General features: G+C 73.2%; 56 protein-coding genes, 1 tRNA gene and 1 pseudogene (2 of these 58 running past the window's edge). 33 read left to right on the forward strand and 25 right to left on the reverse strand.

Annotation, left to right across the window (positions count from 1 at the left end; translation table 11 throughout):
• On the forward strand, positions 1 to 58 hold the final stretch of the coding sequence (locus tag AB0B02_RS10205) for an NlpC/P60 family protein (RefSeq protein WP_281933726.1). The gene continues 977 nt to the left of window position 1, outside the view; only the last 58 of its 1,035 coding nucleotides appear in the window; the start codon falls outside the window, past its left edge; its stop codon occupies positions 56 to 58.
• A 71-nt stretch (positions 59 to 129) separates the two neighbouring features.
• Here AB0B02_RS10205 and dcd read toward each other — a convergent pair whose 3' ends face one another.
• Positions 130 to 708, reverse strand: coding sequence for a dCTP deaminase (gene dcd / locus AB0B02_RS10210; protein ID WP_278108718.1), 579 nt, complete (start codon positions 706 to 708; stop codon positions 130 to 132).
• A gap of 78 nt (positions 709 to 786) precedes the next feature.
• Between dcd and AB0B02_RS10215 the strand changes: the two genes are divergently transcribed.
• Complete coding sequence (locus AB0B02_RS10215; protein WP_357298927.1) at positions 787 to 1,368, forward strand: pyridoxamine 5'-phosphate oxidase family protein; 582 nt, start codon at positions 787 to 789, stop codon at positions 1,366 to 1,368.
• A gap of 72 nt (positions 1,369 to 1,440) precedes the next feature.
• Here the strand turns inward: AB0B02_RS10215 and AB0B02_RS10220 are convergent, their stop codons facing one another.
• Complete coding sequence (locus tag AB0B02_RS10220) at positions 1,441 to 2,421, reverse strand: zinc metalloprotease (RefSeq protein WP_281933720.1); 981 nt, start codon at positions 2,419 to 2,421, stop codon at positions 1,441 to 1,443.
• Between the two features lie 202 nt (positions 2,422 to 2,623).
• Between AB0B02_RS10220 and AB0B02_RS10225 the strand changes: the two genes are divergently transcribed.
• Both AB0B02_RS10225 and AB0B02_RS10230 read left to right on the forward strand, forming a co-directional pair.
• A tRNA-Gly gene (locus AB0B02_RS10225) sits at positions 2,624 to 2,697 on the forward strand.
• 128 nt (positions 2,698 to 2,825) lie between these two features.
• The gene (locus AB0B02_RS10230; RefSeq protein WP_357298931.1) at positions 2,826 to 3,491 is read left to right on the forward strand and encodes a Type 1 glutamine amidotransferase-like domain-containing protein; all 666 of its coding nucleotides are present in this window, start codon (positions 2,826 to 2,828) and stop codon (positions 3,489 to 3,491) included.
• 39 nt (positions 3,492 to 3,530) lie between these two features.
• On the opposite strand, the gene AB0B02_RS10235 is transcribed toward AB0B02_RS10230, so the two are convergent.
• Complete coding sequence (locus tag AB0B02_RS10235; protein ID WP_357298933.1) at positions 3,531 to 3,857, reverse strand: DUF6331 family protein; 327 nt, start codon at positions 3,855 to 3,857, stop codon at positions 3,531 to 3,533.
• Positions 3,854 to 4,390 carry a GNAT family N-acetyltransferase gene (locus AB0B02_RS10240; protein WP_357298937.1) on the reverse strand — a complete coding sequence of 179 codons (537 nt, stop codon included), beginning with the start codon at positions 4,388 to 4,390 and terminating at the stop codon, positions 3,854 to 3,856. The genes AB0B02_RS10235 and AB0B02_RS10240 overlap by 4 nt, the downstream gene beginning before the upstream one ends.
• 52 nt (positions 4,391 to 4,442) lie before the next feature.
• On the opposite strand from AB0B02_RS10240, the gene AB0B02_RS10245 reads away from it, so the two are divergent.
• Entirely contained in the window at positions 4,443 to 5,003 is a 561-nt protein-coding gene (locus tag AB0B02_RS10245) for an NUDIX domain-containing protein (protein WP_357298940.1), read from the forward strand.
• On the opposite strand, the gene AB0B02_RS10250 is transcribed toward AB0B02_RS10245, so the two are convergent.
• A complete protein-coding gene (locus tag AB0B02_RS10250; protein WP_281933712.1) occupies positions 4,990 to 6,063 on the reverse strand; it encodes a hypothetical protein in 1,074 nt (357 codons plus the stop codon). The two genes, AB0B02_RS10245 and AB0B02_RS10250, sit on opposite strands and share 14 nt — an antisense overlap.
• 39 nt (positions 6,064 to 6,102) lie before the next feature.
• A complete protein-coding gene (locus AB0B02_RS10255; protein WP_281934620.1) occupies positions 6,103 to 6,423 on the reverse strand; it encodes a helix-turn-helix transcriptional regulator in 321 nt (106 codons plus the stop codon).
• 125 nt (positions 6,424 to 6,548) lie between these two features.
• Here AB0B02_RS10255 and AB0B02_RS10260 point away from each other — a divergent pair, with 125 nt between their 5' ends.
• Positions 6,549 to 7,604: a MerR family transcriptional regulator gene (locus AB0B02_RS10260; RefSeq protein WP_281933710.1), complete on the forward strand. Its 1,056-nt coding sequence runs from the start codon at positions 6,549 to 6,551 to the stop codon at positions 7,602 to 7,604.
• 30 nt (positions 7,605 to 7,634) lie between these two features.
• Complete coding sequence (locus tag AB0B02_RS10265; protein ID WP_357298944.1) at positions 7,635 to 8,516, forward strand: LLM class flavin-dependent oxidoreductase; 882 nt, start codon at positions 7,635 to 7,637, stop codon at positions 8,514 to 8,516.
• Positions 8,517 to 8,586: 70 nt separating this feature from the next.
• On the opposite strand, the gene AB0B02_RS10270 is transcribed toward AB0B02_RS10265, so the two are convergent.
• Both AB0B02_RS10270 and AB0B02_RS10275 read right to left on the reverse strand, forming a co-directional pair.
• Entirely contained in the window at positions 8,587 to 9,609 is a 1,023-nt protein-coding gene (locus AB0B02_RS10270; RefSeq protein ID WP_357298947.1) for a questin oxidase family protein, read from the reverse strand.
• 41 nt (positions 9,610 to 9,650) lie between these two features.
• Positions 9,651 to 10,190 carry a phosphoribosyltransferase family protein gene (locus tag AB0B02_RS10275; protein WP_281933706.1) on the reverse strand — a complete coding sequence of 180 codons (540 nt, stop codon included), beginning with the start codon at positions 10,188 to 10,190 and terminating at the stop codon, positions 9,651 to 9,653.
• 167 nt (positions 10,191 to 10,357) lie between these two features.
• Between AB0B02_RS10275 and AB0B02_RS10280 the strand changes: the two genes are divergently transcribed.
• From AB0B02_RS10280 to AB0B02_RS10295, 4 genes are all read left to right on the forward strand, one after another.
• Positions 10,358 to 10,993 carry a septal ring lytic transglycosylase RlpA family protein gene (locus tag AB0B02_RS10280; RefSeq protein ID WP_281933705.1) on the forward strand — a complete coding sequence of 212 codons (636 nt, stop codon included), beginning with the start codon at positions 10,358 to 10,360 and terminating at the stop codon, positions 10,991 to 10,993.
• Between the two features lie 67 nt (positions 10,994 to 11,060).
• A complete protein-coding gene (locus AB0B02_RS10285; RefSeq protein ID WP_281933703.1) occupies positions 11,061 to 12,188 on the forward strand; it encodes a PP2C family protein-serine/threonine phosphatase in 1,128 nt (375 codons plus the stop codon).
• A gap of 116 nt (positions 12,189 to 12,304) precedes the next feature.
• Positions 12,305 to 14,161 carry an acyl-CoA dehydrogenase gene (locus tag AB0B02_RS10290; protein ID WP_357298953.1) on the forward strand — a complete coding sequence of 619 codons (1,857 nt, stop codon included), beginning with the start codon at positions 12,305 to 12,307 and terminating at the stop codon, positions 14,159 to 14,161.
• 171 nt (positions 14,162 to 14,332) lie between these two features.
• Positions 14,333 to 14,602 (forward strand): DUF6458 family protein, encoded by a 270-nt coding sequence (locus AB0B02_RS10295; RefSeq protein ID WP_013283345.1) that lies wholly within the window; start codon positions 14,333 to 14,335, stop codon positions 14,600 to 14,602.
• Between the two features lie 73 nt (positions 14,603 to 14,675).
• On the opposite strand, the gene AB0B02_RS10300 is transcribed toward AB0B02_RS10295, so the two are convergent.
• Positions 14,676 to 15,206 carry a histidine phosphatase family protein gene (locus AB0B02_RS10300; protein ID WP_281933699.1) on the reverse strand — a complete coding sequence of 177 codons (531 nt, stop codon included), beginning with the start codon at positions 15,204 to 15,206 and terminating at the stop codon, positions 14,676 to 14,678.
• A 115-nt stretch (positions 15,207 to 15,321) separates the two neighbouring features.
• Here AB0B02_RS10300 and AB0B02_RS10305 point away from each other — a divergent pair, with 115 nt between their 5' ends.
• Complete coding sequence (locus AB0B02_RS10305) at positions 15,322 to 15,612, forward strand: DUF6458 family protein (protein ID WP_107158212.1); 291 nt, start codon at positions 15,322 to 15,324, stop codon at positions 15,610 to 15,612.
• A 75-nt stretch (positions 15,613 to 15,687) separates the two neighbouring features.
• On the opposite strand, the gene AB0B02_RS10310 is transcribed toward AB0B02_RS10305, so the two are convergent.
• The gene (locus AB0B02_RS10310) at positions 15,688 to 16,365 is read right to left on the reverse strand and encodes a hemolysin III family protein (RefSeq protein ID WP_281933696.1); all 678 of its coding nucleotides are present in this window, start codon (positions 16,363 to 16,365) and stop codon (positions 15,688 to 15,690) included.
• Positions 16,366 to 16,440: 75 nt separating this feature from the next.
• Between AB0B02_RS10310 and AB0B02_RS10315 the strand changes: the two genes are divergently transcribed.
• From AB0B02_RS10315 to AB0B02_RS10325, 3 genes are read left to right on the forward strand one after another with little or no spacing between them, the layout of a single operon-like run.
• Positions 16,441 to 17,055, forward strand: coding sequence for an allophanate hydrolase subunit 1 (locus AB0B02_RS10315; protein WP_357298962.1), 615 nt, complete (start codon positions 16,441 to 16,443; stop codon positions 17,053 to 17,055).
• Positions 17,052 to 17,951, forward strand: a complete 900-nt coding sequence (locus AB0B02_RS10320) for a biotin-dependent carboxyltransferase family protein (protein WP_357298963.1) — start codon at positions 17,052 to 17,054, stop codon at positions 17,949 to 17,951. Before AB0B02_RS10315 ends, AB0B02_RS10320 begins: the two co-directional genes overlap by 4 nt.
• Positions 17,926 to 18,675, forward strand: coding sequence for a 5-oxoprolinase subunit PxpA (locus AB0B02_RS10325; protein ID WP_357298966.1), 750 nt, complete (start codon positions 17,926 to 17,928; stop codon positions 18,673 to 18,675). Before AB0B02_RS10320 ends, AB0B02_RS10325 begins: the two co-directional genes overlap by 26 nt.
• 62 nt (positions 18,676 to 18,737) lie before the next feature.
• On the opposite strand, the gene AB0B02_RS10330 is transcribed toward AB0B02_RS10325, so the two are convergent.
• Positions 18,738 to 20,573, reverse strand: a complete 1,836-nt coding sequence (locus AB0B02_RS10330; protein ID WP_357298969.1) for an NHL domain-containing thioredoxin family protein — start codon at positions 20,571 to 20,573, stop codon at positions 18,738 to 18,740.
• 172 nt (positions 20,574 to 20,745) lie between these two features.
• Positions 20,746 to 21,060, reverse strand: coding sequence for a hypothetical protein (locus AB0B02_RS10335; protein WP_357298974.1), 315 nt, complete (start codon positions 21,058 to 21,060; stop codon positions 20,746 to 20,748).
• A 459-nt stretch (positions 21,061 to 21,519) separates the two neighbouring features.
• Between AB0B02_RS10335 and AB0B02_RS10340 the strand changes: the two genes are divergently transcribed.
• On the forward strand, positions 21,520 to 22,266 hold the full coding sequence (locus tag AB0B02_RS10340) for a DUF5753 domain-containing protein (RefSeq protein WP_357298977.1): 747 nt from the start codon (positions 21,520 to 21,522) through the stop codon (positions 22,264 to 22,266).
• Positions 22,254 to 22,448 carry a DUF397 domain-containing protein gene (locus AB0B02_RS10345; protein WP_357298980.1) on the forward strand — a complete coding sequence of 65 codons (195 nt, stop codon included), beginning with the start codon at positions 22,254 to 22,256 and terminating at the stop codon, positions 22,446 to 22,448. The genes AB0B02_RS10340 and AB0B02_RS10345 overlap by 13 nt, the downstream gene beginning before the upstream one ends.
• A gap of 381 nt (positions 22,449 to 22,829) precedes the next feature.
• On the opposite strand, the gene AB0B02_RS10350 is transcribed toward AB0B02_RS10345, so the two are convergent.
• The 9 genes from AB0B02_RS10350 to AB0B02_RS10390 all read right to left on the reverse strand — a co-directional run bounded on the left by AB0B02_RS10350 (position 22,830) and on the right by AB0B02_RS10390 (position 36,501).
• Entirely contained in the window at positions 22,830 to 26,015 is a 3,186-nt protein-coding gene (locus AB0B02_RS10350; RefSeq protein ID WP_357298982.1) for a hypothetical protein, read from the reverse strand.
• Positions 26,016 to 26,359: 344 nt separating this feature from the next.
• On the reverse strand, positions 26,360 to 26,497 hold the full coding sequence (locus AB0B02_RS10355; RefSeq protein ID WP_199199845.1) for a hypothetical protein: 138 nt from the start codon (positions 26,495 to 26,497) through the stop codon (positions 26,360 to 26,362).
• Positions 26,498 to 26,717: 220 nt separating this feature from the next.
• Positions 26,718 to 28,217, reverse strand: coding sequence for a dihydrolipoamide acetyltransferase family protein (locus AB0B02_RS10360; RefSeq protein WP_357299077.1), 1,500 nt, complete (start codon positions 28,215 to 28,217; stop codon positions 26,718 to 26,720).
• A gap of 5 nt (positions 28,218 to 28,222) precedes the next feature.
• Positions 28,223 to 29,212 carry an alpha-ketoacid dehydrogenase subunit beta gene (locus AB0B02_RS10365; protein ID WP_281933672.1) on the reverse strand — a complete coding sequence of 330 codons (990 nt, stop codon included), beginning with the start codon at positions 29,210 to 29,212 and terminating at the stop codon, positions 28,223 to 28,225.
• Positions 29,212 to 30,390 carry a pyruvate dehydrogenase (acetyl-transferring) E1 component subunit alpha gene (pdhA, locus tag AB0B02_RS10370; protein ID WP_107158221.1) on the reverse strand — a complete coding sequence of 393 codons (1,179 nt, stop codon included), beginning with the start codon at positions 30,388 to 30,390 and terminating at the stop codon, positions 29,212 to 29,214. The genes AB0B02_RS10365 and pdhA overlap by 1 nt, the downstream gene beginning before the upstream one ends.
• A gap of 608 nt (positions 30,391 to 30,998) precedes the next feature.
• A complete protein-coding gene (locus AB0B02_RS10375) occupies positions 30,999 to 31,592 on the reverse strand; it encodes a hypothetical protein (RefSeq protein ID WP_357298989.1) in 594 nt (197 codons plus the stop codon).
• A gap of 47 nt (positions 31,593 to 31,639) precedes the next feature.
• Entirely contained in the window at positions 31,640 to 32,866 is a 1,227-nt protein-coding gene (locus tag AB0B02_RS10380) for a hypothetical protein (protein ID WP_281933667.1), read from the reverse strand.
• A gap of 52 nt (positions 32,867 to 32,918) precedes the next feature.
• A complete protein-coding gene (locus AB0B02_RS10385; RefSeq protein ID WP_357298993.1) occupies positions 32,919 to 34,598 on the reverse strand; it encodes a GTPase in 1,680 nt (559 codons plus the stop codon).
• Between the two features lie 55 nt (positions 34,599 to 34,653).
• Positions 34,654 to 36,501, reverse strand: coding sequence for a GTPase domain-containing protein (locus AB0B02_RS10390; protein ID WP_357298997.1), 1,848 nt, complete (start codon positions 36,499 to 36,501; stop codon positions 34,654 to 34,656).
• Positions 36,502 to 36,713: 212 nt separating this feature from the next.
• Here AB0B02_RS10390 and dnaK point away from each other — a divergent pair, with 212 nt between their 5' ends.
• The 5 genes from dnaK (at position 36,714) to AB0B02_RS10415 (ending at position 41,587) form a co-directional block, all read left to right on the forward strand.
• Positions 36,714 to 38,582 (forward strand): molecular chaperone DnaK, encoded by a 1,869-nt coding sequence (gene dnaK / locus AB0B02_RS10395; RefSeq protein WP_107158225.1) that lies wholly within the window; start codon positions 36,714 to 36,716, stop codon positions 38,580 to 38,582.
• Between the two features lie 48 nt (positions 38,583 to 38,630).
• Positions 38,631 to 39,377 carry a nucleotide exchange factor GrpE gene (grpE, locus tag AB0B02_RS10400; RefSeq protein WP_281933660.1) on the forward strand — a complete coding sequence of 249 codons (747 nt, stop codon included), beginning with the start codon at positions 38,631 to 38,633 and terminating at the stop codon, positions 39,375 to 39,377.
• Between the two features lie 79 nt (positions 39,378 to 39,456).
• The gene (gene dnaJ / locus AB0B02_RS10405; protein WP_281933657.1) at positions 39,457 to 40,647 is read left to right on the forward strand and encodes a molecular chaperone DnaJ; all 1,191 of its coding nucleotides are present in this window, start codon (positions 39,457 to 39,459) and stop codon (positions 40,645 to 40,647) included.
• A gap of 24 nt (positions 40,648 to 40,671) precedes the next feature.
• Complete coding sequence (locus tag AB0B02_RS10410; RefSeq protein WP_107158228.1) at positions 40,672 to 41,112, forward strand: helix-turn-helix transcriptional regulator; 441 nt, start codon at positions 40,672 to 40,674, stop codon at positions 41,110 to 41,112.
• A gap of 268 nt (positions 41,113 to 41,380) precedes the next feature.
• A complete protein-coding gene (locus AB0B02_RS10415) occupies positions 41,381 to 41,587 on the forward strand; it encodes a hypothetical protein (protein WP_281933655.1) in 207 nt (68 codons plus the stop codon).
• A 170-nt stretch (positions 41,588 to 41,757) separates the two neighbouring features.
• Here the strand turns inward: AB0B02_RS10415 and AB0B02_RS10420 are convergent, their stop codons facing one another.
• From AB0B02_RS10420 to AB0B02_RS10435, 4 genes are all read right to left on the reverse strand, one after another.
• Entirely contained in the window at positions 41,758 to 42,186 is a 429-nt protein-coding gene (locus AB0B02_RS10420) for a hypothetical protein (RefSeq protein WP_107158229.1), read from the reverse strand.
• Positions 42,187 to 42,357: 171 nt separating this feature from the next.
• Positions 42,358 to 43,566: a cation:proton antiporter gene (locus AB0B02_RS10425; protein WP_281933652.1), complete on the reverse strand. Its 1,209-nt coding sequence runs from the start codon at positions 43,564 to 43,566 to the stop codon at positions 42,358 to 42,360.
• Between the two features lie 5 nt (positions 43,567 to 43,571).
• On the reverse strand, positions 43,572 to 44,072 hold the full coding sequence (locus tag AB0B02_RS10430; RefSeq protein ID WP_107158231.1) for a cation:proton antiporter regulatory subunit: 501 nt from the start codon (positions 44,070 to 44,072) through the stop codon (positions 43,572 to 43,574).
• A gap of 89 nt (positions 44,073 to 44,161) precedes the next feature.
• Positions 44,162 to 45,298, reverse strand: coding sequence for an epoxide hydrolase (locus AB0B02_RS10435; RefSeq protein WP_281933648.1), 1,137 nt, complete (start codon positions 45,296 to 45,298; stop codon positions 44,162 to 44,164).
• A gap of 82 nt (positions 45,299 to 45,380) precedes the next feature.
• Here AB0B02_RS10435 and AB0B02_RS10440 point away from each other — a divergent pair, with 82 nt between their 5' ends.
• From AB0B02_RS10440 to AB0B02_RS10490, 11 genes and pseudogenes are all read left to right on the forward strand, one after another.
• Entirely contained in the window at positions 45,381 to 46,025 is a 645-nt protein-coding gene (locus AB0B02_RS10440) for a TetR/AcrR family transcriptional regulator (RefSeq protein ID WP_281933647.1), read from the forward strand.
• Positions 46,026 to 46,111: 86 nt separating this feature from the next.
• The gene (clpB, locus tag AB0B02_RS10445) at positions 46,112 to 48,703 is read left to right on the forward strand and encodes an ATP-dependent chaperone ClpB (protein WP_357299009.1); all 2,592 of its coding nucleotides are present in this window, start codon (positions 46,112 to 46,114) and stop codon (positions 48,701 to 48,703) included.
• A gap of 202 nt (positions 48,704 to 48,905) precedes the next feature.
• On the forward strand, positions 48,906 to 49,280 hold the full coding sequence (locus tag AB0B02_RS10450; RefSeq protein ID WP_281933643.1) for a hypothetical protein: 375 nt from the start codon (positions 48,906 to 48,908) through the stop codon (positions 49,278 to 49,280).
• 83 nt (positions 49,281 to 49,363) lie between these two features.
• Entirely contained in the window at positions 49,364 to 49,996 is a 633-nt protein-coding gene (locus AB0B02_RS10455; RefSeq protein WP_281933641.1) for a DUF4178 domain-containing protein, read from the forward strand.
• A 2-nt stretch (positions 49,997 to 49,998) separates the two neighbouring features.
• Positions 49,999 to 50,493, forward strand: a complete 495-nt coding sequence (locus AB0B02_RS10460; RefSeq protein ID WP_281933640.1) for a DUF2617 family protein — start codon at positions 49,999 to 50,001, stop codon at positions 50,491 to 50,493.
• Positions 50,490 to 50,915, forward strand: a complete 426-nt coding sequence (locus tag AB0B02_RS10465) for a DUF4247 domain-containing protein (RefSeq protein ID WP_357299015.1) — start codon at positions 50,490 to 50,492, stop codon at positions 50,913 to 50,915. Before AB0B02_RS10460 ends, AB0B02_RS10465 begins: the two co-directional genes overlap by 4 nt.
• 30 nt (positions 50,916 to 50,945) lie before the next feature.
• Complete coding sequence (locus tag AB0B02_RS10470; protein WP_357299018.1) at positions 50,946 to 51,368, forward strand: DUF350 domain-containing protein; 423 nt, start codon at positions 50,946 to 50,948, stop codon at positions 51,366 to 51,368.
• Positions 51,368 to 52,144 (forward strand): hypothetical protein, encoded by a 777-nt coding sequence (locus AB0B02_RS10475; protein ID WP_357299021.1) that lies wholly within the window; start codon positions 51,368 to 51,370, stop codon positions 52,142 to 52,144. Before AB0B02_RS10470 ends, AB0B02_RS10475 begins: the two co-directional genes overlap by 1 nt.
• Positions 52,141 to 53,709 carry a polyamine aminopropyltransferase gene (locus tag AB0B02_RS10480; protein WP_281933632.1) on the forward strand — a complete coding sequence of 523 codons (1,569 nt, stop codon included), beginning with the start codon at positions 52,141 to 52,143 and terminating at the stop codon, positions 53,707 to 53,709. Before AB0B02_RS10475 ends, AB0B02_RS10480 begins: the two co-directional genes overlap by 4 nt.
• Before the next feature lie 28 nt (positions 53,710 to 53,737).
• Positions 53,738 to 54,091: pseudogene (locus AB0B02_RS10485) on the forward strand (hypothetical protein); the annotation flags it as partial.
• A 137-nt stretch (positions 54,092 to 54,228) separates the two neighbouring features.
• Positions 54,229 to 54,492: the start of a hypothetical protein gene (locus AB0B02_RS10490; protein WP_357299024.1), read on the forward strand. Its footprint extends 534 nt past the window's final position; the window shows 264 of its 798 coding nt (coding positions 1-264); it begins with the start codon at positions 54,229 to 54,231; its stop codon lies off the right edge, out of view.

The following is a 54,492-nucleotide window of genomic DNA, read 5'->3' on the forward strand; positions in this document are numbered from 1 at the left end:
CATCACCATGAAGCGCGTCGACGACGGCGACATCAACAGCTACGGCCGCCCCGGCTGAGGTGTAAGGAGGGGCCCCCTGTTAACGCATTCCGCATAACAGGGGGCCCCTCTTCACAACCACGCTCGGCGTCAGCGGGTCGGCCAGGTGCGCCAGCTCTGCCAGGACCGGCTCGGCGTCGGGCCGCGTTGGCCCTGGTAGCGCGAGCCGTAGACGGCCGAGCCGTACGGGTGCTCGGCCGGCGACGAGAGCCGGAAGATGCAGAGCTGGCCGATCTTCATGCCCGGCCAGAGCGTGATCGGCAGATTCGCCACGTTGGACAACTCCAGTGTGACGTGGCCGGAGAAGCCCGGGTCGATGAAGCCGGCCGTGGAGTGGGTGAGCAGGCCGAGCCGCCCCAGGCTCGACTTGCCCTCCAGCCGACCGGCCAGCTCCTCACCCAGCGAGATCACCTCGAGCGTGGACGCGAGCACGAACTCGCCCGGGTGCAGCACGAACGGCTGCCCCTCGGGGACCTCCACCATCGACGTCAGGTCGTCCTGCTGCACCGACGGGTCGATGTGCGTGTAGAGATGGTTGTTGAAGACCCGGAACAGCCGGTCCAGGCGTACGTCGATGCTGGACGGCTGCACCAGCGTGGGCTCGAAGGGCTCCAGCGCGAGCGTGCCCGCCTTGATCTCGGAGACCAGGTCGCGGTCGGAGAGCAGCATCGGAACACTCTAGCGACAGACGGTGGTGACCAGCGTGTCGGACTACTTCTTCGTACACGTGTTCGATAGACTGTCGGCATGGCTTCCTGGTCCGAATTCGCCGCCGACGAACCCCGACTCGCGGCCGAGATCCGCCTTCTGATGCAGCAGTACGGGCCGGGCTTCGGCTACCTCGCCACGGTCCGCGCCGACGGTGGCCCACGGGTGCACCCGGTCTCGCCGCTGATCACCGACGACGGGCTCTGGTGCTTCGTCATCGACTCGCCGAAGCGCCGCGACCTCGAACGCGACGGCCGTTACGCGCTGCACTCCTTCCCGCCGGAGGAGAGCGACGACGAGGCTTACCTGGCCGGTCGCGCCGTTCCGGTGACCGATCCGGCGACGGTGGACCGGCTGACCCGGATCGGCCGGGCGGCGCCGCAGGGTGACTGGCGCCTGTTCGAGTTCTCCGTCGACGTGGCGATGCTGACCCGCCGTGACCCGGTCACCCAGATCGGTGCCGGCCGCCCGGAGATGCGGCTCTGGCTCGACCCGGGTGAGGCCGCACCCGCGTTCGCCACGCCGGTGTCGCCACCCCCGGTCGCGGCCCGGCGTGACGCGCTCGTCCCGGACGGCCGCCGTGGTCGGCACGGCTTCGACACCCGCCGGCCGGCCGCCTGACCGGGCCCGTAGAACGACGGTGCCGGCCCCGTCCGCAGACGGGGCCGGCACCGGTACGTGGTGCGGTGGCGATCAGGCCGCGCGGTAGGCGTTCCACGCGGTCAGCATGCGGCTCGCCTGGCCGGCGGTGAACTGGTACATGCAGGAGTCGTACGTGTAGTCCATGAAGTTGGTGATCGGGTCCTTGCCGGTCGTGGAGCAGGTGTCCCGACCGGTCGGGCACTCGTACGCCGGGGAGGCCTCGGCCGGGGTGTCGGAGACGCTGTCACCCGAGCCCGAGCAGCCGCCCTGGAAGGTGTGGTAGAGGTTCAGCCAGTGGCCGATCTCGTGGGTGCCGGTGTCGCCCTGGTTGTAGTTGGTCGCCGTGCCGCCGGGCAGCGACTCGCCGAGCACGACCACGCCGTCCATCTTGTCCAGCGTCCGCTTCGGGAAGGTCGCCCAGCCCAGCAGGCCGTCGCTCAGCTCACCGAGGTACATGTTCAGCGTGTTCTTGCCGCCCGTGCGCAGCGAGGTCTTCATCGACCGCTCCGCCGAGGAGCCCTGCACGATCGGGTACCACGACGCGTTGGTCACCCGGTTGATCTTCGTGAGCTGGAAGCTGAACGCGGTGGCCGCGCCGCCGGTCGAGCCCGCGTACGCCTGGTTGAGCACGCTGATCTGCTGGGTGATCAGCGAGTCCGGGATGTTGCCACCGGCGCGGGTGCTGTTCTCCTGGATGACGTGCACGACGACCGGGATGGTCACGGTTGCCAGCGGGGCGACGGCGCCGGTCCGGAAGTTGGCCCGCTCGCGCTGCGCGGCGGCGAGGTCGGCCTCGCGGTCGCGAACCTGCTTGGCGGTCAGGTGGTTCGGGTCGAGCTTGGCGTGGCCGCCCTTGGCGACACGGGCGTCGGCGTGGGCGTCGGCCGGCTCGGCGCACACGCCGGCCGGCGCGGCCGAGAAGGCCGAAGCAGCGGGGACGACGCCGACGGCGGCGGTGCTGAGCAGCAGCGCGAGGGTCGACGTCGCGACACCGGCGGTACGCCGGGTCAGCAGGTTGGGACGGAGTCCCATGGGCCCACCTCTTTCTGACGGCGTGGCAGGGGGTGTGTCACGCCGAGTCGGAAACGTGTGGCAGACGTTACATCCCATCGAGGGATTTGAGAACGACCATATGTTGCCGGCGTGCAACATCCGTTGATCAACTCGGCCGGGCCGCGTGGCGGGGGTGCCTGGGTGCACGGGGGTGGTGACCTCAGGTACAGTGGTCCCGCTCGCGGGTGTAGTTCAATGGCAGAACATCAGCTTCCCAAGCTGACAGTGCGGGTTCGATTCCCGTCACCCGCTCCACGATCGAGGCCCTGGTGAGGACGACAGTCCCGCCGGGGCCTTCGACGTTTGCGGGGGCCGGCGGACGCCGAACTCGCGGTCAGGGGGCTACTCTCCGGGGACTGACGAAGATCCATCGGGGGATGATCTTGAAGCTTCTTCTCACGTCCGCGGGCATCAAGAACGCGAGCATCCAGGACGAGCTGGTCGGCCTTCTGGGCAAACCGATTGCCGACTCCACGGCCCTCTGCATTCCGACCGCCGGATACGCCATGGGCGGTCCCGCCGGGGCGTGGCGCTTCATCACCGGTCAATCCGTCATACCGATGTGCGAGTTGGGGTGGAAGTCGTTGGGGGTGCTGGAACTCACCGCGTTGCCCAGCGTCGGGGAAGATCGCTGGGTGCCCTGGGTCCAGGAGGCGGACGCCCTGCTGGTGGGCGGCGGGGACGCCCTGTACCTGAGCCACTGGATGCGGCAGTCCGGGTTGGCGGAGCTGCTGCCGTCGTTGGATGCGGTCTGGGTGGGGGCGAGCGCCGGCAGCATGGTGATGGCCCCCCGGGTCGGGGCCGAATTCGTCGCCTGGACACCACCCGGCGGGACCGACGAGGCGCTGGGCATGGTCGACTTCTCGATCTTCCCGCACCTGGATCACCCGGACCTGCCGGAGAACACCATGGCCGAGGCCGAGAAGTGGGCCGCCGGCATGTCGGGACCGGCATACGCGATCGACGATTCAACAGCCCTCACCGTGATCGACGGCAGCGTCGAGGTCGTCACCGAGGGGCATTGGAAGCTGTTCCCGGCACAGTCGTGACGACAGGCGATCTGCCCGCCGTGGGGCCGGATCGCGTTCTCAGGACCGGTTCCCGCGCGCCAATCCCGCTTCCAACTCGGCCAGGAAGTCCAGCAACTCACCCCGCGCGGCGTCGTCGTGCGTGCGGTGGTTCAGGAACGTCGACGTGACGACGTGCGAGCGGTCCCGGACGACCTCGACCAACGCGGCGAGCTGACGCCGGGCCTCGACCACCGCGTCCGGCCCCACCCGACGGCACCACGCCGCGACGAGGGCGGGATCGGTGGAGATGGCGTCGATCCCGCAGCACAGGCGGACGCACTCGACCTCGCAGTGGTCGAGGCAGCCGCTCAGGGGCGACGGGATGTCGACCGACACCTCCCTCACCGCTGATCCCCCGGGTGCGTGCCGCCTACCCGAGGGCGCTGCTCCGGAGTCGGGTGCAGGTCGAGGACGTGCCGCAGCCCCGGCTCCCCACCCAGGTCCACCTTCCCGGCCTTGACGAACCCGGTCCGCCGGAGCACCGCCAGTGACGCCGGGTTCGCCAGCGCCGCGTCGGCGACCAGCCGGCGCAGCCCGTACCCGTCGCGGGCCAGCTCGCTGACCCGCCGCACGCCGTACTGGGCGAGGCCGCGTCCGGCGGCGCGTTCGGCCACCCGGTAGCCCAGCTCGGCGCTGCCGTCGGCCACGTCGACCAGGTTGAACCGCCCGAGCACGAAGCCGTCGTCGTCGACCAGCACGTGGAAGTGGCAGATGCCGCGGTCCTGCTCGTCCAGCAGGGCGGCGAGCCGGTCGGCGAACAGGTCGAAGTAGGCGTCGCCGCGGTCGGGCACGTAGCGGGCGAAGTAGGCCCGGTTCTCCCGCTCGAACCGGTACAGCACGTAGGCGTGATGGGTGGCGAGTCGTTCGAGTTCCGGCACCGGGCCAGGCTAGTCGCCGGCGCCCGTCGTACCCGGATGGCAGCATCGCGGGATGCGCGACGAGATCCGGGCCCTGGTCGAGGCGTTGGCGCCGGGCGACGAGCAGGAGGCCCGGCACCGGGCGGCGGCGTTGGTCTGGCTGGCCGGCACGGAGGACATCTTCCGCCGGGTCAAGCCGCGCACCCCGTCGCCGCACCTGGTCTCCTACTTCCTGCTCCGCGACCCGTCCGACGGCGCGGTGCTGCTGGTCGACCACCGCAACGCCGGCCGGTGGCTGCCCAGCGGCGGTCACGTCGAGCCGGGCGAGCACCCCGTGCACACCGTGCGCCGCGAGCTGCGGGAGGAACTGGGCGTACCAGCGGTCTTCGCACCGCCGTTCGGCGAGCGACCGGCGTTCCTCACCGTCACCGAGACGGTCGGCCCGCCTGCGCAGCGGCACACCGACGTCAGCCTCTGGTACGTGCTGGACGCCCACCGCGAGCAGCGGTTCACCCCCGACCCGGTCGAGTTCCGGGGCGTCCGCTGGTGGACGCCGGCCGAGGTGGGCGACGCGCCGGCCGGCACGGTCGAGCCGCACCTGGGCCGGATGCTGGCCAAGCTCACCCGGGGCTGAGCGTCAGCGGATGCGGCTCGCGGCGCGGCACGAGCGCGATGGCCGACAGCGTCGCCGCGCCGGCCAGGCCGACCAGGAAGAACAGCGACAGCGCCGGCTGACCGAGCCACTCCCAGAGGGGATGCCAGCTCGGATGCGGTTCGTCCAGGTGGTGCCCGACCAGGGAGAAGGTGGTGAGCACCGCGGGCGTCCACCAGAGGATGAGGGTGATGCCGAGCAGCAGTGGCACGCCACGTCGACCGTCGGTGCGCCGGCTCGCCCAGCCGAAGGCCAGCCAGGCCAGGACGCCGCCGACCAGCCCGGCGAGAGCGGCGGCGGGGAGCACGGCGGGCGGCGTCGCCCGCTGAACCTCCACGTAGAGGTACGAACCGTAGATGTCGGGGTCGTTGAAGGTGGCCCGCAGGACGGTGTCGCCGCGCCGGGCGACCAGCACGGTCTCGACCGGCTCGCCGGCCCGCTCGCACCTGGCGTTATAGCAGGTCTGGAGCACTGTCGAGGTCGGCTCGGGCACCTGCCAGCCGTCGGCCTCCAGTCGTCGCGTGGCCGTCGCCAGCGTGCGGTCCGGGGGCGTCGGCATCGGGCCGGATGCTGATCCGGATGCCGAGCCCTCCTGGTATTCGCCACCGTCACCGAGGACGAGCCCACGCCACTGGCTGAGCCGCAGCGGCTGGTTGTAGTAGACGAAGAGCGCCGGCGCGGTCGACACGTCGTCGCTCAGCCGGTGGCCGGGGAACGCCTCGGTGAAGACGGCGGCGAACTCGGCCCGGTCCGGCTGCGGCCGGGACGTCTCCCAGGTGAGCCGGGCGGCGAGCGCGGCGGTGAACAGTCCGCAGATCAACGCCGTCAGCGCCGCCCAGACGACGACGGTGCGGCTCGCGGGCCGGCCGAGCCGGCAGCGGAGCCCGCCGCGAACCAGGTCGGCGGCCTCGCGGAGCGTGGGTCGGGTTCGCCCGGGTGGTGCCGAGTCCAGCAGGAGTCCCAGGATCTCCGGGCCGCGTTCCCGCCGGTAGGCGCGGGGGTAGGCGAGGAGCAACCGCCGGTACTGGTGGGCGAGCGACATGGTCTCCCCTACGGTCTGCGGGTGCGGGCGGGAGGCGGTTCAGGCGGTGCGGGGGCGCAGGGCCCGCAGCCGGGTCTCGGCGACGGTGGCGAGTTGGCGTAGCCGGACGGTCTCGGCCGTGAGCGCGTCGAGGCCGGCCGCGGTGAGGCGGTAGTAGCGACGCAGCCGGCCGTCCACCACTTCTTCGCGGTCCGGTTCGACGAGGCGCTGGGCGGTGAGCCGGTCCAGCGCGGTGTAGAGCGTGCCCGGCAGCAGGCTCACCCGCCCGGCGGAGAGCGTGGCGACCTCCTGGGTGATGCCGTAGCCGTGCCTCGGCCCGCCAGCGAGCGAGGTGAGGATCAGGAACGTCGGCTCCCGCATCTGGGTCATGTCGACAACATATATAAGTCTTCGATATATGGTCAACGCTCTTGACCCGGCCCCTGCGGCAAGCCGCAACGTGATCCGGGCCGGCCCACCGGGGCCGGCGTGAGGAGGAGACTGACGTGCGGCTGCTGACCATCGGGGCGTTCGCCCGCGCGGCCGGACTGACCGCCAAGGCGCTGCGCGTCTACGACGACTGCGGGCTGCTGCCGCCGGCCGCCGTGGATCCGCACTCCGGTTACCGCTACTACGCGCCGGAGCAGCTCGACCGGGCGCGGCTGATCGCCGCGCTGCGCCGGGCCGGCATGCCGTTGGCCGAGATCCGGGCCGTCTGCGCGCTGCCGCCGCCGGCCGCCGCCGAGGCGCTGGACGCCTGGTGGCGGCGGGTCAGCGCGGACGCCGAGGCCCGTGGCCGGGCCGTCGCACTCCTCGTCGACCAGCTCAGCGAGAGGGGCACCATCATGTCCGAGCACACCTTCCGGTACGCGGCGCGCTGCGAGACCGGCGCGGTCCGGGACTCCAACGAGGACGTCGCGTACGCCGGCGACACGCTGCTCGCGGTCGCCGACGGCGTACGCGGTCCGGGCGGGTCAACCGCCAGCGCGGCGGCGGTGGACGCGCTGCGGCCGTTGGCGGCGGCCGACGCGCCGGCGGGCGATCTGCTCGCCGCGCTGGGCGACGCGGTGAGCCGGGCCGACCGGGCGGTACGCGCGCAGGCCACCGACGCGGACCGGCCGGCCAGCACGCTCACCGCGATCGTCCGGCGGGGCACCCGGCTCGCCCTGGTGCACGTCGGGGACACCCGGGCCTACCTGCTGCGGGGCGGCGAGCTGTCCCGGCTCACCCAGGACCACACGTACGTGCAGACGCTCGTCGACCAGGGGCGGCTCACGCCGGCCGAGGCCGGGGCGCACCCGCAGCGGGCGCTGCTGGCCCGGGCACTGGGCGCGGGCGGCGAGGTGGAGGCGGACCTGGCGCTGCGGACCGCCCTGCCCGGTGACCGCTACCTGCTCTGCTCGGACGGCCTCGCCGCGGTGGTCGACCCGGGCGCGCTGCACGCCGCGCTGGCCGGGGCGGACGACCCGGAGACCGCCGTCGGGCACCTCGTCGATCTCGCGTACGCGGCGGGCGCGCCGGACAACATCGCCTGTGTGGTGGCCGATCTCGTGACCACGTAGCGGGACGCTCCGGGCCGTACGCTGGGGATCATGCGGATTGGCATCGTGATCCTGCCGGACCAACGCTGGTCGGAGGCGCGCCGGCGGTGGGCGCAGGCGGACGAGTGGGGCTTCGACCACGCCTGGACGTACGACCACCTGGGCTGGCGCGACCTGGTCGACGGGCCGTGGTTCGACTCCTGGACGACCCTGACCGCGGCGGCCTCGGTGACCTCCCGGGTCCGGCTCGGCACGCTCGTGGCCTCGCCGAACTTCCGCCATCCGGCGGCGTTCGCCCGGCAGGTGACCGCGTTGGACGACGTCTCCGGCGGGCGGGTGCTGCTCGGGCTGGGCGCGGGCGGCATCGGCTTCGACTCGGCCGTGCTCGGCGGCGAGACGCTGCCGCCCCGGCAGCGGGTCGACCGGTTCGCGGAGTTCACCGAGCTGCTCGACCTGATCCTGCGCGAGGACGGCACGACGTGGCGCGGGGAGTGGTTCGCGGCGGTGGACGCCCGCAACAACCCCGGTTGTGTCCAGCAGCCCCGGGTGCCGTTCGTGCTGGCCGCGAACGGTCCCCGGTCGATGCGCCTGGTCGCCCGGTTCGGGCAGGGGTGGGTGACCACCGGCCTCGGCGGGGACGACCTGGCGGGCTGGTGGGACACGGTGGCGGAGCTGTCCGACCGGATGACCCGGGCGCTGGAGCAGGCTGGCCGCGACCCGGCCACCCTGGACCGCTACCTCTCGCTCGACTCGGCTCCGGTCTTCTCGCTGACCAGCGCGGACTTCCTCGCGGAGCAGGCGGCCCGGGCGGCCCGGCTGGGCTTCACCGACGTGATCACGCACTGGCCCCGGGCCAGCAGTTGGTACGCCGGCGACGAGGCGGTGCTGACCGAGGCGGCGGCGCTGCTGCCGGAGCTGCGCCGGGCCGGCTAGGTGTTAGGCGGGGCCCCTTGTTATGCAGAATGCGTTAACAGGGGGCCCCGCCTTCACGCTACGGCACCGGTCAGATCAGACGGCGGGCGTGGCCGGGCGCGGCCAGCACCCGTTCGTCGCCGGTGGCCACGTACGCCTCCAGCGCCGCGTCGGCCAGCTTCACCACGTGTTCGTCGCCGTGCCGGGCCGCCCGGGCGAACACCTCGGCCGGATCGGTGGGCCCGTCGACAGGCGTGGCGGCGGTCGGCGCGGGTGCGGCGTACACCGAGGTCACGGCCGCCGTCGCGGCCCAGGCCGCGGCGACGCTCGGCACCCGCAGCGCCGGGTCCAGGGCCGGCAGGGTACGCAGCACCGCGGTCGGCGCGGTGACCGCGTGCACCAGCATCACCGGCTCGCCGTGCCCGAACCGCAGGTAGTCCAGCGCGGCGCGGTGCACCACCTCGGTGAGCGTGCCGGCCGCCCGGTCCGGGTCGGTCGGCGGACGCAGCGCCGTGACCGCTGTCGACCAGCCGGGCTCCCCGGTCAGCCGGCCCAGTCGCTCCCGGATGCCGCCGCTGCGGTCCGCGATCCGGGGCACCCCGGCCAGTGCCGCCGCGACGTCGGCGTGACCGGTGAGCGGGCCGGCGCCGGGGACCGGCTGCCAGCGGGCCGCCCAGTAGCCGAGCGCCTGGCCCAGCTCGGCGCGGCGCTCCGGGGTCTCCCCGTCGGTGTGCAGCACCCGCACCGCGTGTCCGACCCGGATCACGCCGTGGGTCGCGCCGGCCGCGATCCCGGGGAGCAGCCGGGGCCACCATTCGCCGAGCACCTCCCGCCACGGCCGGTCGCGCAGCTCGCGGTCGAAGTGGTCGAGCCAGTCGCCGGCCCGCTTCGGGTCACCGAGCGCGGCCCGCCAGTCGTCGATCGGCCGCAGCCCCCGGGGCAGGTCGTCGAGCCGGCGCAGGTAGCCGTCGAGCCAGCGGTGTACGCGGGCGCCCTGCCCGTGCCGGACCAGCGCCTCGGCGGCCATCGGCCCGTGGTTGGAGAGCCAGCCTTCGAACTCGGGGCCGGTGCGGTGCAGTCGGTGGTACGCCTCGTCGAGGATGCCGTCGTCCATCCGCCGATGGTCGGGGTTGAAGCATGCTTGAGGTCAACCCCTCAGGGCAGGTCGTCCCCGGTGAGCAGCGCGCGGACCCGCAGTCGCGCGCGGACGGCCGCCGGGCAGGTGGCGACCAGCGCGGCGGCGCCGACCGGCTCGGCGTCGGCGTCGCGCACCAGCCGGCACAGCGCGTCCAGTTGCGCGCCGGTGTCGACCCAGTCGTCCACCAGCAGCACCCGGTCGCCGGGGCCGAGTCGCCGGCCGTCCACGCCGATCCGGAGCCGCTGCCCCCGGTGGTCCGGCGGGGTCCCGGCCCACCGCGTCGGCCCGATCCGGCGTCGCTCGCCACCGTCCTTGTACGCGGGCAGGAACCCGGCGCCGGCGGCCACCGCGACCAGCGGGCCGAGCAGCAGCCCGGTCACCTCGGGGGCGACCACCACGGTCGGGCGCGCGTCGGGGTGCAGGCCGGCCAGCGCCGGCCCGACCTCGGCGAGCACCTCGGGGTCACGCCACCAGCCGGAGAGGTCGCTGACCAGGTGGCTGCTGTCCGGCCCGGGGTCGGCCCAGCGGAACAGTTCGACCAAGCGACGGTTCAGCACGCCTCCATCCTGCCCACCCGTCCACCGTTCGGCCCAACGGCCGTGGCTTGATCGGCTACACGTAGCACAGCAAATGCGGGCATACCACCATGATCACGTTGACGTCGGAAGTGCTTCTCTCGTTACGGTCCGGGCCGGTTTGTTGAGTTGACGAAAGGACCGGCCCGGTGGCTGCTAGGCACCTTCGTACCCGCAGATTGTTCTCCTCGCCGGCCGGCATCGCCGCCACCGCGGCGGTCGGCGTGGCGCTCGCGGTCGGCGGCACCGTCGGCGCGGTGCAGCTCACCGCCGCCGAGCCGCCCGCCGCGCCGGCCCTGGTCGAGGCCCCGCCCAGCACGGCGGCCCCCACCTCGGCCGCGCCGTCGCCGAGCGCCTCCGCCACCGCGAGCCGGAGCCCGTCGCCGAAGGCCACCCCGAGCCCGAAGCCGACCCGCACCCAGCCGGCGTCCCGGGGCAAGACCCGGACCGCGGCGCCGAAGCCGACCGCGACGAAGAAGAAGACCGCCGCCCCGAAGGTGGTGGAGAGCGGCTCCTGCGGCGCGTCCTTCTACGACGAGGGCCAGATGACCGCGAACGGCGAGACGTTCGACCCGGACGCGCTGACCGCGGCGCACAAGACGCTGCCGTTCAACACCCGGGTCCGGGTCACCAACCCGGCCAACGGCAAGTCCGTGGTGGTCCGGATCAACGACCGGGGCCCGTACATCGACGGCCGGTGCATCGACCTGTCCCGCGCCGCGTTCGCGGCCATCGCCTCGACCGGTCTCGGCGAGGTGGACGTCCGCTACGAGGTGCTCGGCTGACAGCCGGTCCGGCAGAACTTCCGCGACGGACGGGCCGCGTTCGTTCTCCGGTTCACATCCATCAGGCATGCTGTCCGATGTACGTACGCAACCCTTCCAGCCGGGCCGCGGCCCGCTGAGCCCCGGATCCCGCGCCGGCCTCGGCGCGGCCCTCGCGCTGCTCGCGATCGTGTCGGCGGCGGAGGCGGCCGACGGCCGGCCGGTGCACTACCTCGCGCTGATGGCCGCCGCGCCCGTCCTCGCCGGCGCGCTGGCCTCCTGGCGGGTGGTGCTGGCCGTGGGGGCGCTGGCCACCGCGGCCGGGGTCGCCTTCGCCGCGGCCGAGAAGGGCATGCCGCTGGTGACCGCCGTCAGCGTGGCCGCCATCGTGCTGGCCACCGCGATCTCCGCCGCCACGGCGGCCGTGCGGCAGCGTCAGACGGAGCGGATCGCCGAGCTGACCCGGCTCGCCGCGGTCGCCCAGCAGGCGGTGCTGCGTCCGCTCGGTCCGCAGGTCGGCACGCTGGCGGTGGCCGCGCGCTACATCTCCTCCACGGCCACCGCCGAGATCGGCGGCGACCTGTACGAGGTGATGGACACCCCGTACGGCGTCCGGATGATCATCGGGGACGTCCGCGGGAAGGGGCTGGACGCGGTCCGGTTGGCAAGCATCGTGCTCGGTTCCTACCGGCACGTGGCCTACGAGCGGGCCGACCTGCGCGCGGTGGTGACCGACCTGGACCGGGCGGTGGCCCGCAACGTCGGCGACGAGGACTTCGTCACCGCCGCGCTGGTCGAGGAGCGCGGCGGCACGCTCACCATCGTCAACTGTGGACACCCGCCGCCGCTGTTGCTGCGCCGCGGCGCGGTGATCCCGCTGGAGCCGCCGGCCCCGGCGCCGCCGCTGGGCTTCATGCCGGTGGTCCGGCCCCGGGTGGAGCGGCTGGAGCCGGGCGACCGGCTGCTGCTGTTCACCGACGGGCTGGGCGAGGCCCGGCGGGACGGCGAGTTCTTCCCGACCGCCGACCGCGCCTGGCGACTGCTCGGTCACGGGACGGTCGGCGACGGGCTCGCCTCGCTGGAGACCGCCCTGGTCGAGTGGGTGCAGGACCGGCTCGACGACGACATCGCGCTGGTCCTGATGGAGTACACCGGCCCGCGCAGCGCGGCGGCGGCCCCGGTGCCGAGCTGGGAGGTCGGCGCCGCCGACGGGTGAATGGGAAGTGTGTAATCGCTGTCACTTCCGAGATCGGGTTGTCGTTGCCTACCGGTGAGTAATACAGTCTGGAGTTACTGATCGGTAACACCTGTCCGGAAGCGGGGCCAGCGAGCATGACCCACTACAAGAGCAACCTTCGGGACCTCGAGTTCAACCTGTTCGAGGTGTTCGGGGCGGACCGGACGTTCGGCCAGGAGCCGTACACGGACCTGGACGTCGACACCGCCCGTAGCTTCCTCTCCGAGGTCGACCGCCTGGCCCGCGAGGACCTCGCCGCCAGCTATTCCGACAGCGACCGCAACCCGCCGGTCTTCGACCCGGCCACGCACACCGCGCCGCTGCCCGAGTCGTTCAAGAAGTCGTACCAGGCGTTCATGGACTCCGAGTTCTGGCGCCTCGACCTGCCGGAGGCGCTCGGCGGCACGAACGCCCCCCGCGCGCTCTGGTGGTCCCTGGCCGAGCTGGTGCTCGGCGCCAACGCCCCGGTCTGGATGTACGCCTCCGGCCCGTCCTTCGCGCACGTGCTGCACGTCGAGGGCACCGAGGAGCAGCGGAAGTGGGCCCGGCTGTTCATCGAGAAGCAGTGGGGCTCGACCATGGTGCTGACCGAGCCGGACGCCGGCTCGGACGTGGGCGCCGGCCGCACCCGGGCGGTCCAGCAGCCGGACGGCACGTGGCACATCGAGGGCGTCAAGCGCTTCATCACCAGCGGTGAGCACGACCTGAGCGACAACATCGTCCACTACGTGCTGGCCCGTCCGGTCGGCGTGGAGGGTGTCGGCGGCCCCGGCACGAAGGGCCTGTCCCTCTTCGTGGTGCCGAAGTTCCACTTCGACGCCGAGACCGGTGAGCTGGGCGAGCGCAACGGCGTCTACGCCACCAACGTCGAGCACAAGATGGGCCTGAAGGTCTCCAACACCTGCGAGGTGACCTTCGGCGAGCACGGCGTACCGGCCAAGGGCTGGCTGCTGGGCGAGAAGCACGACGGCATTCGCCAGATGTTCATGATTATCGAGTACGCCCGGATGATGGTCGGCACCAAAGCCATCGCCACGCTCTCCACCGGCTACCTGAACGCGCTGGAGTACGCCAAGAACCGCGTGCAGGGCGCCGACCTGATCCAGCAGGCCGACAAGACCGCGCCGCGGGTGACCATCACCCACCACCCGGACGTGCGCCGCTCGCTGCTGATGCAGAAGTCGTACGCCGAGGGCCTGCGCGCGCTGGTCTGCTACACCGCGAGCTGGCAGGACAAGGTCGCGCTCGCCGAGGCGGCCGGCGACGAGAAGGCCACCAGGCTGGCCAAGCGGGTCAACGACCTGCTGCTGCCGCTGGTCAAGGGCGTCGGCTCGGAGCGGGCGTACGAGCTGCTCGGGCACGAGTCGCTCCAGACGTTCGGCGGCTCCGGCTTCCTCCAGGACTACCCGCTGGAGCAGTACGTCCGGGACGCCAAGATCGACACCCTGTACGAGGGCACCACGGCCATCCAGAGCCTCGACCTGATCTTCCGGAAGATCGTTCGGGACAACGGCAAGGCGCTGATGGCGGTCGCCGGCGAGATCCAGGAGCACATCACCTCCGAGGCCGGCAACGGCCAGCTCAAGGAGGAGCGGCAGGCGCTCGGCAAGGCGCTCGCCGAGATCCAGCACATGATCGGTGTGATGACCGGGTGGCTGGGCGAGGCCCAGGCTGGCGACGCCCGCGCGCTCTACAAGGTCGGCCTGAGCAGCCGCCGGTTCCTGCTCGCGATCGGCGACCTGGTGGTCGGCTGGCTGCTCCAGAAGCAGGCGGACGTGGCGTTGAAGGCGCTGGCCGGTGAGGTCTCCGCCAGCGACAAGGCGTTCTACACCGGCAAGGTGGCCGCCGCCCGGTTCTTCGCCCGCGAGGTGCTGCCCCGTATCGGCGCCGACCGGCGGATCATCGAGGGTGCCGACCTGGAGATCATGGACCTTCCGGAGGAGGCGTTCTAAGCCCTCGCGGGCACTTCCTCCCCTTTCACCTCGACGGCCGGTGGGCGACAGCCCGCCGGCCGCCGTCGTTGGTGGCGCCGGAGGTGGATAGGCCGGCCGGTGGGCGGGTAACCGTCGCGGACCACGACCGGAGTACGCCCAAGGGCCACCGCACGGGGGAGTGCAGCGCACATGGGCATTGGCAGCGCCATCTTTCTCATCGCGCTCGGCGCGATCATGACCTTCGCCATCCGGGCCAACGTCTGGTGGATCGACCTGCGCGCGGTCGGCTGGGTCTTCATCCTGGCCGGGCTGGGCGTCCTGCTGACCACGTTGTGGTTCTGGCAGGACCGTCGCAAGCGGGCCCGCACGCTCATCGTGGAGGAGAACCGGCTCTCCCACCCGACCGCGATGATGCCGCCGCCGCCCGACCCGCCGCCGCCCACCGCCCCGCCGTCCTGACCGCCTCGCCCGCACAGTCAAGCGGGGCGCTCGCCTCTACCGAATGCGTTAACAGGGGGCCCGGCCTTGCACCTTAGCCGCGGGCGGTGTGGCGGGTGGTTAGCGGGGCTTGGGAGAGCTGCGTCCATGCGCCGGCCGGCTCGTGCACCACCAGGTCGGTGGTGCGCAGGCCCTCCGGGTCCGCCCGCTCCGGGTCGAGCAGCGCCGAGAGCAGCGAGATGCCCGGATTGTGCGCGACCAGCAGCACCGTGCCGGCCGTCGGGTCCACCGACCGGACCAGCTCCAGCAGCTCGTCCGGGTGAGCCTCGTACGCGGTCGGCTCGTAGCGGACGGCGGGGGCCGGGCCCGCCGGGCCGCCCTCCGGTGGGGACCCGGCCAGGCCCAGCGCCACCCCGTGCCACGTCTGCCGGGTGCGTCGGGCCGGCGAGCAGAGCACCACGTCGGGGAGCAGCCCGTGCCGGGCCAGCCAGGCGCCGGCCGCCGCGGCGTCGGCGTGACCCCGCGCGGTCAGCGGTCGTTCCGCGTCCGGGGCGTCCCGGGACTGCTCGGCCTTGGCGTGCCGCAACAGCACCAACGTCCGCTGCCGGTTCCTGCCGTCCGTCATCCGCCCAGCTTGCCTGATTGGCGATCGGGGCGCGTGGGTATGTCGATGTGTGCCGCTACCTCATCCATGGCCGCGGCGGGCAGAAACGCCAGCAGGACGCCAAGGAGGCGACGTCATGGGCATCGGTGCCAGCATCTTCCTCATCGCGCTCGGCGCGATCTTCGCGTTCGCCATCGACGCCAACCTGGGATGGCTGAACCTCAACGTGGTGGGCTGGGTGCTCATGCTCGCCGGTCTCGCCGGTCTGCTCACGACGCTCTACTTCTGGAACAGCCGCCGCCGCGTGGTCGCCGCGCCGGTGCGTCAGCAGGTCGTCGCCGAGCCGGTGGTGCCGGTGCAGGGCGACCGGGTCGTGCGCGAGGAGTACCGCGAGGTGCGCCGCCCGGGCTCGGGCTACCCGGCCTGACCCACCCGAGACCCGAGGGCCCCGCAACGGCGCGGGGCCCTCGCGCATGTCCCGGCCCGGTTCGGGTGGGTCGGCTCAGGCGAACAGCGCGAAGTAGATCGCGATGTGGTGGCAGATCGCCGCGACCAGCGTGCACGCGTGGAAGAACTCGTGGTGGCCGAAGACGGTGGGCCACGGGTTCGGCCGGCGCAGCGCGTAGAACACCGCGCCCACGCTGTAGATCGCGCCCCCCACGCTCAGCAGCACCAGCGCGGTGACGCCGCCGGAGTGCAGGATCTCCGGCAGCATCGCCACCGCCACCCAGCCCAGCGCCAGATAGAGCGGGGCGGAGACCCAGCGGGGCGCGTGCGGCCAGATCAGCTTGACCGCGACGCCGGCCAGCGCGCCGCCCCAGACCAGGCTGAGCATGATCGTGGCGTGCCGGGTGTCCAGCAGCAGCGCACAGAACGGGGTGTAGGTGCCGGCGATGAACAAGAAGATCATCGAGTGGTCCATCCGGCGCATGATCTGGTAGCCGCGTTCGGACCAGACCCGCCGGTGGTAGAGCGCGCTGGTGCCGAAGAGGCCGCACACGGTGAGGCTGTAGATCAGGCAGCTCACCAGCGGTGCCCAGCCGGGCCGGGTGGCGGCGATGGAGCAGAGGACGATGCCGCAGGCGAGCGCGGCGAAGAACGCGTACGCGTGGAGCCAGCCGCGCATGCGCGGCTTTCCGATGTCGACCGGCCGGAGCCGGAGCGGTGCGGAGGTGGTCACCTCCTCAGGTTACGCCACCGTAGGTTACTTGCAAGTAGTGTGGACCGTCACGCCCGACGACGCGAGGATGACCGGATGCGGATCAGGCCCGTCGGGGCGCACGCCCTGCTCCTCGACTGCGACGACCCCGACCAGGTCGAGGCGTGGCGCGCCGAGCTGTGGCACCGGCGCGCGGCCGGCGAGCTGGCCGCCGACGAGATCGTTCCCGCCGCGGTCACCGTGCTGCTCGACGGCGTGCCCGACCCGGCGGCCACCGCCGCACGGATCGCCGGCTGGCACCCCCGGAACGCCGCCGCCGGCACCGCCGCCGCCGAGGTCCGGGTGCCCGTGGCGTACGACGGGGCAGACCTGCCCACCGTCGCCGGCCACTGGGGCGTCGACGTGCCGACCGTGGTCGACCGGCTGCGGCATACCGAGTTCCGCGTCGCGTTCTGCGGCTTCGCGCCCGGGTTCGCCTACCTCACCGGCCTCCCGCCCGAGCTGGCCGTGCCGCGCCTCGCCTCCCCGCGTACCCGGGTGCCGGCCGGCTCGGTCGCGTTGGCCGGCCCGTACGCGGGCATCTACCCCGCCGCCTCACCCGGCGGCTGGCTGCTGGTCGGGCGGACCGAGCTGACCCTCTTCGACGTGCGTGCCGACCCGCCGGCCCGGCTCACGCCCGGCACCCGGGTCCGGTTCGTCGACGCGCCATGATCGAGGTGCTGCGGGCCGGCGCGCTCACCACCGTCCAGGACCAGGGCCGGCCCGGCTGGGCGCACCTCGGCGTGCCCCGGTCCGGCGCGCTCGACCCGGCCGCCCTGCGCCTGGCCAACCGCCTCGTCGGCAACCCGGAGCACGCCGCCGGCCTGGAGATCACCCTCACCGGGTGCGTGCTGCGCGTCACCCGGGCGGTCACCGTGGCGCTCACCGGCGCCCCCGCCGACGTGCGCGTCGAGCATCCGTCCCCCGAGCGTGCCGGACCGAGGACCGCCGGCCCGGCCCGACCCGGCGACGTCGGGCGGCCACTGTCGTTGCCGGCCGGCGCGGTGCTGCGGATCGGTCCGGCCCGCGCCGGGATCCGGACCTGGCTGGCCGTCAGCGGCGGGATCACCGTCGAACCGGTGCTCGGCAGCCGGTCCACCGACACGCTCTCCGGCCTCGGGCCGCCGCCGCTGCGCGACTCCGACCGGCTGCCGCTGGGCGCACCGGCCGGCCCGCCGCCCCCGGTGGACCTCACCGTCACCCCGCCGGTGCCGACCGAGGTGTCGCTGGCCGTGCGCCCCGGCCCCCGGCAGGACTGGTTCACGCCCGCCGCGCTCGACCTGCTGCACGGCAGCGCGTACACCGTCGGGTCGGACAGCAACCGGGTCGGCGCGCGGCTGGCCGGCGCCGCCCTGCCCCGCGCGGTGGCCGGCGAACTGCCGAGCGAGGGCCTGGTGCTCGGCGCGGTGCAGGTGCCGCCGAACGGCCAGCCGCTGATCTTCCTCGCGGACCACCCCACCACCGGTGGCTACCCGGTCATCGGGGTGGTGGACGACGTGACAGCGCTCGCCCAGGCCCGCCCGGGGACTACGGTGAGGTTCCATGGACCTGAACGCGGACCTCGGTGAGGGATTCGGTAGCTGGCGGCTCGGCGACGACGAGGCGCTGCTCGGGCTGATCAGTTCCGCCAACGTGGCCTGCGGCTTCCACGCCGGGGACGCGGCCACCATGCACCGGGTGTGCGCCGCCGCCGTCGAACGCGGCGTCGCGGTCGGCGCGCAGGTCGGCTACCGGGACCTCGCCGGCTTCGGCCGCCGGCACATCGCCTACGACTTCGCCGAGCTGCGGGACGAGACGATCTACCAGCTCGGGGCGCTTGACGCGTTCTGCCGGCTCTACCGGACCCGGGTGCGCTACCTCAAGCCGCACGGCGCGCTCTACCACGCGGCGGCGTGCGACGAGGCGCAGGCCGCCGCGCTGGTCGCGGCGATCAGCGGGTACGACCACGAGCTGCCGGTGCTCTGCCAGCCCGGCACCGTGCTCGCCCAGCTCGCGGTCGGCGCCGGCCTGCGGGTGGTGGCCGAGGGCTTCGCCGACCGCAACTACCTGCCCAACGGGGCGCTGGTGCCGCGCAGCGCCCCGAACGCGCTGGTGACCGACCCGGACCAGGTCGCCGTGCGGGCCGTCCGGATGGCGGTCGAGCGGACCGTGGTCGCGGTCGACGGCAGCGTGGTCTCCTGCCCCGTCGAGTCGATCTGCCTGCACGGCGACACACCCGGCGCGGTGCGGTGCGCGGAGCTGGTCCGCGCCGCACTCGTCGACGCGGGGGTCACGCTCACTCCGTTCGCGTGAAAGGAGGGGCCCCCTGTTAACGCCTGACGCATAACAGGGGGCCCCTCCTAACGCTCTTCGGCTCAGGACTCGTCGAGGCCGCGCAGCACCAGCGGGAGACGGGTGGCGCCGTCGGTGACCACCCGGACCGGCACGCCCCAGTCCTGCCGGGTCAGGTGGCAGGCGGCGTGCTCGACGTCGGCGTCACAGGTCGCCGCCTGGGCGGTCACCTGCAACACCCCCTGCGTCACGTCCCCGCTGACGACCAGCCGCCGGGACAGGTCGGTGGTCGTGCCCGCGCCGTCGACCAGCAGCTCCGGCGGGGACGCCGAGACCACCAGCCGGGTCGACGGCCCGTACGTGTCGTCGAGCTTCTGCCCCGGCGCCGGTGTGAAGATCACGTCAAGCGTCAGCTCCCCGGCCGCCACGTCCGTGGGCTTGCGCTCCATCCGGTGCCGGGCCCCCGCCACCGTGCTCGCGTCGGCCGCCGTCAGCGCGCCGGGCGCCAGCCGGGTCAACCGGTGCGCGGCCGACTCGACCACAAGCACCTCCCCCGCCGGGGTGACCACCAGGTCGCTCGGCTCGGCCAACCCGTCGGCCACGGTCGCGACCTGGCCGGTCGCCGGATCGAAGCGGCGCACCGCGCCGTTGTACGTGTCCGCGACCAGCACCGAGCCGTCCGGCAGCGCGCACACGCCCAGCGGATGCTGGAGCAACGCCTGATCGGCCGGGCCGTCGACGTGCCCGAAGTCGAACAGCCCCTGACCCACGGCGGTGTGCATCTCGCCCGCCTCGACCCAGCGGACCGCGCTGGTCTCGCTGTCGGCGATCCAGAGCCGGGAACTGTCGGCCGAGACGGACAACCCGGACGGCTGGGCCATCCAGACGTCCGGCAGCGGACCGTCGCGCAGCGCCTCGATCGTGGTGCCGGCGTACATGCCGGCGGTCCGCTTGATCGGGTCGAACCACCAGAGCTGGTGGATGCCGGCCATCGCCACGACCACCCGGTCGTCGTACCAGGCCACGTCCCAGGGGGAGGAGAGGTCGACCGCGCGCGCGTCGTGCGCGTGGTCGTCGACCGTCGAGCGCCACTGCCGTCCGGTGCCGGCCACGGTGACCACCTCGCCGGTCTCCAGCCGTACGCCGCGCAGCAGGTGGTTGACCGTGTCCGCGACGACCAGGTCGTAGCCGGCCACCTCGGCCACGTGCGGGGGCAGCAGGCAGAGCCCCTGCGGCTCGGCGAACGTCGCGCCGGCCGCCGGGCCGTCGGTGTGGCCACGGGTGCCCGCGCCGATCCGGCGCACCACGGTCTCCGCGTCCGGCGCCAGCTCGACCAGGGAGTGCCGGGCCGAGTCGGAGACCAGCAGGTTGCCGCCGTCGAGCGAAACGACCTTGCCGGGGAAGCGCAACGCCGTCTCCGGCTCGGCCGGCGGGACGTACGGGCCCTCGCCCCGGTGCAGCGTGCCCTTCGCCTCGTGCGTGGCGATCAGGTCGTCGACCAGCCGGGCCAGCCCCTCGGCGTGCCCCTCGCCGGCCATGGTGGCCACCACGTAGCCCTCCGGGTCGACCACCGACAGCGTCGGCCAGGCCTTCGCCGCGTACTGCTGCCACATGTCCATCTCGGGGTCGTCGAGCACCGGGTGGTGCACGCCGTACCGCTCGACGGCCGCGGCCAGCGCGTCCGGGTCCTTCTCGTGCTCGAACTTCGGCGAGTGCACCCCGATCACGACCAGCACGTCGCCGTACTTCTCCTCGAGCGGGCGCAGCTCGTCCAGCACGTGCAGGCAGTTGATGCAGCAGAAGGTCCAGAAATCCAGCAAAACGATCTTGCCCCGCAGGTCGGCCAGCGTGACGGCTTTGCCGCCGGTGTTCAGCCAGGCCCGGCCCCGTAGTTCGGGGGCGCGTACGCGTGCGCTCATGACCCCATCGTGCCGTACCAACGGGGTCCGGCCGGCGCGACGGGGCGGCGGAAGAGGCGTACGTGACACGATTCGCCGAAGGCAGCCCGGGCAACCGAGCACGGCCACGGGCTACCGGTGGCGTGGCACGTCCACGCCGGCCGGACCGGGGAGTGATCGTCGGTGTGAGGTTTCATGCGCCCACCCGTACGGGCGTACGCCGACTCGGGGCGCGGCGGGCTGGGGACGGGCTCGTCGGCGCGGTCAGGAGGCGAACGCCGGCTAGCTGGACGAACAGTTCGCGGCGGGCGACCGCACTCCCGTCCGGGCCGAGTTGGTAGCCGTCCAGCCAGCACCACCCGTCGTATGTCGGCCACTCCAGCGTGCGAATGACGCGGACGGCGATGGGACGGGCGAACTGTGGGGACGCCGCGCGGGTCAGGTGGAGCACGTCGCCAGATCGAAACGGCGTCGAGGTGGACGGGCCGACCGTGCGGGGCGCGGTCACCGCTGCTCCCCGTTGCGCCGGAAGACGGTCGTCGTCTCGGGAGCGGACGACCAAGTGTGCCCGTTCGGTGGGCGTGAGGCCGATGGCGGGGGTGGGGGAGCGGCCCGGCGGCGCAGCTTGAGGCAGTAGCGCCAGATCATCAGACCGCACGAACAGGCCAGGCCGGGCGGGGACAGCCGCAGGCGGGGGCGGTGGAAGCGGGAGGACAGGACGGCAAGCCAGTCAAGCTTCGGCTTCTCTCTGGGCACGGCTCCGCCCTCCTTTCGTGGGGACCGGGAAGGGGGTCGCCCCGCGTGGTGCCTGCCCGGCGAGGCGACCCCCGGGACTGACACGACCGCCGGGTCTCGGGTTCCTGCCGGCCGCGCCGTCTACACAGCACCCTCGCGTGCTGAAGCTGGACGACTACACCGCGTAGATATATGTTCTCAAGACGTCATAGACGTTCATCAGGAGGCGACCGTGAACCAGGCGCTGCGGGTGGCTCTAGCCGACAGCGGTCAGACCGTTGAAAGCCTCGCTGAGCAGGTTGGGGTAGACCCGAAGACGGTCGCGCGTTGGGTCACACCCGGCCGCATCCCGCACCCTCGGCACCGCGCAGCCGCAGCAGCCGCGCTCGGTCGTGAAGTGGAGGACATTTGGCCGGACGTTTTGAAGCGACGCGAACCGGCGTGGCTCCAGCCCTGGGTTGAGACGGAGCTTCAGGCGACCGCGCTCCGGTCCTTTCAGGTCGCCGTGGTTCCCGGTCTACTTCAGACGCCGGAGTATGCGGCGGTAGTGCTGGCTAGCGGCCTGCTGGGGCCGGAAGATGTTGCGGGCTACGTAGAGACGCGGATGAAGCGACAGGCGGCGGTCCTCGACCGGCGGAACCCGCCGCTTTTCGTTGCGGTGATTGACGAGTTCGCGCTGCGTCGTGGCGATCCGGCTGTCATGCATCCCCAGCTGGACCACCTGGCGATGATGGCGCGGCGGCCGAACGTCCTCGTTCACGTTCTCCCGCTGGACGCCGGCATTCACGCCGGCCAGGCCGGGCCGTTCGTCCTCGCGACAACCGATGACGGCAGCGTTGCGTACCTCGACGACCAGGCCGCAGGACGGCTGACAAATGACACCGCCCCCCTGTGGGCCATCTGGGATACGCTGCGATCGGTGGCACTTCCGCGCCGCCAGACCATCGACTTCCTAGAGGCGCGATCATGGCTGACCTGACCGGCGCACTTTGGCGCAAGAGCAACCGAAGCAGCTCCAACGGGGGCGACTGCGTCGAGGTCGCCGACAACCTTCCCGGCGTCGTCGGCGTGCGGGACTCGAAGGACCCGATCGGCCCGGCGCTCGCCTTTGAGCCGGCTTCCTGGCGGGCGTTCGTCGACCAGGTCGCCGAGCGCGGCTGACTCGACTAACACGAAGCGCCCGTCCCGTGGTGGGGCGGGCGCTTCGCTGTGCGGGTGAGGGCCGGGCTGGTGCAAGGCGGTCCGCCTGGGCGAGGGCCGGGTGCACGCCCGGCTAGTGCCTCGACCCTGACCAGCAACCGGTCGAACGCTCCGGGCGTACGCCCAACCGACGCCCGCGGCCCGCTCGGGCGAGGGCTACCCGTGGGCGAGCATCGCGGCGACGTCAAAACAGGACCGCACCGCCGACCCGCCCGACGATCATGGGGTTGGCGGTGACGAATCGGACTGGACGCGCCGTCCACTTCATGATCGCCGGGGCGAGGCCGGCCGGGACAACGTGAAGCGCCCGTCCCCACCGGGGACGGGCGCTTCACGTGAGAGTTACTGGCCGGCCGGCTTCAGGCAGAGCACCCGGTTGGTGCCGCCGCCCTGGAGGACGACCGTGGGCTGGGACAGGTCGGCGCACTTGTCCTTGTTGTCCACCTTCGACACCACGGTGAACGCGCCCTGCTCACCGCAGTCGGCAGCCGCGGCGGTCGTGCCGGTCTGCTTGATGCAGGAGCCGACCGCCGGGTCGAAGCCCGCCGGCTTGTCGTCACCGCCGATCTTGCCGAGCAGCGTGAGCAGGCCGAGCGGCACGGCGAGGATCAGCACGGCCGCGATGAGCACCAGAGCCAGCACCCGACCGTTGCGCACCTTCGGCGCGGGCGCCTCGGTCTTCGGCTCGGCGTCCGGCTTGAACGCGTCGAAGCGGCCCTGATCCGAGTCGTCGGCCGGACCCTCCGGGGACCAGACCGGCGGGGCCTGCGGGGACGGCGGCGGGAAGCCGCCCGGCTCACTCGCCGGACCCTGACCCGGTACGGCGACCGAGGCACGCCCACCAGCAGTCGGACCGTACGCGTCCTGCTGGCCACCCGGACCGCCGAACGGGTCGGGACGGCCACCGGGACCGCCGTACGCGTCCTGACGGCCACCTGGGCCCCCGAACGCGTCCGGCTGGCCGCCCGGACCGCCGAACGGGTTCTGCTGGCCGCCGGGGCCGCCGAAGGAGTCGCGTGACCCGCCGGGCTGCTCGTCGTCCTGCGGGTGCACCCCGTTGGCGGGGCGGTTGTTGCCGGGCGGGTCCACGAAGGACGGCACACCGACCGGGAACGGCGGCGGGCCGGCCGGCGAGGACGGCCGGTCGCCGAATCCGCGCGGGTCGTCGTCGGACCGGGACTGCGGCCCGCCGTAGCCGGGCGGACCGTCCTGACCGGGGTAGCCGTGCGGACCGTCGGACCGGGACTGTGGCCCGCCGAAGGCGGGTGCGTCGTCCGGCCGGGAGTGCGGGCCGCCGAAGGCGGGTGCGTCGTCGGAGCGGGACTGCTGGCCGGCGAAGTTGTGGGCGTCGTCAGAACGCCCCTGCGGCCCGGCGAAGCCGTGTCCGTCGTCGCCCCGGGAGGGGGATCCGAAGCTGTGTCCCTCGTCGCCACGGGACGGGGACCCGAAGCCGGGTCCGTCGTCCGGTCGGGCCCGCGGGCCGGCGAAGGCGGACGGAGCATCGTGGCCGGGGTAGCCGTGCGCGTCGTCCGCCTCCGGGGCGTCCTCGGGCTCCGGTCGGGTCGGCCGGCCGTACACCCGGGGCTGCGGCGTGGACGCGCCGGTCGGATGCGCCGGCTGGTCGGCCGGCGGGGTGACCCGGCTGGCCACCGGGACGGAGGCGCTGGCCGACACCGGACCGGCGGCGGCCTCGGGCGAGGTGCGCGGGCCGGGAAGGACCGGACCGGCCGGCGACTGCGGCTCCTCAGGTCCGGACCGGACGGTGCCCCAACCGGCGTCACCGCGCTCCGGCTCGTACGCCTGGGGTGTGCGCTCGGCCGGGCCGAACTGCGCGGCGGCGGGATGGTCCGCGGGCGGTGAGGCCGCCAGTGCGGCCCCCGGCACCCGCTGGCTCTGCGCGGGCAGCGGTACCGCGTGGCCGGGTGAGATGCCCGGTGCGGGCGCGGGCTGGTAGACCGGTCCGTCCTCGGCGGGCTGCCAGCCGCGCGACGGTGCCGGCTGTGCCTCGTCGGCGTGGCCCCACGCCTCGGCGGGCGACCAGGGTTCGGCGGACGCCCGCTCGTCCTGGTTGCCGCCCCACCCGGGCCGGGCCGGCTCCTCCGCCGGCCGCTCGGTCTCCCGCTGCTGCGGCCCGGCTGCGGCGCCGCCCCAACCGCCGGCCGGTCCCTCGCCGCCACGCTGCGGCAACGCCGGAGCGTGGCGGCCGGCGGCCTGGTCATCGGCGTCACGTTGCGGCATCGCGGGAGCGTCGTTCCAGCCACCGGCCTGGTCGTCGCCGTCGCGCCGAGGCCGGGCGGGGGCGTCGTTCCAGCCCGCGGGGTGGGGCTGACTCGACTCGCCCCAGCCGGCTGGCTGCGGGACCTCGGCCGCGCCGGCGGCGCGCCCGCCGGCGGCCCAACCGCCGGAGCGGTCCGGGTCGTCGTCCCGAGTGGAACCGTCCCGGCCGCCCACCCGGTTCTCTCCCTGCGGGGCGGGCCAGCCGCCGGATCGGGCCGAATCGTCGTGCTGCTGCCCGCCGGCCGCCTGCCAACCGCCGGAGCGGTGCGGGTCGTCCTCGGTGCGGGTGGAGCGGCTGTCCTGGTCGGACTGCTCCGGAGTGGACCACGCCTGCTCGGGCCGGACGGCGCCGGGCACGGAGACCTTGGCGGCGGCCCGGGCGGTCGGCTCGGGCGGAGGCCAGGTGGCTCCGCTCTGCTGGCCGGGCGGAACCCAGGCCGGCTGGGTGTCACGTGGGGCCCAACCGCCGGACCGGTCGTCCGGCTGCGCCCCGGGCTGCTCGTCGCGGCGGTTCCAGCCGCCGGAACGGTTCGGGTCGTCCGACTGGGCGGCGGTGCCGACGGCCCAGCCTCCGGAGTGGCCGGCGTCGTCGCCCTGCTGCGCGGCAGGGGTGAACCCGCCGGAGCGGTGCGGGTCGTCCGAGCCGGCGGGGGTGACCCAGGACTCGTTCGGCACGGTGGCCGGCGCCGGGACGTAGCCGGTGCCCCGCGCGCCCGTCTCGGGCTGCGCCCAGGCGGGCTGCTCCCCGGCGGCGCCGCGGGCGGGACGATGCTGCTCGGTGGCCCAGGCGGGCGGCGCCGGTTCGGCGGGACCGCCCGACGTCGGGGCCCAGGCCGGCGGCGCCGGCTCGCCGGCCGCGTCCGGGCGGGCCGACTCGCCCGGCCCCCACCCGGGAGCACCCGGGCCGGAGGCGGCCCAGGCCGGTGCGCCCTGCTCGGGGCCGGCCCAGGCGGGCTGTGCGCCCCGGCCGCCCGACTCGGCGGGCGGGGGCACCTGGGCGGTGGCGCGACCGGTGACGTGCTGGCCGGCGGGCGGGGCCCAGGCGGGCGGCTGGTCGTCGGCCGCGGCCCAGGCCGGAGCCGGCGGGGCGGGCCGACCGGCCGGCGGGGGCGGGGCCCAGCCGAGGTCGGGCGTGCCGTTGTACCCGTTGTCCTGCTGCGCCGGCTGGTCACCGTACGGCACCGGTCCGCCGGTGCCCGGCGACACCTCGCCCGGCTCCTGGCCGGGGTGGTGCGGAGCCTCGGACGTCATGGGTGCTCCTCCTCCATCACAGGTCGACCGCCGATGCCGGCCGGGGACCGTCGGCATGGCTGCCGGCGTCGCCGGCGGGTACCGGCCGTGCGGGCTCCCCGCACCGTATCCGGTGGCCGCCCGGGGACGCTCGGGGGAGCATCGGCCGTCACCGAAAGTCACCGGTCGACGTCGATGAGTTTCACTCTCCACGTCGGCCGGAGCAGCCGGTTGGCGACCGTGCCAACCGTACCGGGCGGTGCGGCGGGGTGGAATCCCGGTGCCGGCCGACGTGGAACGCCGAAGACCCGCCCGGGGTGCCGGGCGGGTCTTCTCCACTGGAGGAGTGCGGAACGTCGGTGGCGTCAGCTCATGTGACGCTGGGCGATGGCGAGAAGCTCTGCGCGGACCGCGGGCGAGTTGGCGGAACGCAGGGCGTGCTCGATGGCACGGGCCCGGCGGTTGGCGTCGCGGCGGGTGCGGATTCGCTCGATCATGCTCATCTTGGGTCTCTCCTCCTGGCTATTCGGTTGTCAGCCCTTGATGTCTCTATTTAACCGCACCGCACGCATGATCGCCATCGATTACAAGGTGAGCTGAGCCACCTGCCTAAGGATCGTAGGCATCTTTATCGCTGAGCCGAAGATTCCTTCATCAACGGCAACGGCCGGTGTGCCGGGCGTTCACCCGTGGCACACCGGCCGTTGCCGGAGCGGTGGTACGTCAGGTCCAGGCGAGCAGCGCCGCCTCCGGATCGGCCAGGAAGTCCCCGATGTCGCGCAGGAACTTGGACCCCAGCTCACCGTCGATGATCCGGTGGTCGAAGGAGAGGCCGAGCGTGGTGACCAGCCGGGCCTTCACCTTGCCCTTGTGCACCCACGGCTGCTCGCGTACCGCGCCGAAGGCGAGGATCGCCGACTCGCCCGGGGGCAGGATCGGCGTACCGGTGTCGACGCCGAAGACGCCGACGTTGGTGATGGTGAGCGTGCCGCCGGACATGTCCGCCGGGGACGTCTTCCCCGACTTCGCGGTCTGCACCAGCGCCGTCATCGCGTCCGCCAGCTCACGCAGCGTCAGCCGGCCGGCGTCCTTGATGTTCGGCACGATCAGGCCGCGCTCGGTGGCCGCCGCGATGCCCAGGTTGACGTACTCCTTGACCACGATCTCGTCGCCGGCCCAGGTCGAGTTGACCATCGGGTACCGCTTGACCGCCAGCAGCACCGCCTTGGCGACCAGCAGCAGCGGGGAGACCCGCACGTCGCGCCACTCGCGCCGGTCGCGGAGCCGGTCCAGCGCCTTCATCGCCCGGGTCACGTCGACGGTCAGGAACTCCGTCACGTGCGGGGCGGTGAACGCCGAGCGGGCCATGTTCTCCGCGGTGAGCTTGCGTACCCCCTTGACCGGGATGCGCTGCTCGCGGTCCGCGCCGAAGCTCGCGGCCGACGCGGCCGACGTCGCCGGCGCGGTGACCGTCAGCGGCTCGGCCGCCGCCGGGGTCCCACTCGCCGCCCGCTGTACGTCCTCGCGGGTGATCGAGCCGAGCGGACCGGAACCGGTCAGCGCGGCCAGGTCGACCCCGAGGTCCTTGGCGAGCTTGCGGACCGGCGGCTTGGCCAGCACCGGGCCGCCGCCCGCCCGGCCGTTGCCGTTCAGCGCGGGCGTCGGGGCCACCGGGGTCGCCGCCGGAGCCGGCACCGGCGCGGCCTGGACCGGCGCGGCCGGCACCGGGACCGCCTGGGTCGGGGCGGCCGGCGCCGGGGCGGCGCCCTTGCGCGGGCGGCGCTTGGCCGGCGCGTTGCGCGGGCCGTAGCCGACCAGCACGGCGGTACGCCCACCCGGCGCCACGCCACCGATCAGGCCCGGCTCGACCATGCCCTCCTCGGGTGCCACCTCGACGGCGGCCAGCGAGGCCGCCGACGGGGTGGGCAGGTCGGCGGTGGGTGTGCCGGTCGTCGACTGCTCCACCGGCCCGGCGCCCGGGTCGGTGTCGATCGCGATGATCGGCACGCCGACCTCGACCGTCGAACCCTCCGGGTGGAAGATCGCCTGCACCCGGCCGGCCCACTTCGCCGGGATCTCGACCGCCGCCTTCGCGGTCTCCACCTCGACGATCGGCTGGTTCAGCTCGATGTCGTCGCCCACCTTGACCAGCCAGGCGAGGATCTCGCCCTCGGTCAGGCCCTCGCCCAGGTCGGGCAGGTTGAACTCCTTGATCCGGGACATGCCGCTCACCAGCCGAAGGTGCGGTCGACGGCGTCGAGCACCCGGTCGAGGTCCGGCAGGTACTCCTCCTCCACCCGGGCGGCCGGGTAGGGGACGTCGAAGCCGGTCACCCGCAGCACCGGGGACTCCAGGGAGTAGAAGCACTCCTCGGTGATCCGGGCCGCGACCTCCGACCCGAGGCCCAGGTTGCCCGGCGCCTCGTGCACGACCACGCAGCGGCCGGTGCGCTTCACCGACTCGTACGCGGCGGTCAGGTCCAGCGGCGAGAGCGTCCGCAGGTCGATGACCTCCAGCTCCCGGCCGTCCTCGGCGGCGGCGGTGGCCGCGTCCAGCGCGGTGCGCACCATCGGGCCGTACGCCAGCACGGTGGCGTCCGTGCCCGGCCGGGCGACCCGCGCGCTGTGCAGCGGGTACGCGTCGGTGAGCGGGGCGTCCAGGTCGACCGGACCCTTCTCCCAGTAGCGCCGCTTCGGCTCCAGGAACACGATCGGGTCGTCCGACGCGATTGCCTGCTGGATCATCACGTACGCGTCCTGCGGGTTCGCGCAGGTGACCACCTTGAGGCCGGCGGTGTGCGCGAAGTACGCCTCGGGCGACTCCGAGTGGTGCTCGACCGCGCCGATGCCGCCGCCGTAGGGGATCCGGATGACCATCGGGATCCGCACCTTGCCCTGCGAGCGGTAGTGCATCTTCGCCACCTGCGACACGATCTGGTCGTACGCGGGGTAGACGAAGCCGTCGAACTGGATCTCGCAGACCGGCCGGAAGCCGCGGATGGCCAGGCCGACCGCGGTGCCGATGATGCCGGACTCGGCCAGCGGGGTGTCGATCACCCGCTGGTCGCCGAAGTCCTTCTGGAGGCCGTCGGTGATCCGGAACACGCCGCCGAGCTTGCCGACGTCCTCGCCCATGATGACGACCTTCTGGTCGTTCTCCAGGGCCCGTCGCAGACCGGTGTTGAGTGCCTTGCCGAGCGTGAGCGTCTCCGTGGCCATCAGTGCGCGCTCCCCTCGAACGACTCCATGTACTGCGAGAACCGGGCCCGCTGCTCGTCCAGCTCCGGGGAGCCGTGCGGGTAGACGTGGTCGAACATGCTGACCGGCTGCGGGTCGGGCATGTTGAGCACCCGCTCCCGCAGGTGCACCGACTCGGTACGGGCCTGCTCGTCGATCTCGGTGAAGAACGACTCGTCGACGATCTGCTGCTTGAGCAGGAACGCCTTCATCCGGGCGATCGGGTCCTTGGCCTGCCAGGCCTCGACCTCGCTGGCGATCCGGTAACGCGTCGGGTCGTCCGAGGTGGTGTGCGCGCCCATCCGGTAGGTGTACGCCTCGATCAGGGACGGGCCCTGGCCGCTGCGCGCGGTGTCCAGCGCGTGCCGGGTCACCGCGTACGAGGCGAGCACGTCGTTGCCGTCCACCCGGACGCCGGGGAAGCCGAAACCGCCGGCCCGCCGGTACAGCGGGACGCGGGTCTGCCGCTCCAGCGGCTCGGAGATGGCGTACTGGTTGTTCTGGCAGAAGAAGACCAACGGCGCGTTGAACACGCTGGCCCAGACGAACGACTCGTTGACGTCGCCCTGGCTGGTGGCGCCGTCACCGAAGTAGGCGATCACCGCCTCGCCGTCCTCGCCGCCGGTCTTGCCGTCCATCGCGACGCCCATGGCGTACCCGGTCGCGTGCAGGGTCTGCGCCCCGATGACGATCGTGTACATGTTGAACTTGAACTCATTCGGGTCCCAGCCGCCCTGGTCGACGCCGCGGAACAGGCCGAGCGGCATGATCGGGTCGATGCCGCGGCAGTAGAGGACGCCGTGCTCCCGGTAGGTCGGGAACGCCATGTCCTGCGCGCGCAGCGCCCGGCCGGAGCCCACCTGCGCGGCCTCCTGGCCCAGCAGGCTCGCCCACAGGCCCAGCTCGCCCTGGCGTTGCAGGGCGGTCGCCTCGGCGTCGAGCTTGCGGACCAGCACGAGGTCGCGGTAGAGCCCGCGGTACTCCTCGTCGGTGAAGTCGACGCGGTACTCGGTCCCGTCCGGGCCGAGCGCGGTCTCGATCCGCTCGCCTTCCGGCGTGAGCAGCTGAACGAGTTCCGGTTCGCCGGTCGCGGCGGCGCGCCTGGTACGGGGTGCGGCCCGCTTGCTGCGGGTGGCGGCCCCGGGGTCGCCCTTTGCCATCGGTCTCTCCCTGTCTGTCTGCGCCGCCGGGGGTGACCCGAGCCGCGCACCTCGTGCGCCCGCCCGGCTGCTGCCGGGTCGGTCCCTGGCGACCGCGCCTAGCCCCGGTGAGGGTTGCCGCGCGGCGTGAGCCGGGGTCCGTCGGGGGACCCAGGCCCGGGAGCGCCGGCGCCGTTCCGCACCAGCCGCGGGGTGCGCGGAGGTAGCGGCTGCGTTGCCGTCGTGCCTGAATGATTGCAGAGGAGGTGAGCGGGCCCACAGTATGGCCTCCCCCGACGGTGAGCTTCCATCGGCTTCGCGACGGATGAGCGCTTTTGTCCTAACAGGTGACGGGCCCCGGCGGACAAAATGTGTGTCGACACGCGGTTGCGGCTGGTGAACTGACTGTCACTCGGTCAAGCTGGCGATGAGTGCTCACGCGGCTTTTGTCCGGATATTCGGGCGTGCTGTTCCGTTCCGTCGACGCGTACGAGGAGTGTGCCGGTGTCCGAACCAGAGGGTCCTCCCGGTGCCCCCTTCCTGGGCCGGCACCGGGCCCTGCCCGCCGCCCGCTACCGACCGGTGGTCGGCGCGCACCGCGCCCCCGGAGCCGGTGGCCCGAGCCGGGGCTACCTGCTGACCGTCGCGCTGCTCGCCGGTACCGCCTCGATGCCGATCCTGGCCGCGATCAGCACCGGCTCGGCGACCGTGGGGAACAGCGCCCTGCCCGACGCCGGCACGCCGTTCATCCCGACGCCCTCGGTCGGGCCGGTGGTCATCCCGCTGCCCCGGACCACCCCGGCCCCGGTGCTGACGGCGTCCACGCCCGCGGTCGACGCCGTCACCGCCACCGCGCCGCCGCGACCGGTGTTCCCGGCCGCCCCGATCCCGCCCGACAGGAGCGACCTCGGCTCCGGTCGGTCCCGGCCGGCCACCGCGCCGGTGGCCCCGCCCGAACCGCCCCGGTCCACACCGGTCCGGCCGCCGAGGCCGTCGCCGGTGCCCTCGCCCACGCCCACACCCTCGGCGTCCGACCCGGCGCAGGATCCGGTCCCGGTGCCCGAGCCCACCACCACCTCCTCCGCGCCCACCCCCGAGCCGACCGGCACCTCGTCCGGACCGACCGCCGAGCCGACGTCCGGGCCGACCTCGGAGCCGACGTCCGGGCCGACCGCCGAGCCGTCGTCGTCCGGGCCGACCTCGGCGCCGACCTCCGGGCCCACGACGGAGCCGAGCCAGGGGCCGTCGCCGAGTGGCGAGCCGGAACGGCTCAGGCGGGGTCGTCGGTGAGGCGGTGCCGGTTCGCCTCGATCCAGGCGTCCAGCGCCGCCGGGTCGTCCGGGTCCACCCCGTCCGCCATCAACTGCGCCACCGCCGCGGTGGCCGCGCTACGCCGCTCACCGGTGCTGTAGAGCCGGGCGAACTCGGGGACCATCTCGGTGATCGCCTCGTCCGTCCGGGCGGTCGCGGGGGGCGCCAGCCCACGCTGCCGGCCCGCGTACGCCGCCCAGGCCCGCAACACCCGGGGCAGCATCGCGGCGTCGTCCATGTCCAGCACGGCACGACGGTGCACCCAGTCGAGCAGGAACAGCTCGGCGACCATCGGGCTCCACCGCATCGGGTCGGCGTCCGGGAAGCTCGCCGCGTGATCCAGTAGCAGACCCAGGCAGAAGTGCAGCGAGGCCAGCTCGCCGTCGGCCACCTCGGGCAGGCCGAAACGGGCGGCCTCGGGCGAGTCGAGGAAGGCGCGTACCAGCCTGGTCCGCTCCTCGTCGGTGGCCGGCGGCACGACCGCCGGCCCGGTCGGCGGTCGCGGCCCGGGCAGGGCCGCCAGGCGGGCACCCACCAGGGCCCGGTCGGTGGCGAGCGAACCCTGGGCGGGCAACTCACCGAGGTCGTCGGTGACCGCCAGGTGGCGGCCCACCTCCGCGTGCATCCGCGCCGGGTCCTCGGCACGGAACCAGGTCAGCTCGTCCTCGGTGCAGATCTCCCGGGCCTGCTCGACGATCCGGGCCGCCGGACCGCCGACGAACACGTCCTTGGTGATGCCGATGTTGTGGTCGACGAGGGCCACCAGAGCGTGCTCCGGCCCGCCCTGCTCCTCGTCCTCGTAGGCGAACGTGGCCAGGTAGGAGGTCTGGTCGCCGTACACGTCGCCGTACGCCCAGGTGCCGGTGAGGCGCACCCGGCCGAGCTGGCCGGCCCACGCCGGGGCGTACGTGCCGGGCCGGACCCGGGCGGCGCCCTCGGCGTCCGGCACCAGGGCGGCGAAGACGGCGCGGATGGTGGTCGCGGCGGCGCTGCGCCGGCGTGACGTGGCGGCGAGGAAACCGGCCACGAACTCGTGGACGGCTCGCTGTCGGTCGTGCTCCGCGACGGCGTAGACGCTGCCCAGCAACGCGGCGCCGAGCATCTCCGCGTCCAGGGCGGAGTCGAGCCTCGTCACGTCGCGCGCGGCGTGCAGCACCGCGTCGTAGGGGGTCTGTGGCGTGGCCATGCATCGACCCTACGCCGCGCCGACGGCCGTCACACCGCTCCGCGCACCCGATTCAGCGCCGGCCGGCCTCGTGCAGCGCGTCCCGTGCCGCGCCGTAACGCGCCAGCAACGCCCAGACCGGATCCAGCACGTACTTCTCGCCGACGCTGCCGACCGAGGTGAGCAGGCGCTGCTCGGCCCGGTCGCGGGCCCGCCGGGCCGCCCACCCGACCACCGGCCGGGTGAGCGCCGCCACCAGCAGCCCGGCCAGCAGCCCGCCGAGCAGCAGCACGGTGGGCCAGGGCACCTCGCCGAGCTTCGGGTAGTCCAGCGGTGGCAGGCCGAGGAAGCGCAGCGCGTACCCCAGGACCAGCCAGACCAGGCCGCCCACCGCCGCGAGCGTGACCAGCCACTGGATCCCGCCGACCACCCGCCACCAGGCCGGCCGCCGGTCCATGCCGAGGTCGGTGGCGGCGACCGCGTGGTCGAGCGCGCCCGGCAGCTCGGCCAGCCGGGACCGGGCCGCCGCGGTCACCGCGGTCGGCCACGGCGCCGGCAGGTCGGCGCCGGACCGGTCGGCCACCGCCCGGATGGCCAGGTTCAGCGCCGAGCGCTGCGCGGCGGTCGGATCGGGTACGGAGGTGGCCGAGATCAGGCTCTCGGCCGGCGCGTCCGGGTCCCGCCCCGGCAGGTGCAACCGGCGCAGCGGATCCGGGCGCAGCTTCCGCCAGCTCCGCACCAGCGGCCAGCCGGTGCTGCTCACCGCCCGGTGCCGGTACGCGCCCTGGACCGCCTGCGCCACGGTCGGCACGCCGGCCGCCCCGGCCAGTGCCCGGGTGAGTTCCCGGGCCGAGGCGTCACCCGGCCGGGTGCGGGGCGGCTCCGGCCCGACCAACGGTTCGAGGTCGGTCACCACGGCGTCCACGTCGCCGGAGAGCCGGCGCAGCGCGGCCTGCCGCTCGGCGACCGTCTTCTCCAGCTCGGCCCGCAACCCGGCCAGCCCGGCCGGGTCCGTGGCCACGGTGGGCAGCAGCGGCACCCCGCCCAGCCCGTCGGCGTCGAGCAGCCGGCGCAGGTCGTCGAGGACGGTGGGCAGCTCGGTCGGGTGCAACCGGTCGGCCTGGTTGAGCACCACCACGGTCACGTCCTTGTGCCGGTGGAACTCGCGCAGGTAGCCGGTGTGGATCACGCGGTCGGCGTACTTCTGCGGGTCGACCACCCAGACCACCAGGTCGACCAGGCCGAGCAGCCGGTCGACCTCCAGCCGGTGGTGGTGCTGCACCGAGTCGAAGTCGGGCAGGTCCAGCAGGACCAGACCGTGCAGGTTGGACTCGTCGTCGCCGTCCAGCGGGCTCTCCCGGACGAACCGGTGCCGGGGCAGCACCCCGACCCAGTCGAGCAGGCGTACCGCGCCGTCGAGCGGGCCCCACACGCAGGCGTGGGCCACGCCGGTGGTCGGCCGGCGCACGCCGACCGGGGAGAGGTCCATCCGGGCCAGCGCGTTGAACAGGCTCGACTTTCCGCTGCCGGTGGCGCCGGCGAGCGCGACCACGGTGTGCCGGCCGGAGAGGGCGAGCCGGTCGCCGGCCCGCTCGACCACGGTGTGCGCGGCCACCAGTTGGGCGTCCGGCACCTGGCCGTCCACCGCGCCGAGGAACCGCTGGACCGCCTGGAGGCGCGCGATCAGGACGTCCGGGTCGATCCGTTGGTCGCTTCGGAACGCCTCGCGCATCCGTCCCACGAGGTTCGTCATGATGCCGTCCTTGTTCGCGCCTGCGGGGCTCGCAGGCCCGGCTCGCTCCTCGCGCTCACGGGTGGTGGCGTCCGTCCTGGTCGGTGTGGGTGGGCGACGGGGCGCCGTCGGCGGTGGTGAGGCCGCTGCGGTGCCGGGCCCGCTCGACCGTCACCGCCGCCTGGCGCAACGCCTCACCGGCGTCGGTGGCCGGGCGGGCGGCCTCGGTGCGGGCCAGGAAGCGGGCGGCCTCCTCGGTGAGCAGCGCGCCGACCCGGTCGAGCAGGTCCACCCGCGCCTTGCGGGACAGGTTACGCACCGCCTGGTCGCCGAAGATGGCCTGGAGCACGGTCTGCCCGGCGACCGCGGTGCCGGTGCCGGCGGCGACCTCCAGGCCGGTCGGGATGAACGCGGTGGAGGCGAAGACGCCGATCATGACGGCCAGGCCGGTGGCGTTGACCGCGTACGCCGCCGTGCGGGCCACGAACCGCCGGTCGCCGCCCTCGACGCGGACCAGTTCCAGCACCGCGCGCTGCCAGTCGCGGACCAGTTGCTCGCCGCGTGCCGGCAGGTCGGCCGACGCGTACGCCAGCTCCGGTTCGAGCAGCGCCGCGCCGGCCGGGTGCGCCTTCCAACCGGTGTACGCGTTCTCGGCCGCCTCGGCGGCCACCCCGCGCAGCAGCGTGACCAGTTGGGACTCGATCGCGGTCCGCAGCTCCGCCGCCGGGGCGGGCCGACCGGTGACCGCCGCGACCATCCGGTCCCGCAGCCGGCCGATCCGCGCCTCCAGGCTGCGGAAGAACTCGCCGGTGCCGACGAACTCCTGCCAGCGGGCCAGCACCTCGCCCCGGAGCAGCCGGCCGTCCCGGAGACCCTGGTCGACGGTGCGCTCGGCGCCCCGGTAGGCGGCCCGGACCCGTTCGTCGAGCGCCTCGGCGGCGGTCACCTGCTCGTCGGCGGCGTCGGCCAACCCCTCGACCACCGGATGCAGGGCGGCCAGCGCGCCGTCGAGCGTCTGCCGGACCACCGCCGAGCGGGCCTCCGCGTCGCCGGCGAGCCGGGCGAACCAGCCGCTCAGTGGCGCGGTCATCCGGTCCGGCAGCAGGCCCTGCCCGTCCACCCAGGTCTCCGGCAGCACGAACAACGGCGCGGCGCCCAGATCCTGCGAGGCGAGCATCTGGGACAGGTGGGCGGCGATCTCGTCGGCGGCCTCGGGCGGGACCCGGTCGAGCACCATGGCGACGGCGGTGCCCCGGGCCCGGGCGCTGCGCAGCAGCTCCCAGGGCACGGCGTCGGCGTAGCGCGCGGCGGTGGTGACGAACAACCACAGGTCGGCGGCGGCGAGCAGTTGCCCGGCGAGCGCCCGGTTGGCGTCCACCACCGAGTCGATGTCGGGGGCGTCGAGGAAGGCCAGCCCGGCCGGCAGCGCCGGGGCGGTGACCAGTTGGAGGGTGCCCGGGTGCTCGCTCGGCTCGGTGGTGCGGGTCAGGCCGGGCAGCAGCTCGCCCTGGCGGAACCAGGCGGCGTCGGCCGGATTGCAGACCAGCACCGGGGAACGGGTGGTGGGCCGGAGCACCCCGGCCGCGCTGACCCGTGCCTGGACCAGGCTGTTGACGAGCGTCGACTTGCCGGCGCCGGTCGAGCCGCCGACCACCACGAGCAGCGGGGCGTCGAGTCGGGCCAACCTCGGCAGCAGGTAGTCGTCGAGCTGGTCGGTGAGGCTCCGGGCGGCGTGCCGGGCCGGCTCGGCCGAGGGCAGGGCGAGCGGGAAGCGAGCCGCGTCGATCGCGGCCCGCAGCTCGGTGAGCGCGGCGGACAGGCCCGCCGTGGCTTCGGCGGGCTGGTCGTCCCCGGTGGGGGCTCCGGTGCGGGCTGCGACGGCGGGCGCGCCGGCACGGGTGGCGGAATCGCCATGCGTCGTCACCGCTAAAGCGTGCCCGACCGACGCAAGGTAAGACAACCGGACGGTAATAACGGTCAGGTTGCGTCGAGTCGACTCAACCTCGACTTGCGGTTTGCCGATCGCGTGGCACTATTGAGTCAAGTTCACTCAACTTGTGGCGCGGCTGCCTTCCGGGCGACCCCGCCGGGCAGGCCAACCGACCTGCTCACCCGTTATGAAGCGAGGAAGCGAACATGGCACGTGCGGTCGGCATCGACCTCGGCACGACGAACTCCTGCGTCAGCGTTCTCGAGGGCGGTGAGCCCACCGTCATCGCCAACGCTGAGGGCTCGCGTACGACTCCCTCGATCGTCGCGTTCGCCCGCAACGGCGAGGTGCTCGTCGGTGAGGTCGCCAAGCGCCAGGCGGTGACCAACCCCGACCGGACCATCCGCTCGGTCAAGCGGGAGATCGGCACCAACTGGACCGTCGACATCGACGGCAAGAAGTACACCCCGCAGGAGATCTCCGCGCGGACGCTGATGAAGCTCAAGCGGGACGCCGAGGCGTACCTGGGCGAGCAGATCGCCGACGCGGTGATCACCGTCCCGGCCTACTTCAACGACGGGCAGCGCCAGGCCACCAAGGAGGCCGGTGAGATCGCCGGCTTCAACGTGCTGCGGATCGTGAACGAGCCGACCGCGGCCGCCCTGGCGTACGGCCTGGACAAGGGCTCCAAGGAGCAGACCGTCCTGGTCTTCGACCTCGGTGGCGGCACGTTCGACGTGTCCCTGCTGGAGCTGGCCGAGGGCGTCGTCGAGGTGAAGTCGACGAGCGGTGACAACCAGCTCGGCGGCGACGACTGGGACCAGCGGATCATCGACCACCTGGTGAAGACGTTCCGCGGCGAGCACGGCATCGACCTCTCGCAGGACAAGATGGCCATGCAGCGGCTCAAGGAGGCGGCCGAGAAGGCCAAGATCGAGCTGTCCGCGGCCACCACCAGCAACATCAACCTGCCGTACATCACCGCCGGCTCGGCCGGCCCGCTGCACCTCGACGTGACGCTGAGCCGCGCCGAGTTCCAGCGCATGACGCAGGACCTGCTGGACCGCTGCAAGGGCCCGTTCGAGCAGGCCGTCAAGGACGCCGGGATCAAGGTCTCCGACGTCGACCACGTCATCCTGGTCGGCGGCTCGACCCGGATGCCGGCCGTCACCGACCTGGTCAAGCAGCTCACCGGCCGCGACCCGAACAAGGGCGTCAACCCGGACGAGGTCGTCGCCGTCGGCGCCGCGCTCCAGGCCGGCGTGCTCAAGGGCGAGGTCAAGGACGTCCTGCTGCTCGACGTGACGCCGCTGAGCCTCGGCATCGAGACCAAGGGCGGCATCTTCACCAAGCTCATCGAGCGCAACACCACCATCCCGACCAAGCGCTCCGAGGTCTTCACCACGGCCGACGACAACCAGCCGTCGGTGCTGATCCAGGTGTTCCAGGGCGAGCGGGAGATCGCGGCCTACAACAAGAAGCTCGGCACGTTCGAGCTGACCGGCCTCCCGCCGGCGCCGCGCGGCGTGCCGCAGATCGAGGTCACGTTCGACATCGACGCCAACGGCATCGTCAACGTGCACGCCAAGGACCTGGGCACCGGCAAGGAACAGAAGATGACGATCACCGGCGGCTCCTCGCTGCCGAAGGACGACATCGAGCGCATGCGCCGGGACGCCGAGGAGCACGCGGACGAGGACAAGCGCCGCCGCGAGGAGGCGGAGACCCGCAACGTCGCCGAGGCGCTCCAGTGGCAGACCGAGAAGTTCCTCGCCGAGAGCGGCGACAAGCTGCCGGCCGAGAACCGGGACCAGCTCAACGAGGCGCTCGGCGAGCTGCGCAGCGCCCTCGGCGGGCAGGACATCGAGAAGATCAAGGCCGCGCACGAGAAGCTGGCCCAGGTCTCCCAGCAGGCCGGCTCGCTGCTCTACGCGCAGCAGCAGGAGGGTGAGCCGGGCGCTCCCGGTGCGGGTGCGGCCGGGCCGGGTGCCGGCGCGGGTGCGACCGGCGGTCCGCAGGCCGGCGGCGCCGACGACGTGGTCGACGCGGAGATCGTGGACGAGGACAAGAAGTGACAGTCGGTCCCCGGCACGATCCGCACCGCAGAGGGATGAGGTGACCGCATGACGGACACGCCACGAGCGGCCGACCCGGGTTCCACCGGGTCGGCGCCGGGTGGCTCCGCGGGCGCCGGCAAGGACGCCGGCGACGAGCCGCGGGTCGTCATCCGCGACAAGCGCAAGCTCGGCAAGGTGACCGAGGAGCCGGCGAACGACCCGTCCGCCGCCGACGCCGCCGCCGACGCGCCCGCCGAAGGGCTGGTCGAGGAGGCCGAGGTCGTGGTCGACGAGATCGGCGGCGACGCCGACGTCGCCGGGCCCCCCGTGGTCGACGCGCCGGCCGAGCCGAGCGACGAGACCGGCAAGGCGCCGCTCGGCGCCGAGCTGGAGTCGCTCCGCTCCGACCTGGAGGAGCGCACCCGCGACCTCCAGCGGGTGTCGGCGGAGTACGCCAACTACCGCAAGCGGGTCGACCGCGACCGCAACCTGGTCCAGGAGCAGGCGACCGGCGGGGTGCTCACCGCGCTCCTGCCGATCCTCGACGACCTGGACCGGGCCCGCGAGCACGGCGACCTGGTGGGTCCGTTCGGCAGTGTGGCCGACCAGCTCACCGCCGCGCTGGGCAAGTTCGGCCTGACCGCGTTCGGTGAGCAGGGCGACCCGTTCGACCCGACCCGGCACGAGGCGGTGGCGCACCAGACCTCCGCCGACGTGACGGAGCCGACCTGCGTGCAGGTCATGCGCCGGGGCTACCAACTCGGCGAGCGCCTGCTGCGGCCGGCCCTGGTCGCGGTCGCGGACCCGGAGTAGTGCCGACCCGTGACGTCCCGCCCGCCCGCACCGGGCGGGCGGGACGACCGGGATTCGACCCGTGGAAGGGGGTGGACCGGTGAGTTCCAAGGACTGGATCGAGAAGGACTACTACGCCGCGTTGGGCGTGGACAAGTCCGCCTCCTCGGACGAGATCAAGAAGTCGTACCGGAAGCTGGCCCGGGAGTCGCATCCGGACCACAACCCCGGTGATGCCGGGGCCGAGGAGCGGTTCAAGACCGTCTCCGAGGCGTACGCGGTGCTCGGCGACGAGAAGAAGCGTCGCGAGTACGACGAGATGCGGTCGCTCTTCGGCTCGGGCGCGTTCCGGCGCGGCGCCCGCGGCGCGGGCCAGTCCGGGGGCGCGCCGTTCGACGTCTCCGACCTGTTCGGCGGCGGCGGTGCCGGCGGTGGTGGCGACGCCCGGTTCGGTGGCGGCGGCTTCACCGACCTGTTCAGCACGATCTTCTCCGGTGGCGGCGCCGGCGGCGGGGCACGCCCGCGCGGTCCGGCCCGGGGCCGGGACGTCGAGGCCGAGGTGGCGCTGGACTTCTCCGACGCGGTCCGCGGCGTCACGCTGCCGCTGACGCTGCGCGCACCAGGGGTCTGCGACACCTGCCACGGCAACGGCGCGAAGCCGGGCACCACGCCGCTGGCCTGCCCGGTCTGCCACGGCGCCGGCGTGACCACCCGCAACCAGGGGTCGTTCAGCTTCTCCGAGCCGTGCCGCAACTGCCAGGGTGTCGGCACGATCGTCGAGGAGAAGTGCCCGGAGTGCCACGGCAGCGGCGGGGTCACCAAGACCCGCACGCTGACCGTGCGTTTCCCGGCCGGGGTGGCCGACGGCCAGCGGATCCGACTGGCCGGTCGCGGCGAACCCGGCGACCGGGGCGGCCCGGCGGGCGATCTGTTCGTGCACGTGAAGGTGCGCCCGGACGAGCTGTTCGGACGCACCGGGGACGATCTGACCCTGAACGTCCCGATCACGTACGCCGAGGCGGTGCTCGGCACCGACCTGCGGGTGCCGACCCTGGACGGCACGGTGACGTTGCGGGTGCCACCGGGTACCCCCGCCGGGCGGGTGCTGCGGGCCCGGGGCAAGGGCGTCGTACGCAACGACGGGCGCGCCGGTGACCTGCTGGTCACGCTCGACGTGGTGGTCCCGGCGAAGGTGTCGGACGAGGCGCGGGCGGCGCTGGAGACCTTCGCGGCACAGACTCCGCCCGCCGCGCGGGAACATCTCGACGCGCGGGTACGTCGATTCGGTTGACGGCGGCAGCGGAGGTGAACGGGCATGTCGGAGGAGTACGTCGGCTCGGGTGACCCGGCCTACGAAGCCAAGATTCTGATGATCTCGGTGGCGGCGCGGATGGCGGGCATGCACCCCCAGACGCTGCGCCAGTACGACCGGCTGGGACTGGTGCAGCCCGGTCGGGCGGCCGGCGGCGGTCGCCGGTACAGCGTCCGGGACGTGGTGCTGCTCCGCGAGGTGCAGCGGCTCAGCCAGGACGACGGGATCAACCTGGCCGGGGTCAAGCGGATCATCGGGCTGGAGCGGCTGCTGGAGGAGGCGCAGCAGCGGGTGGCCCGGCTGGAGGCGGAGCTGGACGCCGCGTACCGGCGGATCGCCGAGCTGGAGTCGCTGGGTGGCTTCCCCCGCGGCGACCTGGTGCCCACTAACCGCACCTCCACCGCGCTCGTGGTCTGGCGTCCCCGCCGTACCCCCGATCGCTGACACCTGCTGCTCGCGCTCGTCCGAGGGCCGGCACGTCCCCGCTGTTCCCGGGGCCGTTGCCGGCCTTCCGTCGTCGCTCCCGTTGCCCCCATGGCTGCAGAGCAAGTGGGTGGAACGCCATGGGTGTCCCCGGCCGCGGAGGGATCCATGGCGTTCCACCGGTGCCGGCCGGAGGTTGCGGAAGTGGGAGTGCGGCGGAGTGGATTCCACTAGGCTTCCGATCAGGGATGAAAGCCCCGAAACGGAATCCGGGCTGGCGGGGGGAGCCATGGCGGAACCGGCGAAGAAAGTGGCGGAACGCGCGGAGGAACGCCTCGAGAAGGTGGCCGAGAACGTCAAGGAGCGGTTCGACCGGGTCACCGAGGGCCGCTTCAGCGACAAGGTCAAGGAAGGGCGCTTCGCCGACCAGACCGACCACGGTGTGGACCGCGCCAGGGACGACGAGCGGCGCAGGAAGCAGGGCGGATCGACCTGACGGTCCACCGACGTGCGGGCCGGGACCCACGGGGGGTCCCGGCCCGTTCGCCCGCCGCCCGCCACCCGCCGCCCGCCACCCGCCGCCCGCGCCGATCTTGGAGTTATGGCACCTCGCAAAAGGCGCACACACCGCAAACCTTGGCGCCACAACTCCAAGATCGGCGGGGGTCAGAGGCGGCGGTTCTCGCGCACCAGGCCGCCCTCGCACCAGTCGCGGTAGACGAAGAGATCCGGGCGGGCGAGCAGCACCCGGCTGTTGTGCGCCCAGTTGCGCATCAGGTCGTCGCCGGTCCGTTCGGCCTGTTCGACCAGCTTGCGGAAGCGGCGTTTCGGGTGCGCGCGGAAGTTCGTCCGGATGCCGTCGGCGGCGTAGATGTAGAGGCAGTGCAGCGCGAACCGGCGGGCCGGGCAGGACCGGTCCATGGCCAGGTCGAACAGCGTCTGCACCAGGTGGTCACCGGCGACCAGCAGGTCCCAGTCCGGTGGCATGGAGGCCAGCGGCACCGAGTCCGGTTGGTACGCCCAAGCCCGCAGCTCGGCGGGCGACGGGTCGACCGGGTTGGCGAAGCCGTGGAACGTCTCTTCCCGCACGTTCACCGGCCGACCTTCCGCTGACGCTGACGGGGGCTCCGGCCACCCGCGGACCCAGACTGCTGGGGCGACACGTTAACGCGCTTCGGTGGAGCAGTGGTAGACCTTCCCAGAATCAATTTGACAACCGTTGGCCGGGCCGGACCGGCTGAGCAGCCGATCAGGCCCGGCCACGGGTCAGTCGCCCACCGGCACCGTGACCGGTCGGGTGGCGGCGGCGCGTCGGCGCAGCCACTGCTTGAACCAGGTGGTGTCCGGCAGTCGGGCGAGCAGCGGGCCGGTCACCACCGTGATCAGCACGTACGCGGTGGCGAGCGCGGCCAGCTTCGGCTCCACCGGGTAGACGGCCGACACGGCCAGCCCGGCGATGACGATGGAGAACTCACCGCGCGGGGTGAGCGCCAGGCCGGCCCGCCAGCGTCCGGGCTCGGCGATCCCGGCCCGACGGGCGGCCAGGTAGCCGGTGGCCACCTTCGTCGCCATGGTCACCACGGCCAGCAGCAGCGCGGGCAGCAGCACCGGCGGCATGTCCAGCGGGTTGGTGACCAGCCCGAAGAACACGAAGAAGACCGCGGCGAAGAGGTCCCGCAGCGGCGACAGAAGTTCCGTGGCGTGGTGCGCGACCGGCCCGGACAGCGCGATGCCGACCAGGAACGCGCCGACCGCGGCGGAGACCTGGAGCTTGGCCGCGATACCGGCGACCAGCAGGGTCAGGCCGAGCACGCCGAGCAGCAGCGCCTCCGGATCCTTGGCGGAGAGCGCGGTGGAGATCAGGTGCCCGTACCGGATCGCCACGGCCAGCACGACGACCACGGTGAACACCGCGATGGCGAGCGCGATGCCGCCCTTCATCAGGCCGACCCCGGCGAGCAGCGCGGTGACCAGCGGCAGGTAGAGCGCCATCGCCAGGTCCTCGATCACCAGGACGGAGAGGATCACCGGGGTCTCCCGGTTACCGACCCGGCCCAGGTCGCCGAGCACCTTGGCGATCACACCCGAGGACGACACCCAGGTGACGCCGGCGAGCACCACGGCGGCGACCCAGCCCCAGCCGAGCAGCAGCGCGAACGCGAAGCCGGGCAGCGCGTTGAACACCGCGTCGATGAGCCCGGCGGGCGCGGCAGAGCGGAGGTTGCCGACCAGTTCGTTCGCGCTGTACTCCAGCCCGAGCATGACCAGCAGCAGGATCACGCCGATCTCCGCGCCGACGGCGAAGAACTCCTCGCTGGCGTTGAGCGGCAGCAGGCCGCCATGCCCGAAGGCGAGGCCGGCGAGCAGGTAGAGCGGGATGGGCGAGACGCCGACGCGACGGCTGAGCCGGCCGAGCAGGCCGAGCAGGAGCAGCAGCGCGCCGACCTCGACGAGCAGGATTTGGGTTTCGTGCATACGCGTCAGCCGTCCGGGTCGGTCTCGGCGAGGATGGAGGTGACGCCGTCGAGCCCCTGTCGGGTGCCGACCACGACGACCACGTCGCCGGATTCGAACCGGAAGGTGGGGTCGGGCGAGACGTTCACCTCGCCCTGGCGCAGCACGGCCACGATGGACGCGCTGGTCCGGGTGCGGGCCTTCGTGTCGCCGAGCCGCCGACCGACGTACTTCGAGCCGGCCGGGATCACGATCTGCTCGGTCAGCAGCCCGGCGGCCTGCTCGCGCAGCCCGGAGAGCTGACCCAGCATCAGCGACGCGCCGAGGATGTCGGCCAGCGCCTCCGCCTCGTCGTCGGTCAGCGGTATGTCGTGCTGACAGGAGTCGGGATCGTCCGGGTCGTAGAGGACCAGGTCGCGGCGGCCATTGCGATGGGAGACCACGCCGAGCCGGCGGCCGGATTCCGTCATCAGGTCATGACGTACGCCGATTCCCGGTAAGGCGGTCTGTTCGACACGTACTCGCACGCCGGTGAGGCTACCTCTGCCGGGCACATGCTGCCCCCTGCGGAGACCTGGTGATGGGCGATCAGCTCGCACCCGAGCCTCGGGCCCGCTCAGCGGAGCCCGGCGAAGAACTGCCGGATGTCACCGACCAGCACGTCGGTCGCCTCGTGTGCGGCGTAGTGTCCGCCGACGCTCCCGCGCTGCTCGGGCCCCGCCTCGAAGGCGTGCCAGCGGACGATGTTGGCGTGGTCCCGGTCGGCGAACCGGCGGATCGACTGGAAGTCGCCCGGAAACATCGCCAGCGCGGTCGGCGTCGTGGTCGGCCCGGTCGGCTGCTCGGTGGCGTGCGCGTCCTCCCAGTAGAACCGCATCGCCGAGCCGACGGTGCCGGTGAGCCAGTAGATCGCGACGTTGGCCAGGACGAAGTCCGGGTCAAGGCTCTCGTCGAGGAGTTGCCCATTCCAGGCGAGCAGGCCGACCGGCGAGTCGGCCAGCGCGAACGCGAGCGTCTGCGGCTGTTGGCTCTGCACCTGGTTGAAGGAGAACTTGTTCTCGTAGAACCACTGGAGGTGCTGCAACGCGGCCTGGTCGGCCTCGGTCAGCCCGTCGAACTCGGCGGGGTCGCCGGACGGGAACGAGAAAAGCTGGGTGACGTGCACGCCGAGCACGTGGTCCGGGTCGAGGCGGCCCAGTTCGGGCGAGACCATCGAGCCGGCGTCGTTGCCGACCGCGCCGTACCGGTGGTGGCCGAGGCGGGCCATCAGCTCGGCCCAGGCCCGGGCGGTGCGGAAACGGTTCCAGCCGGCACTGCGGGTCGGGCCGGAGAAGCCGAATCCCGGCAAGGACGGAATCACCAGGTGGAACGCGGGCGCGGCCGGATCGGTCGGCTCGGTGAGCGGGCCGATCACGTCCAGGTATTCGATCACGGAGCCGGGCCACCCGTGGGTGAGCACCAGCGGGGTGGCGTCCGGCCGGGACGACCGCACGTACAGGAAGTGGATCTCCTCTCCCTCGATCTCGGTGACGAACTGCGGGTGGGCGTTGAGCCGGGCCTCGACCGCGCGCCAGTCGAACTTCTCCAGCCAGTACGTCGCCAACGCCCGCACCCGCTCGGTCGGCATGCCGTAGGCGGCGCCCACGCCCGGCAGCTCACCCGGCCAGATGGTCCGGCGCAGGCGGTCGGCGAGGTCGTCGAGGGCGTACTGCGGGATCTCGACGCGGAACGGGCGGAGAGTGGCGTCCGACATGACTGCTCCTTCAGAACGGAATGTTTCGTTCCGTTTCACAGTAACAGAGCGGAACGATCCGTTCCACTGTTATCCTCGACCCATGCCCAACCCGATCGACAGCCCGCCGCTGGCCGGCCGGCGCGCGCAGGCGGCGCGCAACGACGAGACGATCCTGGCTGCCGCACGCGCGGTCTTCCTGGACGATCCGAAGGCCCCCATCGCCGCCGTCGCCGAGCGGGCCGGCGTCGGCATCAGTGCCCTCTACCGGCGGTACGCCGGCAAGGAGGACCTGCTGCGCAAGCTCTGCCACGACGGGCTGCGCCGGTTCGTCGCGGCGGCTGAGGAGGCCGCTGCCGATCCGGACGACTGGGCCGCGCTCGCCGGCTTCCTGGAGCGTGTGGTCGACGCCGACGTGCACTCCCTCACCGTGCACCTGGCCGGCACCTTCACCCCGACGGAGGAGATGGGTCACGCCGCGGTGCGGGCGAACGAGCTGGTCGACGCGCTGGTCGGGCGGGCGCGCGACGCCGGGCGGCTCCGGCCGGACGTGGTGACGCAGGACGTCGGGCTGCTGCTGGAGGGGTGCGCGGCGATTCGCGTACCCGATCCGGACCGGACCCGGCAGTTGCGCCGTCGCCACCTCGCGGTTCTGCTGGCCGGCCTGACCGCTGAGGGGCCGACGTTGCCCGGGCCGCCGCCGGCCGCCGGTGAACTCGACTGGCGGTGGCGGTCGACCGGGAAGTGACCCGGGTCACACACCCGGAGTTGAGCGGAATAGACTCAACTCTGGTTGTGTCATGTCCAGTGGACACGCCGATCCCGGGGGAGCCCATGAACACGGAACGCCTCACCACCAAGAGCCGCGAGACCATCACCGGTGCCGTCGCGCTGGCGAACCAGCGCGGTCACGCCACCGTGGAGCCCTGGCACCTGCTGCTCGCCCTGCTGGACACCGACGGCTCGACCGCCGCCGGCCTGCTGCGCGCCGTCGGCGCCGACGCCGCCGAGCTGCGCCGGGTCGCCCAGCGCTCGGTCGACGCGCTGCCCGCCGCGCGCGGCTCCAGCCTGGCCGAGCCGACGTTGGCCCGGGAGTTCGTCAACGCCATCGGCGCCGCCGAGCAGATCGCCCGGCCGCTCGGCGACGAGTACACCTCCACCGAGCACCTGCTGGCCGGGCTGGCCCGGGTCGGCGGCGCGGTCTCGGTCGCGTTGAAGAACGCCGGCGCCACCGAGGAGAACCTGGTCGCCGCGTTCCCGACCGTCCGGGGCGGGGACCGTCGGGTCACCACCGCCGATCCGGAGCAGACCTACCAGGCGCTGGCCAAGTACGGCGTCGACCTGACCGCCAGCGCCCGCGACGGCAAGATCGACCCGGTGATCGGCCGGGACTCGGAGATCCGGCGCGTGATCCAGGTGCTGTCCCGGCGTACCAAGAACAACCCGGTGCTGATCGGTGAGCCCGGCGTCGGCAAGACCGCCATCGTCGAGGGCCTGGCCCAGCGCATCGTCGCCGGCGACGTGCCCGAGTCACTGCGGAACAAGAAGCTGGTCTCGCTGGACCTGGGCGCGATGGTGGCCGGCGCGCAGTACCGCGGCCAGTTCGAGGAGCGGCTCAAGTCCGTGCTGGAGGAGATCAAGAACTCCGACGGGCAGGTCATCACGTTCCTCGACGAGCTGCACACCGTGGTCGGCGCCGGCAAGGGCGAGGGCTCGATGGACGCCGGCAACATGCTCAAGCCGATGCTGGCCCGCGGCGAGCTGCGGATGGTCGGCGCGACCACACTCGACGAGTACCGCGAGCACATCGAGAAGGACCCGGCGCTGGAGCGCCGCTTCCAGCCGGTGCTGGTCGGCGAGCCGACCATCGAGGACACCATCGGCATCCTGCGCGGGCTCAAGGAGCGCTACGAGGTGCACCACGGCGTACGCATCACCGACGCCGCGCTGGTCGCCGCCGCCGCGCTCTCCGACCGCTACATCACCGATCGGTTCCTGCCGGACAAGGCGATCGACCTGGTCGACGAGTCCGCGTCCCGGCTGCGCATGGAGATCGACTCGCGCCCGGTCGAGGTCGACGAGATCGAGCGGGCGGTGCGCCGGCTGGAGATCGAGGAGATGGCGCTGGCCAAGGAGCCCGACGCCGCCTCCGCCGAGCGCCTGGCGCGGCTGCGCAAGGAACTGGCCGACAAGCGTGAGCAGCTCACCGCGCTCTCCGAGCGTTGGCAGACCGAGAAGAGCCACATCACCAAGCTCTCCACCGCCAAGGAGGAGCTGGAGCGGCTCGGCGGCGAGGCCGAGCGGGCCGAGCGCGACGGCGAGCTGGAACGCGCCGCCGAGCTGCGCTACGGCCGGATCCCCACGCTCAAGGGTGAGCTGAAGCAGGCCGAGGAGGAGCTGGCCCGGCTCCAGGCCGACGGCGCGATGCTCAAGGAGGAGGTCGGCGCGGACGACATCGCCGCCGTGGTCGCCTCCTGGACCGGCATCCCGGCCGGCCGGCTGCTGGAGGGCGAGACCGCCAAGCTGCTCCGGATGGAGGAGTCGCTGCGGGCCCGCGTGGTCGGCCAGGCCGAGGCGGTCGGCGCGGTCTCCGACGCGGTCCGCCGCGCCCGGGCCGGCGTCGCCGACCCGGACCGCCCGACCGGCAGCTTCCTCTTCCTCGGCCCGACCGGCGTCGGCAAGACCGAGCTGGCCAAGGCGCTCGCCGAGTTCCTCTTCGACGACGAGCGGGCCATGGTCCGCATCGACATGAGCGAGTACGGCGAGAAGCACTCGGTGGCCCGCCTGGTCGGCGCCCCGCCCGGTTACGTCGGATACGAGGAGGGCGGGCAGCTCACCGAGGCGGTGCGCCGCCGGCCGTACTCGGTGATCCTGCTGGACGAGGTGGAGAAGGCCCACCCGGACGTCTTCGACATCCTGCTCCAGGTGCTCGACGACGGCCGGCTCACCGACGGCCAGGGCCGGACGGTGGACTTCCGCAACGCCATCCTGATCCTCACCTCGAACCTGGGGTCGTCGGTGATCAGCGACCTCACGCTCAGCGAGGAGGAGCGCCGCGAGGGGGTGCTCGCGGTGGTTCGGTCGCACTTCAAGCCGGAGTTCCTCAACCGCCTCGACGACATCGTGGTGTTCGCCGCGCTCCAGGGCGAGGACCTGCGGGCCATCGTCGACATCCAGCTCGACCGGCTGCGGCGCCGGCTGGCGGACCGTCGGCTCGGCATGGACGTCACCGACGCGGCCCGGACCTGGCTGGCCGACCACGGGTACGACCCGATCTACGGCGCGCGCCCGCTGCGCCGGTTGGTGCAGTCGGCCATCGGTGACCGCCTGGCGAAGGCACTCCTGGCCGGCGAGATCCGCGACGGCGACACGGTCCAGGTCGACCTGGCCGACACGAAGGACGCCCTGACCGTAACCGCCGCCTGACCCGCTCCACCCCGAAAGGCCCGGCCTCCCGGCCGGGCCTTTCCCCTACCCACCCCCTGCCGGCCGCACTTCCCACCCCCACTTCGTTGATCAAGGAGTTTGCGTCACCCGAAGGGCCCTCGGCCGACGCAAACTCCTTGATCAACGCCTGAGGGGGGAGGGGGAGGGGTGGGGAGGGGGTGGGGTGGGCACATAGTGGGGTATGAGTGGGAAGCGGGAGCTGGATCAGGCGGTGCGGGAGCTTGACGGGGCGGACACGCTGGCCTTCGGCGGGGTCGGGTTCGCCGGGCAGGTGCTGCCTCCGACCTACGCGTACCGGCGGCTGGAGCAGGAGCTGCGCGAGCACCCGGAGTCGGGCCGGAAGCGGGTCGAGCGGCTGCTGAAGAAGGGCTCGCCGGCGGGGAAGGCGTACGCGGCGACGCTGCTGGAAGCCGTCGATCCGGCGGCCGGCCGCAACGCCTGGGAACGGCTGCGCGACGACGACGGCGAGTTCACCACGTTCCACGGTTGCGTGATGGGCCGCACCACGCTGCGTGAGTACGCGGCCGAGCGGCTCGCGGCGGCAGACCGTAGCTGATCGCACACTCAGCGAACAGCGCTTCGGCCGAGGTGCGCGGGGTTGTTACCGTCTCCGCCAATGCAGGTTGGGGGGAGGCGGTCATGAACGGTTCGGTGGCGTACGTGGTGGCCACGCTGGGGTGCCTGCTGGGGGTGGCCGGCGTGGTGATCGCCGTGATCGCGCTGCGCAGGTCCCGCTCGGCGCCACGCCCGAAGGCGGCACCCGGTGACCCGTTCCGGGACCGGGACGCGGATGCGCTGCGCGGCGACCCGCGCGCGCTCAAGCCCGGCGACATCGTCGAGATCCGCCAGGTGCCGTACACCGTGCGCGGCTCGGTGCACCTGGTCGAGGGCGGCTGGAGCTGGGCGGAACACCTGCTCGACGACGCCGGCGGCGTGAAGCGCTGGCTCTCCGTCGAGGCGGAGCCGGACCTGGAGATGGTGCTCTGGACCAGCGAGCCGGGGGCCACGGTGACGCCGGGCGCCCCGACGCTGGAGATCGCCGGCCGCCGCTACAACTGGGACGAGTCCGGCCAGGCGCGCTACACCGCGACCGAGGGCACCGGCCTCGACCCGCGCGGCACCATGCGCTACTACGACTACCAGGCGCCCGGTGGGGCCCGGCTGTCGTTCGAGGCGTACGGCGAGGCCGGCTGGGAGGTGAACCTCGGCGAGGAACTGCGCCGCGCCGAGGTGATGATCTATCCGCAAGGCGGCCCGGACCAGGTGAAGTGAGCGTGCTCGTCGCCCTTCAGACCCCGTACGTCGACAGCCGCGCCGCCGACCTGAGCCTGACGCTCGGCGGCCCGGAGCTGCCGGCGCTGGCCGTCCGCGACGTCGACCTGCCCGGCGGGACCCGACTGCGGCTGCGCCTGCTCGGCGCCTCCCACCAGGTGGTCCTCGGCGGGCTGACCGAGACGGTCGCCTGCCTGCCCGGCCGCCGGCCGCACCTGCCGGACACGCTGCACGACGCGAACGCCGGCTACCGGTTCACCGCCACCGTGCTGCGGCCGGCCGGCGACGGCCTGCGCACCCGGGTCGCGGCGCTCCGCGCCGAACTGGCCGGCGACCCGTTCGCCCTGGTCGGGGTGTTTCCCGGCGACGAGGACGCGGTCACCGCGCTCGCCGTCCGACCCGACCCGCCGGGCGGCCCGGTCGCCTGGCGCACCTGGCACGCCTACCCCCAGACAAACGAGCTGGTCCTGACCGAGACGGTGGTGGAGGAGCTGTGACGTACCGACGGTGGTTCGTGGTGGGCGTGGCGGTCGCCGTGGTCGGCGCCCTGGTCGCCGCATTCGCGATCTTCTACGGCAACTTCTCACCACGCGGCTACGTGCAGGACCACTACTCCCGGGCGTCCGGGCGGGACATCGGCTCGCAGGCCGTCGCGTACACCTCGAACCGGTCGCCGAGCCAGGTCTCGAAGGAGATCACCGACACCTGGCAGCCAGCCGACCAGTACGTCGACGGCAGCGGCGTGTACCTGCGCTACGACGACGACTCGGTGGTGATCCTCCCGCTCGCCGTCGGCTCGGTGATCCTGCTGGAGCGGATGTCCACCGCGTACCCCCGGTACCACAGCGTCGTCGGCAACAGCTGGGGCTGGGGCCGAGGCAGCACCGTCCGGGGCGGCGGCCCCGGCGTCGGCAAGTAGCCCGTCCGACCCCCTCACCCTGGAGTTACTGTGCAGCATCTCGTCACCGATCTGCTGGTCACCCTCGCCTACGGCGTGGTCGGCGTGGTTCTGATGGCCGTCGGCTACCTGCTTGTCGACCTGGCCACCCCCGGCAAGCTCCACGAGCTGATCTGGGCCGAGCGCAACCGCAACGCCACGCTGCTGCTCGCCTCGAACCTGGTCGGCGTCGGCACCGTCGTGGTCGCCGCGATCGTGGCCAGTGACGACGACTTCACGCTCGGGCTGGTCGGCGCCGCCGCGTACGGATTCCTCGGTCTGGTGCTCATGGCGGCGGCGTTCGTGCTGCTCGACGTGGCCACCCCCGGCAAGCTCGGCGAGCTGCTGGTCGACCCGGACCCGCACCCGGCGGTCTGGATCTCCGCCACCGTGCACGTCGCCACCGGCGCGATCATCGCCGCCGCCATCAGTTGATGACCGGGAAGGCCACCACCCCGCCGAACAAGCGCCAACAGGTGCTGATCTGGACGGTGATCATCGGGGTCACGGTCGGCGCCTGCGTCATCGGGGCGATCAGGGGCGGCGAGAGCACCGACGTGCCCGCACCGACGACCGAGCAGCGGACCGCGACCGTGCCGCTCCTTCAGGCCGCGAGCACCGGTCAGGGCATCTGCTACGGCTGGGTGCTCTACGACTACAGCACCGAGATCAGCGTCGGCTCCAACCTCGGTGACCGGGTGCCGGTGCGGGACGATCCGCGGTGCCCGCGCTGGATCGAAGTCTCCGCGGTCGTCCGCTACACGTCCTCCAGCAGCGAGTCGCGGGACTCGGCGAGTGTCGGCGTCGACGGCTCCGCCGACATCGAACACGCCGACCTCTACCCGATCGCGACGGGCCTGAGCCGCTTCGGGTTGGACGAGGACGCCTTCGTCGACGAGCCCGGCTGGGCGATCACCCGATCGGCGACCGTGCTGCCGCTGCTCGCCGCCGAGGTCGGGCTCGCCGAGCCCGCCCCCGCCGCCGCGACGCCGACCGCCACGCCGAGCGGCACGCCGGCCCCGCTGCCGAGCGCCGGCAACGACCTGCTGCGGGACCGCAAGGGCTGGCTGTTCACCGCCGCCGGCCTGCTGCTGGCCGCCGCGCTGCTCATCGCCGTGGGCGTGCGGCAGCGACGACGGCAGCTCCGGGGAGCCGGGCCCGCGCAGCGCGCCGGGGCGGGACCCGCCGGGCGTACCCGGGAGGAAGCGTGACCGTCGACGTGCCCGCGCGGCCGCGGTGGCGCGCGGCCCGCGCGGCGGTCCTGCTCGCGGTCTTCGTCTGCGCGGCCTGCGGCCTGGTGTACGAGCTGGCGCTGGTCGCGCTCGGCAGCTACCTGATCGGCGACGCGGTCGGGCAGGCGTCGATCGTGCTCGGCGTGATGGTCTTCGCGATGGGCGTCGGCGCGCTGGTCGCGAAGCCGTTGCAGTCCCGGGCCGCGCCCGCGTTCGCCGCGATCGAGCTGACGCTCGCGCTGCTCGGCGGCCTCTCCGTGCTCGGCCTCTACGCGGCGTTCGCCTGGCTGGACCTCTACGGCCCGGCGCTGGTCGGCACCGCGTTCGTGCTCGGCCTGCTGATCGGCGCGGAGATCCCGCTGTTGATGGTGATGCTGCAACGCATCCGCGAGCAGTCGGCGGGCAGCGCGGTGGCCGACCTGTTCGCCGCCGACTACGTGGGCGCGCTGCTCGGCGGGCTGGCCTTCCCGTTCCTGCTGATGCCGATCTTCGGCCAGCTCAAGGGCGCGCTCGTGGTCGGCGCGGTGAACGCCGTCGCCGGGGTGGTGCTGGTCTTCACGGTGTTCCGCGACGAGCTGGGCCGCCGGGCGCGGGTCGGCCTCGGCGCCGGCTCCGTCGTGGTCGCGCTCCTGCTCGGGTACGCCTGGGTGACCGCACACGACTTCGAGGTGACCGCCCGCCAGCAGCTCTACCGCGACCCGGTGGTGCACGCCGAACGCAGCCGCTACCAGGAGATCGTGCTGACCCGCTCGGTGCGGGAGGTCGGCCACACCGACACCGACCTGCGGCTCTTCCTCAACGGTGACCTCCAGTTCAGCTCCGTCGACGAGTACCGCTACCACGAGGCACTGGTGCACCCGGCGATGCGCGGGCCGCACGGCGACGTGCTGGTGCTCGGCGCCGGCGACGGGCTGGCCGCGCGGGAGATCCTGAAGTATCCGGACGTGCGCTCGGTGACGCTCGTCGACCTCGACCCGGCCGTGGTGACGCTGGCCCGCAGCGAGCCGCAACTGCGCGACCTCAACCACGCCTCGCTCACCGACCCCCGGGTACGGGTGCTCAACCTGGACGCGTTCGGCTGGCTGCGGACCGCCACGCAACGCTTCGACGTGGTGATCGCCGACCTGCCCGACCCGGACGAGACGGCCACCGCGAAGCTCTACACGGTCGAGTTCTACGCGCTGGTCCGGCCGGTGCTGGCCCCGGGCGGGCGGCTGGTGGTGCAGTCCGGCTCGCCCTACTTCGCGCCCCGGTCGTACTGGTCGATCGAGCGGTCGGTGCGGGAGGCGGGGTTCGCGACCGTGCCGTACCACGTCGACGTGCCGAGCTTCGGCGACTGGGGGTTCGTGCTCGCCGCGCCCGGCGACGCAGCGCCGGAGCTGGCCCTGCCGGCCGACGCGCCGCCGCTGCGTTTCCTCACCCCGGCGGTGCTCGCCGCCGCCGCCACGTTCCCCGCCGACCGTGGCCGGGTGGACGTGCCCGCCTCCACGCTGTTGCAGCCCAGGGTCCTGGAGTACGCCCGCGAGGAGTGGCGCGGCTACTAGGTTTCGGAGCATGCGGGCACACCGCCGGCTGCCGACCCGGGCGATCGACGCCGCCGCGTACCTCCGGGCGTTCGTGCTCTCCGGTGTGGTCACCGTGCTGGCCGTCCGGGCCTACCTCCAGGCCGCCAACTACCCGCAGCTCGGCGGCGGTGGGCTGCACATCGCGCACGTGCTCCGGGGTGGCCTGCTGCTCGTCGTCGGCCTGGGCATCGCGCTGGTGTTCCTCGGCGGCGGGCCACGCACCGCCGGCGCGGTGGTCGGTGGCTTCGGGTTCGGGCTCTTCATCGACGAGGTCGGCAAGTTCGTCACCGCCCGCACCGACTACTTCTACGCGCTCGACCTGGTGCTCAGCGGCCTGCCCGGCGGGCTGACCGACAGGCGCGCTCGACCTGAGGCTGCTCGGCGTGGTCACCGCCGAGCACCGGCGGCTGCGCCGCGCCGCCGACCGCTGAGCCCTTCTGCCGTGCTCACCTGGCCCGGGATCGCTACGGTGGTGATCTCATCCAGGGAGGGAGAATCATGGTCGATGCTCCGGGCACCTCGCCCCGCGCGCGTCCCAGTGTGGTGACGCTTTCCAGTTGGCTGCTCATTCTCGTCGCCGCGATCCAGGTGCTGAACCTGATCGTGACGCTGTCCGTCATCGGCAAGATCCGGGACGTGCTGAAAGACGCGTACGCCGGCACCTCGGCCGAGTCGGCCGGCGACGTCGCGTACGCCTTCACCATCGGCACGTCGATCCTGTCGCTGCTGCTGGCGGCCGGTCTCGTCGTGTTGGCGCTGCTG

Origin of the sequence: Micromonospora sp. NPDC049240, assembly GCF_040647835.1 — a bacterium.
Taxonomy (GTDB): domain Bacteria; phylum Actinomycetota; class Actinomycetes; order Mycobacteriales; family Micromonosporaceae; genus Micromonospora.

Bases quoted from the DNA above. Each gene is read 5' to 3' on its own strand.
- dcd (WP_278108718.1), bottom strand. From the start codon at position 708: ATGCTGCTCTCCGACCGCGACCTGGTCTCCGAGATCAAGGCGGGCACG.
- AB0B02_RS10215 (WP_357298927.1), top strand. From the start codon at position 787: ATGGCTTCCTGGTCCGAATTCGCCGCCGACGAACCCCGACTCGCGGCC.
- AB0B02_RS10220 (WP_281933720.1), bottom strand. From the start codon at position 2,421: ATGGGACTCCGTCCCAACCTGCTGACCCGGCGTACCGCCGGTGTCGCG.
- AB0B02_RS10245 (WP_357298940.1), top strand. From the start codon at position 4,443: ATGCGCGACGAGATCCGGGCCCTGGTCGAGGCGTTGGCGCCGGGCGAC.
- AB0B02_RS10250 (WP_281933712.1), bottom strand. From the start codon at position 6,063: ATGTCGCTCGCCCACCAGTACCGGCGGTTGCTCCTCGCCTACCCCCGC.
- AB0B02_RS10255 (WP_281934620.1), bottom strand. From the start codon at position 6,423: ATGCGGGAGCCGACGTTCCTGATCCTCACCTCGCTCGCTGGCGGGCCG.
- AB0B02_RS10265 (WP_357298944.1), top strand. From the start codon at position 7,635: ATGCGGATTGGCATCGTGATCCTGCCGGACCAACGCTGGTCGGAGGCG.
- AB0B02_RS10270 (WP_357298947.1), bottom strand. From the start codon at position 9,609: ATGGACGACGGCATCCTCGACGAGGCGTACCACCGACTGCACCGCACC.
- AB0B02_RS10285 (WP_281933703.1), top strand. From the start codon at position 11,061: ATGCTGTCCGATGTACGTACGCAACCCTTCCAGCCGGGCCGCGGCCCG.
- AB0B02_RS10290 (WP_357298953.1), top strand. From the start codon at position 12,305: ATGACCCACTACAAGAGCAACCTTCGGGACCTCGAGTTCAACCTGTTC.
- AB0B02_RS10295 (WP_013283345.1), top strand. From the start codon at position 14,333: ATGGGCATTGGCAGCGCCATCTTTCTCATCGCGCTCGGCGCGATCATG.
- AB0B02_RS10300 (WP_281933699.1), bottom strand. From the start codon at position 15,206: ATGACGGACGGCAGGAACCGGCAGCGGACGTTGGTGCTGTTGCGGCAC.
- AB0B02_RS10305 (WP_107158212.1), top strand. From the start codon at position 15,322: ATGGGCATCGGTGCCAGCATCTTCCTCATCGCGCTCGGCGCGATCTTC.
- AB0B02_RS10315 (WP_357298962.1), top strand. From the start codon at position 16,441: ATGCGGATCAGGCCCGTCGGGGCGCACGCCCTGCTCCTCGACTGCGAC.
- AB0B02_RS10320 (WP_357298963.1), top strand. From the start codon at position 17,052: ATGATCGAGGTGCTGCGGGCCGGCGCGCTCACCACCGTCCAGGACCAG.
- AB0B02_RS10325 (WP_357298966.1), top strand. From the start codon at position 17,926: ATGGACCTGAACGCGGACCTCGGTGAGGGATTCGGTAGCTGGCGGCTC.
- AB0B02_RS10330 (WP_357298969.1), bottom strand. From the start codon at position 20,573: ATGAGCGCACGCGTACGCGCCCCCGAACTACGGGGCCGGGCCTGGCTG.
- AB0B02_RS10345 (WP_357298980.1), top strand. From the start codon at position 22,254: ATGGCTGACCTGACCGGCGCACTTTGGCGCAAGAGCAACCGAAGCAGC.
- AB0B02_RS10350 (WP_357298982.1), bottom strand. From the start codon at position 26,015: ATGACGTCCGAGGCTCCGCACCACCCCGGCCAGGAGCCGGGCGAGGTG.
- AB0B02_RS10355 (WP_199199845.1), bottom strand. From the start codon at position 26,497: ATGAGCATGATCGAGCGAATCCGCACCCGCCGCGACGCCAACCGCCGG.
- AB0B02_RS10360 (WP_357299077.1), bottom strand. From the start codon at position 28,217: ATGTCCCGGATCAAGGAGTTCAACCTGCCCGACCTGGGCGAGGGCCTG.
- AB0B02_RS10365 (WP_281933672.1), bottom strand. From the start codon at position 29,212: ATGGCCACGGAGACGCTCACGCTCGGCAAGGCACTCAACACCGGTCTG.
- pdhA (WP_107158221.1), bottom strand. From the start codon at position 30,390: ATGGCAAAGGGCGACCCCGGGGCCGCCACCCGCAGCAAGCGGGCCGCA.
- AB0B02_RS10380 (WP_281933667.1), bottom strand. From the start codon at position 32,866: ATGGCCACGCCACAGACCCCCTACGACGCGGTGCTGCACGCCGCGCGC.
- AB0B02_RS10385 (WP_357298993.1), bottom strand. From the start codon at position 34,598: ATGACGAACCTCGTGGGACGGATGCGCGAGGCGTTCCGAAGCGACCAA.
- dnaK (WP_107158225.1), top strand. From the start codon at position 36,714: ATGGCACGTGCGGTCGGCATCGACCTCGGCACGACGAACTCCTGCGTC.
- grpE (WP_281933660.1), top strand. From the start codon at position 38,631: ATGACGGACACGCCACGAGCGGCCGACCCGGGTTCCACCGGGTCGGCG.
- AB0B02_RS10410 (WP_107158228.1), top strand. From the start codon at position 40,672: ATGTCGGAGGAGTACGTCGGCTCGGGTGACCCGGCCTACGAAGCCAAG.
- AB0B02_RS10415 (WP_281933655.1), top strand. From the start codon at position 41,381: ATGGCGGAACCGGCGAAGAAAGTGGCGGAACGCGCGGAGGAACGCCTC.
- AB0B02_RS10425 (WP_281933652.1), bottom strand. From the start codon at position 43,566: ATGCACGAAACCCAAATCCTGCTCGTCGAGGTCGGCGCGCTGCTGCTC.
- AB0B02_RS10435 (WP_281933648.1), bottom strand. From the start codon at position 45,298: ATGTCGGACGCCACTCTCCGCCCGTTCCGCGTCGAGATCCCGCAGTAC.
- AB0B02_RS10440 (WP_281933647.1), top strand. From the start codon at position 45,381: ATGCCCAACCCGATCGACAGCCCGCCGCTGGCCGGCCGGCGCGCGCAG.
- clpB (WP_357299009.1), top strand. From the start codon at position 46,112: ATGAACACGGAACGCCTCACCACCAAGAGCCGCGAGACCATCACCGGT.
- AB0B02_RS10450 (WP_281933643.1), top strand. From the start codon at position 48,906: ATGAGTGGGAAGCGGGAGCTGGATCAGGCGGTGCGGGAGCTTGACGGG.
- AB0B02_RS10455 (WP_281933641.1), top strand. From the start codon at position 49,364: ATGAACGGTTCGGTGGCGTACGTGGTGGCCACGCTGGGGTGCCTGCTG.
- AB0B02_RS10475 (WP_357299021.1), top strand. From the start codon at position 51,368: ATGACCGGGAAGGCCACCACCCCGCCGAACAAGCGCCAACAGGTGCTG.